This window comes from Rheinheimera tilapiae (assembly GCF_042432165.1).
Taxonomy (GTDB): Bacteria; Pseudomonadota; Gammaproteobacteria; order Enterobacterales; family Alteromonadaceae; genus Pararheinheimera; species Pararheinheimera tilapiae.
Window position 1 is genome coordinate 2394453 of the sequence record NZ_JBHLXP010000001.1, and the last position, 57671, is coordinate 2452123.

At 52.4% G+C, this 57671-nt stretch carries 45 protein-coding genes and 6 tRNA genes (1 of these 51 only partly in view); 16 read left to right on the top strand and 35 right to left on the bottom strand.

The genetic code is table 11. The features are described from left to right. The 9 genes from ACFFJP_RS10350 to ACFFJP_RS10390 form a co-directional block, all read right to left on the bottom strand. A partial coding sequence (locus ACFFJP_RS10350) for an SIMPL domain-containing protein (protein WP_377243103.1) occupies positions 1-586 on the bottom strand: 586 nt, incomplete at its 3' end. Positions 587-670: 84 nt separating this feature from the next. Next, a complete protein-coding gene (locus tag ACFFJP_RS10355) occupies positions 671-2509 on the bottom strand; it encodes a M1 family metallopeptidase (protein WP_377243105.1) in 1839 nt (612 codons plus the stop codon). A gap of 103 nt (positions 2510-2612) precedes the next feature. Next, the gene (locus tag ACFFJP_RS10360; protein ID WP_377243107.1) at positions 2613-3500 is read right to left on the bottom strand and encodes a sensor domain-containing diguanylate cyclase; all 888 of its coding nucleotides are present in this window, start codon (positions 3498-3500) and stop codon (positions 2613-2615) included. A 130-nt stretch (positions 3501-3630) separates the two neighbouring features. Continuing rightward, positions 3631-5454, bottom strand: a complete 1824-nt coding sequence (locus ACFFJP_RS10365) for a protein kinase domain-containing protein (protein ID WP_377243109.1) — start codon at positions 5452-5454, stop codon at positions 3631-3633. An 86-nt stretch (positions 5455-5540) separates the two neighbouring features. Continuing rightward, positions 5541-7115, bottom strand: a complete 1575-nt coding sequence (locus tag ACFFJP_RS10370; protein WP_377243111.1) for a dihydrolipoyllysine-residue acetyltransferase — start codon at positions 7113-7115, stop codon at positions 5541-5543. A gap of 13 nt (positions 7116-7128) precedes the next feature. After that, a complete protein-coding gene (locus tag ACFFJP_RS10375; RefSeq protein WP_208931502.1) occupies positions 7129-8106 on the bottom strand; it encodes an alpha-ketoacid dehydrogenase subunit beta in 978 nt (325 codons plus the stop codon). Further along, positions 8106-9287, bottom strand: coding sequence for a thiamine pyrophosphate-dependent dehydrogenase E1 component subunit alpha (locus tag ACFFJP_RS10380; protein WP_377243113.1), 1182 nt, complete (start codon positions 9285-9287; stop codon positions 8106-8108). Before ACFFJP_RS10380 ends, ACFFJP_RS10375 begins: the two co-directional genes overlap by 1 nt. 445 nt (positions 9288-9732) lie before the next feature. After that, positions 9733-10800 carry a succinylglutamate desuccinylase gene (gene astE, locus ACFFJP_RS10385; RefSeq protein ID WP_377243115.1) on the bottom strand — a complete coding sequence of 356 codons (1068 nt, stop codon included), beginning with the start codon at positions 10798-10800 and terminating at the stop codon, positions 9733-9735. Positions 10801-10923: 123 nt separating this feature from the next. Beyond that, positions 10924-11796, bottom strand: coding sequence for an EamA family transporter (locus ACFFJP_RS10390; protein WP_377243117.1), 873 nt, complete (start codon positions 11794-11796; stop codon positions 10924-10926). Positions 11797-11991: 195 nt separating this feature from the next. Here ACFFJP_RS10390 and ACFFJP_RS10395 point away from each other — a divergent pair. Beyond that, positions 11992-12068 (top strand) — tRNA-Pro (locus tag ACFFJP_RS10395). Between the two features lie 67 nt (positions 12069-12135). Here the strand turns inward: ACFFJP_RS10395 and ACFFJP_RS10400 are convergent. After that, on the bottom strand, positions 12136-13062 hold the full coding sequence (locus ACFFJP_RS10400) for a LysR family transcriptional regulator (protein ID WP_377243440.1): 927 nt from the start codon (positions 13060-13062) through the stop codon (positions 12136-12138). Positions 13063-13199: 137 nt separating this feature from the next. Between ACFFJP_RS10400 and ACFFJP_RS10405 the strand changes: the two genes are divergently transcribed. Both ACFFJP_RS10405 and ACFFJP_RS10410 read left to right on the top strand, forming a co-directional pair. Continuing rightward, entirely contained in the window at positions 13200-15776 is a 2577-nt protein-coding gene (locus tag ACFFJP_RS10405; RefSeq protein WP_377243119.1) for an MFS transporter, read from the top strand. A gap of 416 nt (positions 15777-16192) precedes the next feature. Next, positions 16193-16381 (top strand): hypothetical protein, encoded by a 189-nt coding sequence (locus ACFFJP_RS10410; RefSeq protein ID WP_377243121.1) that lies wholly within the window; start codon positions 16193-16195, stop codon positions 16379-16381. Between the two features lie 12 nt (positions 16382-16393). Here the strand turns inward: ACFFJP_RS10410 and ACFFJP_RS10415 are convergent, their stop codons facing one another. Next, a complete protein-coding gene (locus ACFFJP_RS10415; RefSeq protein WP_377243123.1) occupies positions 16394-17329 on the bottom strand; it encodes a sodium-dependent bicarbonate transport family permease in 936 nt (311 codons plus the stop codon). A 92-nt stretch (positions 17330-17421) separates the two neighbouring features. Here ACFFJP_RS10415 and ACFFJP_RS10420 point away from each other — a divergent pair, with 92 nt between their 5' ends. From ACFFJP_RS10420 to ACFFJP_RS10430, 3 genes are all read left to right on the top strand, one after another. Continuing rightward, a complete protein-coding gene (locus tag ACFFJP_RS10420) occupies positions 17422-18381 on the top strand; it encodes a LysR family transcriptional regulator (protein ID WP_377243125.1) in 960 nt (319 codons plus the stop codon). A 159-nt stretch (positions 18382-18540) separates the two neighbouring features. Further along, positions 18541-19620 carry a low-specificity L-threonine aldolase gene (gene ltaE / locus ACFFJP_RS10425; protein ID WP_377243127.1) on the top strand — a complete coding sequence of 360 codons (1080 nt, stop codon included), beginning with the start codon at positions 18541-18543 and terminating at the stop codon, positions 19618-19620. Positions 19621-19659: 39 nt separating this feature from the next. Then, positions 19660-21492 carry an ABC transporter ATP-binding protein gene (locus tag ACFFJP_RS10430; RefSeq protein ID WP_377243129.1) on the top strand — a complete coding sequence of 611 codons (1833 nt, stop codon included), beginning with the start codon at positions 19660-19662 and terminating at the stop codon, positions 21490-21492. A gap of 73 nt (positions 21493-21565) precedes the next feature. On the opposite strand, the gene ACFFJP_RS10435 is transcribed toward ACFFJP_RS10430, so the two are convergent. The 5 genes from ACFFJP_RS10435 to apbC all read right to left on the bottom strand — a co-directional run bounded on the left by ACFFJP_RS10435 (position 21566) and on the right by apbC (position 26988). Then, positions 21566-22141, bottom strand: coding sequence for a glutathione S-transferase family protein (locus ACFFJP_RS10435; protein WP_377243131.1), 576 nt, complete (start codon positions 22139-22141; stop codon positions 21566-21568). Between the two features lie 86 nt (positions 22142-22227). Further along, positions 22228-24084: a DUF3300 domain-containing protein gene (locus tag ACFFJP_RS10440; RefSeq protein ID WP_377243133.1), complete on the bottom strand. Its 1857-nt coding sequence runs from the start codon at positions 24082-24084 to the stop codon at positions 22228-22230. Positions 24085-24200: 116 nt separating this feature from the next. Next, positions 24201-25091: a DMT family transporter gene (locus ACFFJP_RS10445; RefSeq protein WP_377243135.1), complete on the bottom strand. Its 891-nt coding sequence runs from the start codon at positions 25089-25091 to the stop codon at positions 24201-24203. Positions 25092-25316: 225 nt separating this feature from the next. Further along, a complete protein-coding gene (gene dcd, locus ACFFJP_RS10450) occupies positions 25317-25913 on the bottom strand; it encodes a dCTP deaminase (protein WP_208931515.1) in 597 nt (198 codons plus the stop codon). Position 25914: 1 nt separating this feature from the next. After that, complete coding sequence (gene apbC, locus ACFFJP_RS10455) at positions 25915-26988, bottom strand: iron-sulfur cluster carrier protein ApbC (protein WP_377243137.1); 1074 nt, start codon at positions 26986-26988, stop codon at positions 25915-25917. Positions 26989-27156: 168 nt separating this feature from the next. Here apbC and metG point away from each other — a divergent pair, with 168 nt between their 5' ends. Next, positions 27157-29193 carry a methionine--tRNA ligase gene (gene metG, locus ACFFJP_RS10460; protein ID WP_377243139.1) on the top strand — a complete coding sequence of 679 codons (2037 nt, stop codon included), beginning with the start codon at positions 27157-27159 and terminating at the stop codon, positions 29191-29193. 92 nt (positions 29194-29285) lie between these two features. After that, positions 29286-30680, top strand: a complete 1395-nt coding sequence (locus tag ACFFJP_RS10465; RefSeq protein ID WP_377243141.1) for an MFS transporter — start codon at positions 29286-29288, stop codon at positions 30678-30680. Here the strand turns inward: ACFFJP_RS10465 and ACFFJP_RS10470 are convergent. Further along, positions 30677-31678, bottom strand: coding sequence for an NAD(P)H-quinone oxidoreductase (locus ACFFJP_RS10470; RefSeq protein ID WP_377243143.1), 1002 nt, complete (start codon positions 31676-31678; stop codon positions 30677-30679). The two genes, ACFFJP_RS10465 and ACFFJP_RS10470, sit on opposite strands and share 4 nt — an antisense overlap. Before the next feature lie 150 nt (positions 31679-31828). On the opposite strand from ACFFJP_RS10470, the gene ACFFJP_RS10475 reads away from it, so the two are divergent. Continuing rightward, positions 31829-33019 (top strand): class I SAM-dependent rRNA methyltransferase, encoded by a 1191-nt coding sequence (locus ACFFJP_RS10475; RefSeq protein ID WP_377243145.1) that lies wholly within the window; start codon positions 31829-31831, stop codon positions 33017-33019. Positions 33020-33263: 244 nt separating this feature from the next. After that, positions 33264-33830, top strand: coding sequence for a YceI family protein (locus ACFFJP_RS10480; RefSeq protein ID WP_377243147.1), 567 nt, complete (start codon positions 33264-33266; stop codon positions 33828-33830). 140 nt (positions 33831-33970) lie between these two features. On the opposite strand, the gene ACFFJP_RS10485 is transcribed toward ACFFJP_RS10480, so the two are convergent. Then, entirely contained in the window at positions 33971-34897 is a 927-nt protein-coding gene (locus tag ACFFJP_RS10485; protein WP_377243149.1) for an electron transfer flavoprotein subunit alpha/FixB family protein, read from the bottom strand. Then, positions 34897-35646 (bottom strand): electron transfer flavoprotein subunit beta/FixA family protein, encoded by a 750-nt coding sequence (locus tag ACFFJP_RS10490; protein ID WP_208931523.1) that lies wholly within the window; start codon positions 35644-35646, stop codon positions 34897-34899. Before ACFFJP_RS10490 ends, ACFFJP_RS10485 begins: the two co-directional genes overlap by 1 nt. 206 nt (positions 35647-35852) lie before the next feature. Here ACFFJP_RS10490 and ACFFJP_RS10495 point away from each other — a divergent pair, with 206 nt between their 5' ends. The 4 genes from ACFFJP_RS10495 (at position 35853) to ACFFJP_RS10510 (ending at position 42965) form a co-directional block, all read left to right on the top strand. Next, positions 35853-37502, top strand: a complete 1650-nt coding sequence (locus ACFFJP_RS10495; protein ID WP_377243152.1) for an electron transfer flavoprotein-ubiquinone oxidoreductase — start codon at positions 35853-35855, stop codon at positions 37500-37502. Between the two features lie 163 nt (positions 37503-37665). Beyond that, positions 37666-38466: an HAD family acid phosphatase gene (locus ACFFJP_RS10500; protein WP_377243154.1), complete on the top strand. Its 801-nt coding sequence runs from the start codon at positions 37666-37668 to the stop codon at positions 38464-38466. A gap of 215 nt (positions 38467-38681) precedes the next feature. After that, the gene (locus tag ACFFJP_RS10505) at positions 38682-40217 is read left to right on the top strand and encodes a diguanylate cyclase (RefSeq protein ID WP_377243156.1); all 1536 of its coding nucleotides are present in this window, start codon (positions 38682-38684) and stop codon (positions 40215-40217) included. 27 nt (positions 40218-40244) lie between these two features. Beyond that, positions 40245-42965, top strand: a complete 2721-nt coding sequence (locus ACFFJP_RS10510; RefSeq protein ID WP_377243158.1) for a protein kinase domain-containing protein — start codon at positions 40245-40247, stop codon at positions 42963-42965. Positions 42966-42997: 32 nt separating this feature from the next. Here ACFFJP_RS10510 and ACFFJP_RS10515 read toward each other — a convergent pair whose 3' ends face one another. Together ACFFJP_RS10515 and ACFFJP_RS10520 are read right to left on the bottom strand one after the other, a co-directional pair. Next, positions 42998-43378, bottom strand: a complete 381-nt coding sequence (locus ACFFJP_RS10515) for a hypothetical protein (RefSeq protein ID WP_377243160.1) — start codon at positions 43376-43378, stop codon at positions 42998-43000. Between the two features lie 45 nt (positions 43379-43423). Beyond that, on the bottom strand, positions 43424-44386 hold the full coding sequence (locus tag ACFFJP_RS10520; protein WP_377243162.1) for an aldo/keto reductase: 963 nt from the start codon (positions 44384-44386) through the stop codon (positions 43424-43426). Between the two features lie 153 nt (positions 44387-44539). Here ACFFJP_RS10520 and ACFFJP_RS10525 point away from each other — a divergent pair, with 153 nt between their 5' ends. Next, the gene (locus tag ACFFJP_RS10525) at positions 44540-45973 is read left to right on the top strand and encodes an SLC13 family permease (RefSeq protein WP_377243165.1); all 1434 of its coding nucleotides are present in this window, start codon (positions 44540-44542) and stop codon (positions 45971-45973) included. A 71-nt stretch (positions 45974-46044) separates the two neighbouring features. Here the strand turns inward: ACFFJP_RS10525 and ACFFJP_RS10530 are convergent, their stop codons facing one another. The 9 genes from ACFFJP_RS10530 to ACFFJP_RS10570 all read right to left on the bottom strand — a co-directional run bounded on the left by ACFFJP_RS10530 (position 46045) and on the right by ACFFJP_RS10570 (position 50419). After that, positions 46045-46383 carry a CBU_0592 family membrane protein gene (locus ACFFJP_RS10530; protein WP_377243167.1) on the bottom strand — a complete coding sequence of 113 codons (339 nt, stop codon included), beginning with the start codon at positions 46381-46383 and terminating at the stop codon, positions 46045-46047. A gap of 119 nt (positions 46384-46502) precedes the next feature. Next, positions 46503-46578 (bottom strand) — tRNA-Gly (locus ACFFJP_RS10535). A gap of 37 nt (positions 46579-46615) precedes the next feature. Then, positions 46616-46702, bottom strand: a tRNA-Leu gene (locus ACFFJP_RS10540). 42 nt (positions 46703-46744) lie between these two features. Beyond that, a tRNA-Cys gene (locus ACFFJP_RS10545) sits at positions 46745-46818 on the bottom strand. A gap of 23 nt (positions 46819-46841) precedes the next feature. Further along, positions 46842-46917, bottom strand: a tRNA-Gly gene (locus ACFFJP_RS10550). A 134-nt stretch (positions 46918-47051) separates the two neighbouring features. Further along, positions 47052-47597: a CDP-diacylglycerol--glycerol-3-phosphate 3-phosphatidyltransferase gene (pgsA, locus tag ACFFJP_RS10555; RefSeq protein ID WP_377243169.1), complete on the bottom strand. Its 546-nt coding sequence runs from the start codon at positions 47595-47597 to the stop codon at positions 47052-47054. Between the two features lie 27 nt (positions 47598-47624). Next, complete coding sequence (gene uvrC / locus ACFFJP_RS10560) at positions 47625-49445, bottom strand: excinuclease ABC subunit UvrC (RefSeq protein ID WP_377243171.1); 1821 nt, start codon at positions 49443-49445, stop codon at positions 47625-47627. Between the two features lie 30 nt (positions 49446-49475). Further along, positions 49476-50129 carry a UvrY/SirA/GacA family response regulator transcription factor gene (uvrY, locus tag ACFFJP_RS10565; protein ID WP_208931533.1) on the bottom strand — a complete coding sequence of 218 codons (654 nt, stop codon included), beginning with the start codon at positions 50127-50129 and terminating at the stop codon, positions 49476-49478. A 199-nt stretch (positions 50130-50328) separates the two neighbouring features. Then, positions 50329-50419, bottom strand: a tRNA-Ser gene (locus ACFFJP_RS10570). A 197-nt stretch (positions 50420-50616) separates the two neighbouring features. Here ACFFJP_RS10570 and ansA point away from each other — a divergent pair. Then, positions 50617-51642, top strand: a complete 1026-nt coding sequence (ansA, locus tag ACFFJP_RS10575; RefSeq protein WP_377243174.1) for an asparaginase — start codon at positions 50617-50619, stop codon at positions 51640-51642. A 149-nt stretch (positions 51643-51791) separates the two neighbouring features. Here the strand turns inward: ansA and ACFFJP_RS10580 are convergent, their stop codons facing one another. The 5 genes from ACFFJP_RS10580 to ACFFJP_RS10600 form a co-directional block, all read right to left on the bottom strand. After that, positions 51792-54506: a DUF349 domain-containing protein gene (locus tag ACFFJP_RS10580; RefSeq protein ID WP_377243176.1), complete on the bottom strand. Its 2715-nt coding sequence runs from the start codon at positions 54504-54506 to the stop codon at positions 51792-51794. Continuing rightward, on the bottom strand, positions 54496-54768 hold the full coding sequence (locus ACFFJP_RS10585; RefSeq protein WP_377243443.1) for a YeaC family protein: 273 nt from the start codon (positions 54766-54768) through the stop codon (positions 54496-54498). The genes ACFFJP_RS10580 and ACFFJP_RS10585 overlap by 11 nt, the downstream gene beginning before the upstream one ends. A gap of 10 nt (positions 54769-54778) precedes the next feature. Then, the gene (locus tag ACFFJP_RS10590) at positions 54779-55102 is read right to left on the bottom strand and encodes a zinc ribbon domain-containing protein (RefSeq protein ID WP_377243178.1); all 324 of its coding nucleotides are present in this window, start codon (positions 55100-55102) and stop codon (positions 54779-54781) included. 107 nt (positions 55103-55209) lie between these two features. After that, positions 55210-56334, bottom strand: a complete 1125-nt coding sequence (locus ACFFJP_RS10595; protein ID WP_377243180.1) for a M14 family metallopeptidase — start codon at positions 56332-56334, stop codon at positions 55210-55212. Positions 56335-56486: 152 nt separating this feature from the next. Next, positions 56487-57671: the 3' portion of a glyceraldehyde-3-phosphate dehydrogenase gene (locus tag ACFFJP_RS10600; protein ID WP_377243182.1), read on the bottom strand. It continues 267 nt past the right edge of the window; the window shows 1185 of its 1452 coding nt (coding positions 268-1452); the start codon falls outside the window, past its right edge; the stop codon is at positions 56487-56489.

The window sequence follows — 57671 nt, forward strand, 5'->3', positions numbered from 1 at the left end:
CTGCAGCCATCATCATCCCTTTGAATCTCGGACCCGGTGCACTGGACTGCTCGTGCAGCTGATTGACTTTGCCAAGTTTGCGTCCACTGAGCGCTGCTAATTGCAATGCTTTGGCTTTGGCAGCCTGAAATGCCTGTTGTAACGCCTCGGTATAATACTGCTCACTGTCTGCCGTTTGCAGCTCTACCGGCTGGATCTGACTGACGCCTAACTTTGCCGCGCCTTCCAGCAACAGCGGATATAAGGTCAAATCACGGATCAGCACTGTGGTGCTACGTTCAATCCGGAACTGGTCGAGTTTCTGCTCCCGTTGTTCCGGGTAAACCACCAGGGGCGCATTGTTCACATCACTGGCTTTGATTTGATGTTTGCTCAACAGAGCTGCAAATGCAGCGCTTTGGGCATCTACCGCTTGTTTGCCAGCCGCCACGTCGGCTTGTTGTGCGGAAAAAACCAGGGTCAACCGTGCTTGGGTTGGTGTCACAGCGACAGCGCCGCTGCCGTTAACCGTGACGAAATCTGCTTCAGCCGCGTATGCGGACTGACCCAGTGCCGCGCACAACACTAATATCTGACTTAATTTCATCTATACACTCCTGTTACGCCTAGGCTCTTTGCCGGACTGGGGTCAGCATAGCAGCCACTGCTGGCGCCAGACTGTGACAAAATGTCAAAGCGTTAGTTTGTCCAGTTGCTGCTGCGCTAACGGATGATAACCGGGCCGCGCTTCGCGATAGACTTGTCGCGCCCAACTGCGCCACTGCGGATTTGCTTTCAATTCGCTGTAGAGTGGAACAATGAATTTCTGCCGGCCTACCGACAGCAGGAACTGGCGCAGTGGCTGAATAATGGGCTGATAGTTCAACGGGATCACGAGTTGCGCCCATGCTGTAAATATTTCTGCATTGCTGCTTTGCGACAAAGAAAACGCCAAATCCAGTTCGCTAAGCTGCTGTTCTGTCAACTCACGTGGCAGCAGGTCAATAAAATGCAGCCACTCGTGCACAGACCATTGCGCGGTAGGCAACAAGCGCAAGCCAGCCTTGCCTGCCAGCCATTGTTGCTGTGCCACACTGACGCGCGCAAAAGCATCAGACGCAGGCAGCGCCAGTTCGTCCGGTAAGCCTGGGGCGGTCAGCCAACGACTTAAGGCCTGTTCACTAAAGCTCTGTTTGCTGTTTAGTTGCTGCTGAAAATAGCGGACAAAAGACTCAGTCTCGATCGACTGGAAAGCAAAATGGGCAAAATAGTCGCGTAAAAACTGGTCAAACTGTGCCTGACCGAAATGTTGGGCCAACGTCAGTAACAGCAACTGTCCTTTGACATAAGGAATTTGGTGAAAGGCTTCATCCGGATCGCGACCGCGGTAATCAGCCTGTAAGCGAGAATCTGCCGGCGCCTGATGCGTCAGCAGATTGCGCAAAGCACGCACATTCAGCAGCAACTCCATATCTGCCCTTGGCTGGCCGTACACCTTGTGCATGATACGGTTTTCCACGTAATTGGTGAAACCTTCATTGAGCCAGACATCATTCCAGCTGGCATTGGTGACGAGATTGCCGCTCCAGGAATGCGCCAGTTCATGCGCAACCAAACTGATCAGACTTTTATCACCAGTGATGATGGTCGGTGTGACAAATGACAAGCGCGGATTTTCCATACCACCAAATGGAAAACTCGAAGGCAACACCAACAAATCGTAACGTTTCCATGGATATTTGCCGAACAGCTGATTCGCCGCATCCATCATCTTTTGGGTGTCAGAGAATTCTGCCGTCGCCCGGTCCAGCCAGAGTTTCTCGGCGTAGACGCCGGTATCAGCCGACATGGCTTTAAAATGCAAATCACCCACTGCCAGCGCGATCAAATAAGACGGCAGCGGTTGTGGCATGTCGAATTGATAGTCGCCGTTTCTGTTGAAGTTGGCGCTGTTATCGGCGCTCATCACCGCCAATAAATCCGCCGGTGTTTTGATGCGGGCCTGGTAGGTGATGCGGTTGGCTGGCGTATCCTGTAGCGGGATCCAGCTGCGGGCATGGATAGCCTGTGACTGAGAAAATAAAAACGGTTGTTTTTTTTCGCTGGTTTGCGCTGCGGTCAACCACTGCAGGCCACTGGCCTGTGGTGTCGTCTGATAATAGACCCGCACCGCTTTGGTGTTGTTCTGTAATTGAATGGTCAGTGGCTGGCCTTTCAGCGCATCTTCAATCCCAAGTAGATAGGCTGCTTTTTGCCAATGCACGCCATCATTGGTGAATGTCACCGTGGTGATCTTCAGGTGTCGGCTGTCCAGCACCAAGCGGTTTATGCTGGGGTCCAGTCGCTCCAATTGATGTTCAGCAAAACCGGTCAGCTGTTGGCGGGTAAAATCAACCGCTAAATCTAACACCAGATGACGGGTGCGGACTTGCTGAAAATTAGCGAAGCTATGTGGATCCGGCGCCGCTGTACTGGCCAATACCGGCATAAACAAACCCAAAAAAATCAACCAACCCAACACTCTGACCATGCAACGACTCTTTTTTGCGACTCGGAATGGCGAGTTCTGCGGTTCACTTTGCTGTTTTCATGTTACCTGCTTTTCTCATCAGTTCAAATAAGCGGCTGTCGCTTTAGTACATCCGGACGCAGTTGCGGCCTTGCGCTTTGGCCTGATACAAGGCATGGTCGGCGGCGGCGGATAACTCATCCATCCGCTGCAGCTGCAATGAAAACTCGGCGATGCCGATGCAGGTGGTCAGTCGGGAGCCTTTTAATGCAGCGAACTGCCAATCAGCAATTTTGAGTCGGATCCGCTCTGCCAGCGCGAGCGCTGAATGGGCGTTGGTATCCGGCAGCAGCGCAATAAACTCTTCACCACCGATCCGGCCGAAATCATCCGGCTTTCTCAACTCAGATTGTACCCGCTCGGCAAAACCAACCAGCACCTGATCGCCGATGGCGTGGCCGTAGACGTCATTGATGTGTTTAAAATGGTCCAGATCAAATAACAAAATGCTGAAATCCTGCTGATAACGACGGGCCTTCTTTAAATGGACTTCAGCAATTTCCAGAATACGGCGACGGTTGTAACATCTGGTGAGCGGATCATGGTCTGCCAGGCTTTGCAGCTGGCGTTGTAACTCTTTTAATTTACTGATGTCAGCAGCCACCAGCCCGGTCGCAAACAACTGGCCTTGCTGGTCGCGAATGGGAAATTTCAGTGACAAAAACTCCAGCGCGATGCCGTTCACTTCAACCCGTTCTTCCACGCTGATTGCGACACTCGATTGTTGCGCCAATTGGTCAGCACGGCGAAATTGTTGTGCCGTTTCAGCACTAAACAGATCTTCATCGGTTTTGCCGATAAAATCCTGCACCGGTCGGTTGAATAACCGGCTGTACTGCTGATTCACATATACATAATGCCCGGCCAAATCTTTTGCACCAATTACAGCGCCGGAATGATCGGCGATCGCCTGCAAAATATCGATTTGCTGCTGCCAGTGTACTTTGTCCACAATACTGCCTTCCGTCCGTTTATGGCTGTTAAAACCATAGCAAAACGCCAACAATAATGCCGTTTTATTTCACCATTCGCTGATATAACGACGTGACATCAACTTGCCACTGATACGGCCACAACGGACGCTATCTGTGACTATAGGGATTGGCAGGATAGACGCAGGTCGGCAGCACCAGCTGGTGACTGAATTTACGGGTCGCCTTTTGCGGCAATTTCATAAAACCACCCACGCCATCGCCACGGATCAACGGGATTTTACTGACAATATTCGCCAATAATCGGGCGAACTGAACTTCGGCGTCGGCATCGAGTAAGTGAAAATAGCTGTGTATTTTCATATAAAATGCGGTGACTTCAAAAATAATACAACCGGTGTGACGGATCAGGTTCAGCTGCGCCAGGTCGTCCATAATGGCGTCGGGCAGCACCAACTGTTCATCCGGATCTTTACCGTCTTCAAAATATGAATGTTGTTTACTGCTGAGTTCAGCATTGCTGACGGCTTTGACTTCATAAGGGATATGTAAACCGGCCGGCACCGTAAAGGCGTGTTCTGCGTGTTCCCGCGCCAGGTGAATGGTCTGGCGCGCATCAAACAAACAAGCCTTAAAAGTACCCACTTTTGCGATAGCGCGGGCCAGCGTTACGACGTTATTGAGCGCCAGCGTAAAAGCGTCCGTCAGCGCCTGCTGATACAAATGAAAATGACAATCGACATAGACCCCCTGCGCCTGCCAGTGGATTGCGAGCCCTCCGACCACCGGATACCGGCCGAGCCGGCTGACCGCCGCCACAAAGGCTTTTTCGGTTTCACCCATGCCTTCGAGATAGTTTTTGTAATAGCGCTCCAGCTGTACATCGTCGACGTACTGAATGCCGTCTTCTTCGCTGTGTTCACGCAAAAATGACTTGCGCGACGAATACACCACAGTATCCAGTTCACGGCTTTGCGCATTGATACCAAACGGCAGCTGCGGGCTGTCATCAAATAGCGTCAGATCCGGCAACACCAGATGGGCCAGGCGGGGCATCGCTTTAAGGAAATAATCACCGGCCTGGGCACGTAAACCGGGATCGTCGGCCAGCAGACTGTCGAGCATAGTGGCAAATTCGTTGGGCAACCCGAGACTGCGCGCCGGGATCGCTTTGCGGCCAAAACGACAGCCCTGGCCCGACGCCAGCGCATATAAAGTCCCGGCCACGCCCTGCTCATCAAAACGTGGACTCGATAAAGCACCGGCGCGTTGCTCAGCGCCAATAAAATACACATCGCCGAGACGGGCATTGGAATTCTGTAAATCCGCTGACATCAGCGCCATCACGTTATTGCTCAGGTAATGACCTTGTTCATCGGTCTGGGCAAACACTGAACTGCCCCAATCCACCAGACTGATCTGGCCGCTGACTTCGTCATACACCAGATTGGACGGTTTGATATCGCCATGCACAATTGGGCAGGCTTCGCCGTCTTTTTGATGACTTCTGAGCACTTTGAGCAAGCTAGCCAGCTGCGCGGCAATATCAATGATCAGCCGGACCGGCAGCCGGCCATGGCGCAAGCTGTATTGTTCAAGGTCGATGCCACGGGCCCGGCCCATCATCAGGATGCCTTGTTTTTTCACCAGCTGGTACGTGATGTAACGCGGCACATTCGGATGCTGGATTTGTGACAACATGTAAGCTTCGTCAGCCAGCCGCTCCTGGATATGTTGCGGCAGATTGATACGGGAGAACTTAAACACACATTGCTCGCCAGCTTTATCCAGCCCGGCAAAAGCAAAGCCATACGCCCCTTTGCCAACCAGTTCGATGTCGCGATAGCCTAATTTACGCAGCTCATCCATACACAACGCGACCCAATCTTTGAGTTTCTTCGCGTCGTTGGCATTAAGCAGATAAATCGACTGCTCTTCCGGAATATAAAAGTTACGTAATTGGTGTTTGTACATCGCTGAAACAAAAAAGCCCCGAATGGGGCTTTTTTAGCAGGTTTTACGCGCCTTAGATAGCGTTAGCGCGTTCTTTAGCGCATTCGTTAGCGCATAGCCACCAGCATTGCTGAAGGCTCTTCCAGGTACTTTTTCCACAGGTTGGTAAAGCGGGCAATAGTGCCACCGTCAATCACACGGTGATCGCCTGACCAGCTGACCTGCATGATGGACCGCGCCACCACATGGCCTTTGGCATCAAAGCGCGGCAGCAACTGCACTTTGCCGAGCGCCACAATCGCCACTTCCGGTTTGTTGATAATAGGCGTCGCAACAGTGCCGCCAATAGCGCCGATATTGGAGATGGTGATAGTGCCACCTTTTAAATCAGCCGGGCTGACGCGGCCTTCGCGCGCCAGATCGGTCAGACGGGTTAAGTCCTGAGCAATTTCCACGATCGATTTACGCTGGCAATCTTTGACATTCGGTACCAGCAGACCGACTTTAGAATCGACCGCAATACCGATATTGTGCTCGTCAAAGTACGTCAGCGCGGTGCAATCGGCATTGACCTGGCTGTTTAAGATCGGAAACTCGTTTAACGCCAGCGACATCGCTTTCATGAAAAACGGCATCATGGTCAGCTTCACGCCTTGTTTCGCCAGATTGTCTTTCAGGCTTAACCGCAGCGCGATAAGGTCAGTCAAATCAATCTCTTCGCAATAAGTGAAGTGCGGGATAGTGCTGACTGATTCAGCCATCTGCCGCGCCATCGCCGCTTTAATGCCTTTGATTGGTTCGACCCGACGACCGCTGCTGCCAGTGACCGGTGCTGCAACCACAGCGGCGGATACTGGTACTACCGGTGCTGCAACAGCGCCGGAAACAGTACCGGAAACAAACGCCTGTACATCATTTTTAAACACCCGGCCTTTTGGACCTGTGCCTGGCACACGGTGAATATCGACGCTCAGTTCACGCGCCAGCCGGCGCACCGCTGGACTTGCCAGCGCTTTGTGGCCTGCAGGCAAACTGCTGGCTACTGCGACTGTCGCTGCAGGTGCTGCGGCCACTACAGCTGCGCTTGGCTGAGATGCTGCAGGCACTTGATGTGCTGATGGCGGCTGTCCTGAAGCCAGGGCTGCGTCCATCTCAATGGCAAACAGCGGCGCATGCACTTTGGCGATATGGCCTTTGGCGGTATACAGCTTCACCACTTTACCCGGATGTTTCGCTGGGATTTGCACTAAGGCTTTGTCGGTCATCACGTCACAAACCGGCTGATCTTCGGCAATGATATCGCCTTCTTTGACCAACCAGTCCACGACTTCACATTCCACAATGCCTTCACCGATATCCGGCAGAATAAAATCCTCAACCACTTTGCCGCCAACTGCGACGGCAGCAACCGGCGCTGCGGTGACTGGTGCATCACCGGCAACCACGTCGACAATCATTTCAAATAAAGGTGCGTGGACTTTCGCGATATCGCCTTTGGCATAATACAGCTTGCTGACCACGCCGTTATAAATTGCAGGGATCTGCACCAAGGCTTTATCAGTCATCACGTCGCAGATCGGCTGATCTTCGACAATCCGATCGCCTTCTTTCACCAGCCAGTCGACCAGTTCACATTCCACGATGCCTTCACCAATGTCCGGCAGGATAAAATCTTTTTTCATCGATAACTCCGGCTCAGAAATTGACTGACGCTTTAATGGCTTCAAAGGTTTTTAAATGGTCAGCGACGTATTCTTTTTCCAGCGCCAGCGGATATGGCGTATCCAGACCACAGACGCGCAGGATTGGACTTTCCAGATGCAGGAAACAACGTTGCTGGATGGTCGCAGCGATTTCACCGGCAAAACCACCAGTCAACGGCGCTTCGTGGTTAATCACCAGACGGCCGGTCTTTTTCACTGATTCAGCCACTGTATCGACGTCCCACGGCAGGATGCTGCGAAGGTCGATCAGTTCACAGGAAATACCAATGGCTTCAGCCATTTCGACTGCCTTTTCCACGATCTCCATCTGCGCGCCCCAGGCCAGCACTGTGACCTGAGAACCGGTTTTCATCACTTCGGCCTGGCCGATTGGCAGCTCGTAGTATTCTTCCGGCACTTCGCCGACAGAGGCGCGGTACAGTTTTTTCGGTTCAAAGAAAATTACCGGATCCGGGCAGTTGATTGAGGCCAACAACAAACCTTTGGCTTGATGCGGATTACGCGGAACGACAATTTTCAGACCCGGCGTATGGGCAAAATAAGCTTCCGGTGACTGACTGTGGTAGTGACCACCAGCGATACCGCCGCCGTATGGCGTGCGGAACACCAAACCACCGACGTTAAATTCATTGCCGGAGCGGTAACGGAACTTGGCCGTTTCGTTGACGATCTGGTCAAAGGCCGGAAAGATGTAGTCGGCAAACTGAATTTCTGCGACCGGCGTCATGCCTTGCGCCGCCATACCATTAGCAAAACCGGCGATACCTTGCTCTGTAAGAGGCGTGTTAAAACAACGCGCTTTGCCGTATTTTTCCTGCAGCTTGGATGTCGCACGGAACACACCGCCAAAATGGCCGACGTCTTCACCAAAACACACCACGCCATCGTCTTTGGCCATCGCTAAATCCAGCGCGTTGTTGATGGCCTGTAACATATTCATTTTCGCCATTACATTCTCCCTGACGTGATTGGATACGCATCCGGGTATTTGCGGATGTGCTCTTTAAGTTCCGCCAACTGGCGTTCCAGTTCAGGGATAGGCTCGGCGTAAACGTCGCTGATCAGATGTTCAATACCAGGTTTTGCGACTTTTTCTGCCACTTTTAATGCTTCCAGAATGTCTTGACGCAGCTGCTCGATGGCGGCTTTGTCGGCATCATCATCCAACCAGCCTTTTTGCAGCAGGAATAAACGAAACCGGGCGACCGGGTCGTTTTTACGCCACAGCTCTTCTTCTTCTTTTGAGCGATAACCACTTGGGTCATCCGACGAAGAATGCGCGCCGAGGCGGTAAGCAATCGATTCGAGCAGCACTGGCTCGTTGTTCGCAAGCGCATATTCACGCGCCATTTTAGTCGCCTGATACACCGCCAGAATGTCGGCGCCGTCGACACGGATGGTTTTCATGCCATAGCCAACACCACGACAGGCGATGCCGTCGCCTTTAAACTGTTCGTTGGCTGGTGTTGAGATGGCGTAGCCGTTGTTGCGGCAGAAAAACAGCACTGGTGCTTTATGCACCGCGGCCATATTCAGACCGGCGTGGAAGTCGCCTTCAGACGCGGCGCCTTCACCGAAATAACAAATGGTCACATTGGCCAGACCGCGTAATTTCTGCGCGTAGGCATAGCCGGCCGCTTGCGGGATTTGCGTGCCAAGCGGGCTGGAAATAGTCATGTAATGAATGGCATTGCTGCCGTAATGCACCGGCATCTGGCGGCCTTTGCCGAGATCTTTTTCGTTGGAAAACAGCTGGTTCATAAACTGTTCCAGCGTGAAACCACGGTAACGTAACGCGCCTTGTTCACGGTATTGCGCCATGATCATGTCGGCATCATCCAGCGCAGCTGCACTACCGACAGTGGCGGCTTCTTCGCCGAGGCATTGCATATAAAAACTGATCCGGCCCTGACGCTGCGCGCCCAACATCCGTTCGTCCAGCACGCGGATAAAGGTCATGGTCTGGTACATTTTCAGCGCAGTGGCTTTATCGAGTTCCGGTGCAGTCGCACCTTCGTAGAGAGTGCCGTCGTCCTGTAAAATGCGCAGTGTCGGGATCTGCAAAGCGTGGCCACTGGTGAATTCGGCGTGGTGCACGGTCGAAATCGTGGCGTTATTCGGGTTGGTCATAGATCTCTCTTTGTCATGCGGGTAACGCGGACCTTGGTGTTTGCCGGCTTTACCTTAATGTTGAATCCATCTGACTGACAGTCTGTCGCTGTTTAGGTCAGCTTCTCCCCTGGATTTTTGCAGACGGTTTATCGCGTCGGATTATTTTACTTTACGTAGACGTCAAGCAAATCGCTGCAGCTTCGCTGTTATTATTTTGTTCCAGCGGCGCAAACTTTACCTTTACGTAAACTGCATTGCAACCGCACCAACCTGTAAAACGTAGCACAGCCGAACTTTTTACGGTGAATTTTTCCATAGGCTCGGATAAGGAAAACTAATGCGATGCTAAATCCACCATTTGCCCGGTAAAAGTCATCTGCTGAGGGCCGGAATTGAAGTTAGTGGTATGACCAGACAAACAAAAACGGGCGTATTGCCCGTTTCTGTTTTATCAGGACCTGTTTCAGTCGCTGACCTGCCCGGCGACTGAAACAGGCTTGACCAACAACATCGCGCGTTGCCCCAGCGCGACGTCTGCGTTGGGGAAAATAATGGCTTCGCCCGGTTCGTCGACCCGATATTCAATGTCACCGTCACGTGCCAACACAGTGCCAAGCGGGAACTGAGTGAAATTCTCAATATTGCGGGCAAAGCACAATTCGAATTGTTCACTTTGCTTATTCACCGCACGACTGACGACAAAGAAGTTAAACCGGCTCTCGTCAAAATCGGCCAACGCCGGCAGCGCATCGACAATCAAGGCGCGCAGCATCAGATCACAGTCGGCGAAGCGGCTCATATCGTTTTCACCAAAAGGTCTGACTTTGCCAAGCTCAAGCGTAAAGGCATGTGCGCCACAACTTTGTGCGCCAAAATAACTGAAAGTAGAGGCAGGTGTTTGCATTAGCAGGAACGTTTCCACGCCGCAGGCATGTAAAAACTGTAACTGACTTTTGCTCCAGGGCTTGCCGTGTAAAAACGGATAAACCGCAAACTTTTCAAACTGTGAGCCACGAATAGCGGTATGCAGGTCGTATAACAAACGCTGCCGGTTGGCACCGCCCTCATTAAAAAAACGCAGCACATATTGTTCGAGTGCCGCCGCCCGCTGGCGCTCCCAACTTGGTTCTCCTTCACCTTTACTATGATGGCCGGAGAATAACCGGTTCAGGTTATCGACCAGTTCACGTTTTGCACTGTTCATTGCCGGTGGATTGCCAAACAGAAACAACAGCCGGTGACGGCTTTGGATTTTTTCCAGCAACAGGTCCTGACAAATTGCTGCGCAAAGCTCAATCGGCGCAGTTTCATTGCCGTGAACACCTGAAGACAACACCAGGTCGATGCCTGCCGGGTTCGCTGGAGTCAGGCATAACACGCCAGTATCCCAGACCTCCACCACAGTGCCGTTATTGAGCGTGTAAGCAAAAGGCGTGAGCTCTTTAGGGTAAGTCAAAGTCAGGCCAAGGAAGTCGCCACTTTGCTGCAGCGCTTCCGGTTCTACGATACGGTTCAGAATATTGGTTTTCATGCTTCAAATCTGCGTTATAGGGTTAGCAGGGCCAGCTTCTTCGAGCCGGGCTCTCTGTATGGGTCAGCAGCATTGTAATCATCTGTCGCCTGATTGCGCCAGCGCCGGGAATTGCACCGAGTGTCAGGCCCACATCACCAGTACAGCCGCCAGAACAACAAGCGCAAGGCCCAGCAAGTCGGTGCGTTTGAGCTTTTCTTTGAACCAGAACACCGAAATCAACAAAGTGAACAGGACTTCAACCTGCCCCAGTGTTTTCACTAATGGCACACTCTCCAGGCTCATTGCGGTGAACCAGCCTAAAGAACCGATGCAACTGAAAAAACTGGTCAGCAAGGTCAGTCGGGGCCGTTGCCATAGCGCAACCAGCACGGCGCGGTCGCGTATTAACAGATAACCCAACAACAGCAGCGTCTGGCAGCTAATGACAAACAACAACACCCAGGCCGCACCATAAGGAAACGGCAAGCCGAGCGCCAGACTGGCTTCGCGGATCCACAACGACGTCAGTGCAAAAGCGGCACCACTGGCGGCGCCGATGGCAACGGTCTTGAGCGGCAACTCGTTCAGGTTTCGCACACCGCTTAATAAAAACACCGCGATAGCGCCCACTCCAACCCCAATCCAGCCGAGCGGCGACAACACACTGGCAAAAAATAGCACGCCAAGTACCGCAGCAAAGATCGCTTCTGACTTCGCCAGTCCGACACCAATGGCATAGTTTTTTTGCTTAAACAGCACCACCATCAGTGCAGTGGCCAGAATTTGCATCACGGACGCCGCCAGTACATACCCGGCAAAACTGCCGCTAAATACTGGCAATGCCGCAGCCTGATACTGATATAACCCCAGCAAATACAGGGCCGCCAGCGGACTGGCATATATAAACCGTGCCAGCGTGACACCCAGCACCGACACTTCTTTACTGAGCTCTTTCTGACAGGCATTACGCACGGCCTGCATCGACGCAGCCAGTAAGGTAAACAAGATCCACATAAAAATCGGCCTCCCCGGCCCTTGCGCAAAAACACCCGCAGATTTTGGACATCCGGACGGATGTTTAATGGCATTACCTTAACCGAAAATCTGTGGCGGCGCTTTGCTATTTGGCTGATTAACCGGCTAAAAATGCTGCAGTCAGTCGGTGCAGCATTGCAATCAGACAGAAAGCCAGTAAGATAAGGCGCTCGTCGGTACGTAGCGCAGCTTGGTAGCGCACTGTCATGGGGTGTCAGGGGTCGTGGGTTCGAATCCCGCCGTACCGACCATTCAAATTTCAAAAAAACGCCGGATTTATCCGGCGTTTTTTTATGTCCATTGCATATCAGCATTTAACTAAATCTCTGCTTGTGTTAGCGCCACAAACTGCTGGATCAGCAGCTGTTTTTGCGGCTCTCGCTCTGCAGCCGGATGTGCCAGCATTAAACGTGTTACCGCCATCTCGTCGGCGAGTTGCCGGTAACAAACTCCTGCCAGCTGAATGCGGTCGAAACATGCTGGCAGCACGCTGATGCCGACACCGGCAGCGACCAGCCCGATGATGGTCGACGCTTCGGCGGCCTGCTGCACTGTATCAGGCGTAAATCCGGCTTGCAGGCACAGCGCGTGCAGTTGCCGGTAAATACTGGTGCCCGCTTGCGGCGGGTACATGATAAAACCCTGCGTTGCCAAATCCGCCAGCCAGATCTGCGGTTTTGTTGCCAGCCGATGCTGCTCCGGCAACACCACCACCAGTGGATCTGTGCGCAGCGGCAAATAGTGCAGCGCATGCGCCGCTGAATTCTCCTGCTCCGCTTGTTCAGCGCCAAATTGTGGCCGGACAAACGCCAAATCCAGTGTCTGTTGTTGCAACGCCGCCAGCTGGTGTTGCGTCGACATCTCCAGCAACGTCAGCGTGACGGCCGGAAATTGCCGGCGATAGACATTGATCAGCGCGGAAAATAACGGCGTCAGCGGTGTCGATGAGGTAAAGCAAATCCGCAGTTCACCGGCCTGCCCCGCTGCGGCGGCTTTGGCGCTCTGCGCTGCGGCGCCGGACAGCGCCAGAATTTTTCGGGCATCGGCGAGTAATAACTTCCCCGCTTCGGTCAGCTGCACCGACCTTTTCGTGCGGGCAAATAACATTGCGCCGATCTCAGTTTCCAGCTGGGCAATGGCATAACTGAGCGGCGGCTGGCCGATGCAAAGCCGCTGCGCCGCACGGGTGAAATGCAGCTCTTCTGCGACTGCAATAAAATAACGTAATTGTCGTAGTTCGATGATTGGTTACTCCGGCGATGATCCTGCTGTTGCCGTCACAATAATCTATTTTCGGTATTAATATCGTCCTTATTATGTATTGGACGCTATTAATTGCAATCTTTACCCTGACACTTCCTGTTTTTCACCGGCCACCCCTGATGTCTTATTCAGCACCTGTCAGCACCGCTGCCAACCAGTTATCTACCTCTGCAGCAGATCAGCTGCAGCGGATCCAATCTTTAAGATGGGCCATGTTTCTGGCTGGCAGCAGCGTATTTGCCCTGCTCTACGCCGTGCAACCGATGATGCCGCTGCTGTCGGCTGAATTCGGTTTGACCGCGGCGGATGCCAGCTGGGTGTTGTCCATTTCCACGCTGACCTTGGCGTTATCCTTATTGCTCAGCAGCCTGCTCAGTGAATTTATTGACCGGCGCCGTTTGATGATTGTGGCGGTCGCGAGCACTGCAGTGCTGAGCCTGCTATGTGCGCTGGCGCAAAACTACACGCAATTGCTATGGCTGCGCGCGCTGCTGGGGCTGGCATTGGGTGGTATGCCGGCGCTCGCGATCACCTATCTCAGCAGTGAAGTGCCTGCTGCACGGCTGAGTCAGACCATTGGCTTTTATATTGCGGGGACCGCGTTAGGCGGCATGCTGGGACGGGCATTCGGTGCGCTGCTGAGCGACCAACTCAACTGGCGGCTGGCGCTGCTGTGTTTAGGTTTGGCTGGACTTGCTGCCGCCTGGCAATTTCAGCGCATTTTGCCAAAAACGCAGCCAAACGCATCGCCGCACGTATTACCGCACGCAATGCAAAGCAATTCGCGGCGCAGCCAACAGCTTATGCAGGTCACGCCTGATCTTCAGAACCTGCGCCAGATGATCAGTTCGGTGTTTGTTCAGATCCGCCAGCCCAAATTGTTGGCGCTGTTTGCCATCGCGTTTTTACTAACCGGCAGTTATACCGGTCTGTACAACTACATCACTTTTTATCTGCTGGCACCGCCGTATTTGTTCAGCCAAAGCACAGTCGCCGCCATCACAGTGTTTTATGTTTTTGGCATCGGCAGCTCGCTGTGGGGCGCGATGTTAACCAAGCACCTGCCGCTGCGCACGCTAGTCCCCATGGCGCTGACACTGATGTTGCTGGGCTTGTGCGCAACACTGCACCCGGATGTCGGAATAATCCTCGCTGGTATCGCGTTGTTTACTTTTGGCTTTTTTGCCACTCACACCCTATGCAGCAACTGGCTGGCCACACTGGTTCAGGCGCCCAAAGCGCTGGTCACTGCGGTGTACCTGTCTTGCTATTATTTGGGCGCAAGCTCGCTGGGCGCTTTTTCCGGCATCGGCTGGGACTCTGGTGGCTGGCCAGCGGTTGTGCTGCTGCTTGCCTTATTACTGTGCCTAGCCTTAGCGTTAAGTCTTTGGCTGGCCTGGCAATCATTATCGAAATCGCCGCAACCTTCGCAGCAAACGCTGTCAGGTCCACCACAACAGGAGTCAGATACTGCAGGTCAATCTGTACACAGCGCTACCGACGAGGTCTATTGGCAGCAACATAGTCTGTTATACCCGCGCGATCCGGCGTTTATTCAACTGGAAAATGGTTATGTTGGTACACAGCCGTTATCTGTTTTACAGGCCTGGCAGCAACATCAGCAGCAAGTGAACAGTCAGGGGGCGTTATATCTGCGTCAGCAATGGCCACAGGAAGAAGCGGCCATCTATCAGCAACTGGCTGATTTTTGTGGTGTGCAACCAGATGAATTACTACTGACCCGTAACCTTGGTGAGGGCATGCACATTCTGTTGCACGGTTATCCGCTGCAACCCGGCGATGAAGTGATTTGTGCAACACAGGATTACGATACGGTGCTTGCCAGTCTGCGTTGGCTGGTGGCAGAGAAACAAGTGACGGTTCGCCCCCTGCAACTGCAGGCGAATAGCTCTGAACAGGCACTGGTACAGTGTTATGCCGAGACCATCACGCCACGCACTAAACTGATTGTGCTCAGTCATTTATGTCATCGCCATGGTCAGATCCTGCCGGTCGCACAAATCAGCCGAATGGCGCGTAAGCACGGCGTTGACGTGATGGTCGATGCCGCCCACTCGTTTGCCCAACTCGATTTTCTGCTGCCGGACCTAGAGGCGGATTTTATCGCCACCAATCTGCATAAATGGTTTGGCGCGCCGCTCGGCACCGGGCTGGTCTTTATCCGTAAAACCCGATTGGCAGAGATCCGCCCCTTGTATGGCCTGCCAGATAGCGCTACTAGGCCATCTATGGTTCCAATATCGGGGCCAATTCCAGTTTCCATCCAACGCCTGGCTGCACCAGGCACTATGCCAGTACCTGCGCTGCTCAATATCCGCGATGCGCTGGCGTTTCAACGCGCGATAGGCTCGGAGCGAAAAGAACAGCGTCTGCGTTATCTGACCCAATATTGGTTAACCAGAGCGCAGCTGATCCCTCATCTGCAGATCATCACGCCTTTAGACCCAGCACAGTCCTGTGCTATTGCAGCATTTACTCTGGCAGGACATAGCGCCGACGATGTGGTCGCAGCTTTGTGGCAGCAAGCGCGGATTTTTGCCGTCAGCCGCCAGTTCAATCAGCTGGCTATTGTGCGGATCACTGTCCAGCTGTTTACCCAACCAGCCGAACTGGATCAATTAATCGCCACATTGCAGCAGATCGCGACAACACCAGTCACCGAACAGCATCTGTGACGTCAAGAGGTCCGGCAGCAGTAAGGCGATAGCTAGCGAGTTGAGGCTGGTGCCTGAAGTTCAGTAAACACTAAATTATTAAATCGGATGACACCGCTGTCTTGTAATTAAATACGGACAGCAGCAGGCTAGCGGCGGTTTCAGTATCTTGATCTGACGGAATTTTTCCGGACGGTGTGGGTACGGCAGCGCACAAAACCATGGCTCAGATGATTCATATTGCAGCTTGGCGATAGCGGATTTTTTCGTTACGAACCTTTACACTTTGCTCGTTGCGGCCGGAACGGATACCGGACTCAGACGAGGATCAGGCTGTGACTGATGTCATTTCCACTGATTACGCCCTGATCATCTGACTGCAACACAGGTCCGGCAGAATGCCGGACTGTCCTGAGACGCTACGCAGAGGTGATGTAATGAAGACTGAACAACTGAGCAGAACCCGTCCACCAGAACTGTTTCCCACTGCAGGCTACGGCAGTGTGGCGCCCCCCTGGATCAAAGCAGATTTACAACAGACTCCATCAGCCAAAACCAAGGTACATCAACCGGAGAATGACACCTGGCATTGGCTGAGACGCCAGCTAGGCTGGCATCAGTCCTGAGATCCGCTGCGGTCAGGGGTAAAACCAACTGACCCAGTGTTGGTATACAGGTAAACCAATCAAGACGTTGACCGGAAAGGTGATCCCCAGTGCAGCCAGCATGGCCAGACCAATGTTGGCTGACGGGATCGCAGCCCGGATAGCGGCAGGTGCTGCGATATACGAAGCACTGGCGGTAAGACCGGCCAGGATCACGGCACTACCTTGCGGTAAATCCAGCAATAATGCGGTGCCAATGCCGCTCCAGGCTAATAAAAACGGCATCAGTGCGGCGAACATCAACAAACGCCACTGCGCCAGCGGTAACGGCACACAGGCTTTCGCCGTACACAAGCCCATTTCCAGCAGAAACAGCGCCAACATCGTTTTAAAGCCACCGAGTAAGGCCGGCGCAATCGGCTCCAGGCCTACAGGCCCGTAGCAATACCCAATCAACACGCCACCACCAAGCAGCAATACACCGCGGCTGGTCAAAGATTCGCGCCAGATCCCGCCGGCGCTGCCTTCACCGGTGAGCCGGCGATGTAACCACAGCATAATGATGATGGCCGGCAGTTCCAGCAACACCAGAAATAATGTCGTTTGCGCCGCGACTGGTAATCCGGATCTCTCCACCATCGCCAGCACCAACGCAAAAGTACCGGCACTGACTGAGCCATAGTGCGCCGCAATACTCACTGCATCATCCGTGCGCAGTTTCACCAGATGACGCAGGATCGGATAACACAGCAGCGGTAAAATAAATCCCAATAGCGCAACCGGCAACAGGCCCAATAACAACTGCCCGGTGACCTGGCCGTGTAAAGCCAGCCCGCCTTTTAAGCCAAGCACCAGCATTAACAGGATCGATAAAGTTTCATAAATGGAATGCGGTACCTTCAGGTCCGATTTCAGCAAACCGGCGACCAGGCCGAAGGCAAAAAAAGCAATTACTATATCGGGCATCATTAAATCCTCCAGATCAGGGCGGCGGCTATTGTGCCTGTACGGCGGATTAAGGAATAATAAATATATTCACATGCCAATATTGATAATCATCTATGAATGTTCGCCATTTGAGTTTTCGTTTGTTGCAGGTTTATCAGGCAGTGGTGCAAACCGGCAGCATTTCGCAGGCCGCGCGCCAGTTGCACCTGACCCAACCAACCGTCTCCATCCAGCTGAAGAAACTGACCGATTGGGCTGGTGAACCTTTGCTGGAGAGTCAACATGGCACCTTGGTTCCGAGTCGGGTTGGTGCCGAGCTGTATCGCGCCAGTCAGGATGTACTGGGCCGCTTTGCCGATTTTTCCCAGTTTGTGCAGAGCGCCCGCGCCGGCAATAGCGGCAGTCTGAGTCTGGGTATCGTCACCACCGCCAAATATATCCTGCCTCCACTGTTAGCAGAGTTTTCCCGCCAGTTTCCGCACATTGAACTGATTTTGAACATAGGTAACCGTGCCCAGATCCTGAGCCGCTTTGAACAACAACAAGATGATTTGTTTTTGTTCAGCCATCCGCCAGCGGGCAATCAGGTACTAGCCCGGCGCCTGTTGAAAAACCCGCTGCAACTGATTGCGCCACCCGGCCATTGGGCGGTAGATAAGTCCGGGCTTGGTATGGCCGATCTGAAAGACGAACGTTTCCTGATCCGCGAACCTGGTTCTGCCACCCGGATGATGCTGGAAAGCTGGCTGAGCAGTCAGGGTCTGGTGCTGCAAAAAACCATGCAAATTGAGAGTAACGAAGCGATCCGCTTAAGTGTCGCCTCAGGCCTGGGTCTGGCCGTCTTGTCAGCGCATACCCTAAAAGCAGGCACCGAACCGGTTGAACAATTACAGCTGAAGGGGTTGCCGCTGGAAAGTCACTGGTATCTGGTGGCGCGGCGTGATCGGCGATTATCTGCCACCGCCGCCCAGCTGATCCGTTTTTTGCCGGCACAGCTGGCACAGCATCTGGACCCTGCCTGGCTGGTCAGCGATTTAGCGCGCCTGCCGGACGATTTTTTGCCTGACAACTGACACCTTGCAAATCACCTCTGACGACAAGCAAAGTGACAGCTGCATCGCAATAAATCCACTGAACTTTGTCGCAGCACGGCCCCTGCTTATCACAATAGGCTGCAGCATCGGAGTGAACATCGTATGCTGATTGATAATGACCACCTGAGGATGTACCTGATGCCTGATTTTCGTTCTGATACCGTCACCCAGCCTACCGCAGCGATGCGCGCCGCTATGGCCAATGCCCCGCTGGGCGATGACGTATTTGGCGATGACCCTTCGGTCAACGCGCTACAGAGTTATGCGGCTGAATTACTTGGTTTTGACGCAGCGCTGTTTGCACCTAGTGGCACCATGACCAATTTGATCGCGCTGATGAGCCATTGTCAGCGTGGTGACGAAGCCATCGTCGGGCAAAACTGGCACACCTATAAATGGGAAGCCGGTGGCATGGCGGTGCTGGGGTCGATCCAGCCACAACCACTGGCCAACCAACCAGACGGTAGTTTGCTCGCTGCCGACGTTCAGGCCGCAATCAAACCGGACGATCCGCATTTTGCGCGCACCCGTTTGCTGGTGATTGAAAATACCACCGGTGGTCAGGTGCTCGGCCTCGACTACATGGCACAGATGGCGGCTCTCGCCAAATCGAACCAACTGGCCTGCCATATTGATGGCGCGCGGATCTTTAACGCTGCAGTCGCTATTGCCAGCCAGACCCAGGCCGATCCCTACCAGGTTGCCCGTCAGCTGGTCAGTGGTTATGACTCGATTTCGGTGTGTTTGTCCAAAGGGCTTGGCGCGCCGGTCGGCTCGTTGTTATTGGGTAGCCATGACTTCATCGCCCGCGCCCGCCGCGTGCGCAAGATGCTCGGTGGCGGCATGCGGCAGGCCGGTGGGCTGGCAGCGGCCGGTTTGTATGCGTTACAACATCATGTCCACCGCCTGCAAGACGACCATCAGCACGCGCAGCAGCTGGCGACAGGCCTGCAGCAAATCGTTGTTGATACCGGACTGGAAACACAGTTTTCACTGCAAATGCCGCAAAGCAATATCATTTTCTGCGATCTGGACGCTGCGCTTGCCGGCCATTTTGTGGCAGAATTAGGCAAACATCAGGTCCGCCTGACCAGCAGCACTTATCAGCAGTCTGGCCAGTCGAAATCCCGCATCCGTTTAGTCACTCATTTGGATATCAGTCCGGCGCAAGTGCAGGCCATGCTGGCGTGTAGCCGCGATATTCTCTGCAATTATTAACGCCCGCCGTGCAGATGGCGGGCCTTGTTGAGGTCTGCCATGCTGCAATTTTTTGAAAAGTTGACCAATCCCTTTCCGGCGGCGGAACCCACGCAGCCGCCCAAAGGTATCTATGCATTTTGCCGGCATTACAGCAAAGGCATGGAAATTCCACTCGTCGTGATGGCGTTGTTAACGGCCCTGCTGGCGATGCTCGAAGTGTCGTTGTTTGGTTTTATGGGGCAGCTAGTCGACTGGCTGGTACAAAAAGATCCGGCTACGTTGTGGCAAACCGAACAAGACACGTTAATCCGCATGGGTCTGCTCACCGCTGTCGGTATGCCGCTGCTGGTACTGCTCCACTCTGCGGTGTTGCACCAGACGTTACTCGGCAATTATCCGATGGCGATCCGCTGGCAGGCGCATCGTTATTTACTGAAACAAAGCGTCAGCTTTTATCAAAATGATTTCGCCGGCCGTATCGCAACGAAGGTGATGCAGACCTCGCTGGCTGTGCGCGAAACCGCGACTAAGTTACTCGACGTGATGGTCTATGTGCTGGTGTACTTCAGCACCATGTTGTATCTGGTGTTTGACGCCGACTGGCGGCTGGTACTGCCATTGCTGGTCTGGCTGAGCCTGTATATCTGTCTGCAGGTGTATTTTGTGCCACGGCTCAAAGATGTTGCCAGCCGACAGGCGGACGCCCGCTCGGATATGACGGGCCGGATCGTCGACAGTTATACCAACATCAACACCATTAAACTGTTTTCCCACACCAGCCGTGAAGCCGAATATGCCCGCGACAGCATGTCGCGTTTTTTAGATCCGGTGTACGAGCAAATGCGCCTGGTGACCTGGCTGAATTTCAGTGTGCAGGCGCTGAATTATTTATTGGTTTTTTCAGTCGCGACGATGTCGATCTGGTTATGGACGCTGCAGGCTGTCAGTGTTGGTGCTATCGCTATCGCTGTTAGTTTGTCGCTGCGCTTAAACGGCATGTCGCAGTGGATCATGTGGGAAGTCAGCAGTCTGTTTGAAAACATCGGCACTGTGGCCGATGGCATCACCACGCTGGCGCAACCGCAACAAGTGTTGGACAGCCCGAATGCACAACCTTTACAAGTTAGTGGCGGCGCTATTGCGTTTGATAAAGTCTGCTTCCAATACGCTAGTCAGGGCAGAAACGTGCTGCAGCAGCTGGATTTAAATATCAAACCGGGTGAAAAAGTCGGTCTGGTCGGTCGCAGTGGCGCTGGCAAATCAACTTTGGTCAATCTGTTATTGCGTTTCTACGATTTGGAAACCGGCCAGATCCGTATTGATGGCCAGGATATCCGCCAGGTCAGTCAGGACTCGTTACGCGCGCAAATTGCTATGGTGACGCAGGACACATCCTTGCTGCACCGCACGGTGCGGGAAAATATTCTGTACGGCCGGCCCGATGCGTCTGAAGCGCAATTACTGGCTGCAGTGAAAGCCGCCGAAGCCGACCAGTTTATCGCGGAGCTTAGTGATCCACGTGGTAATCAAGGCCTGGATGCGCAGGTTGGTGAGCGCGGCGTGAAATTATCCGGTGGTCAGCGCCAGCGGATCGCCATCGCGCGAGTACTGCTGAAAAACGCGCCGATCCTGATTTTGGATGAAGCCACCTCGGCGCTTGATTCCGAAGTGGAAGCAGCCATTCAGCACAGCCTGAATCAGTTAATGGCCGGCAAAACCGTGATTGCGATAGCGCACCGGCTGTCGACGATTGCGGCGATGGACCGGCTGATTGTGCTTGATCAGGGCGCGATTGTTGAACAAGGCAGCCATCAGCAGTTGATTGCCCAAGGCGGCATTTATGCCCAGTTATGGGCGCATCAAACCGGTGGTTTTATCGGCCTGGACTAAATCACTGCGGCATTGGCACGAAACCAAATAACAAGGGCTGCAATTGCAGCCCTTATTTTATGATCAACGCAGGTTAACCCAGGCGTGGATCTGTCTCGGCAACACCAACTTCCTGTTGGTGGGCAATTTTAAATTGCAGCAAAGCGCCAAACGGCTGCATATCAACCAACTCGCGAAAGCAAATCCAGTCGACCAGGCAATACAAACTCATCGCCAGATAGTCCCACTGCGCAAACTCACCGGCAGCGACTTTGCTGTTCAAAATTTTCAGCGTGGCCTGTACCCGCTCATGCTGCAGGTTAAAAAACAATTTGTTGTCCCGGACATCAAAACCAGAACGTTTACACAGCAACAGTTCGACTAAAGAATCATTGGCTGCATTGATAATGGTCAGCAGATTTTCCTGTGACCAGCTCAGCGGCGTCAGTAAAAACTTTTGGCTGAGAAACCGGTAGATCACACCCGAATCAAACACGACCTGCTCGCCGTCGGCCAACATTGGCACTTTGCGCGTTGGATTTAATGCAATTAAGCGTTCACGATCTGCCGATTCAAAAATATTCAGGCTAATGAATTCATGCGGCCGCTCGGCCAACAATAAGCGCAAACGACGGACAAAAGGTGACGATGTCGAACCATAAAGCTGCATAGTTTCTCCCAAGCAGATTATTTCAAAGCAATAACCAACTGACTCTTGTTAAAGCGACAGGCAGCCCGCAGGCCGCCTGTTCATTACTATTGAATACCAGACTGTTCAATCACCGGCTGACTGACCGGCTCCGGTTGCTGATACACCGGTTCAGGCTGCTGGTACACCGGCTCCGGTTGCTGATACACCGGTTCAGGCTGCTGGTACACCGGCTCCGGTTGCTGATACACCGGCTCTGGCTGCTGGTACACCGGTTCCGGTTGCTGATATACCGGCTCGGGCTGCTGATACACCGGCTCTGGCTGCTGGTACACCGGTTCCGGTTGCTGATACACAGGCTCTGGCTGCTGGTACACCGGTTCCGGTTGCTGATACACAGGCTCTGGCTGTTCAATCACCGGTTGTTGCACCGGTTCAGGTTGTTGATACACCGGCTCTGGCTGTTCAATCACCGGTTGTTGCACCGGTTCAGGTTGTTGATACACCGGCTCTGGTTGCTGGAATACAGGTTCTGGCTGTTGGTCCACCGGCTGTGGCTGTTCATACACCGGCTGCGGCTCAGGATCTTGATAAACCGGTTGTTCTGTCACTGGCTGCGGCAGCTGTTCCGGCTGCAACTCTGGTTGTAACTCAGGCTGCGGCAACTGATCTGTTGGCGCAGGCTGTTCGCTGATTGGAGCAGGCTCAGTGGGCGCATCGGTCACTGGCATATTTGTCACCGGTTGTTCAAACACCGGCTGGTCATCGATACCATCTTTATTGTTGTCGACCGTTTCGCCAACTGGTTGCACCGGTGCCTGCGTATTGCCTTGATCCGGCGTGACAGTCACGGGCTGTGTCTGTGGATTCAGCTCATTTTCCGGTTGAGCAAACACTTGCTCCCGTTCCTGTTGCTGACGGCGCAAATTGTCTAAATCCGGATCTGGCTGGTTGATGATCTGCTGGTCGCCCGGTAACGCGACATTATTATCCTGACGACGTTCTGCTGCCCAGCGCCGGCGGTCGCCCTGATCTTCATAACGCCAGGCTTCCCCACGGCTTTCGCGCACCGGCTCATAGGAGGTGTGATACACCACGCCATGACGGTGCTGCGGGTTATGTTGCCAATGCCGGCGTTCTTCATGCTGGATAATTTCATGATTGCGGTAATAGTGCCGCGGCCGGTAATCGTGATGATGGATCACCACAATTTCATTGCGTGGCCAGTAGAAAGTCGAAAAGTAGAAGTTCGGCGCCACTTGCACACCGGCGCCCCAGTAGAACGACGCATGACGGCGATAGCCAGTTGGGTATGGCCAGTGCACCGGCGGATATGAACGCCACCACCAGTCACCGTAGACCACCCGGGTGTCGTACACCGGCACATAAATCACTTCAGGTCTGGCCGGCTCGATGACGATGACTTTTTCTTTACGCTCAACGCGTAAGTGTTCCTGATTTTTTAAATTACCGGCGGTATAGGCTTTTTCGCGCAGATTTTGCACCGTCGCCATCACCTGTTTTTCCTGGATCAGGAAGGCGTCGCCGAGTTTTTGCGTCCAGTCCAGTTCGTTATTCATTTTGGTCAGCAGCGGCGGAAATGCAACGAGCGCGCGTACGCTCGGGTCCCAGCTTTCATTTTCAGCCGCTTTAAGTGCTTGCTCAGAAGTCATGCCCGGCTTGCCTGACAACCAGCGGGTAGCTTTGATAATTTCTAACGGATAGGTGGCGGCGATCAGCACATGCGACAGCACAGTGTCCGGGTACAATGCGACTGGCGCCAGCATTTGATCCAGCTCGGCCTGGGAGAAAAGTTTTTTCGCTTTGGTGGCAGTTGCCGGAGCAGCCGGTTTGCTGAGCTGCGCAGTGGCTTTGGCTGCAGCCTGTTTGTCCGCAGCAAGCGCCGGAAACTGGGTAAATAATGCAACAGTAATGGCAGATAACAACAGTATTCGGCTCGACATCTATAGCTCCTCGCTGCGTGCGCAGCCCGCTTGGCACCTTACTGCGGATTATAACGCCGCAGCATTGCCCCAGTTATAGGGCCGGCATTCTGAACTCTTTCTGAATAACTAATTTTTTACGCTTTTGCGTACATTTGTTGCCATAACTTCGTCAAAGACACACCAGTCACTAAAGCGGTACCGGTTAACACCGTCAACGCGCCAACCAATGTATGCCAGCCGACAGTTTCGCCTAGAAACAACGCCCCCCAGCTGACACCAAACACCGGAATTAAAAAGGTGACCGTTAACGTTGGCGTGGCACCGATATCTCGCACCAGCGCAAAATACAGCAAATAAGCCACGCCGGTACAAAGCACGCCCAACATCAACAATGCTCCGGCTTGCCAGACGGTCGGCTCCGCGACCGGCGGTTGTAGTAGTGCGACTGGCAACAAGCACAACAGCGCGCCCCACATGCTGCCATGCGCATTGGCGAACGGCTCAACCGCTTCGGCCCGTCGGGTGTAATGAGTGGCAAGACCGTAACAACAGGCTGCACCTGCGCCGGCCGCAATGGCCAGCCCGGCATCAGGTTGTAGTACCACGGCGTCAAACCCGACCAGAATACCCACACCGGTCACCCCCAGCAACAGGCCAAATGCCAGTCTGGCTGAAAGTGGCTGGCGGAAAAACAACACGCCAAGTACTGCACCCCAAATCGGCGCCGTGGCATTCAGTACTGATAACACCGACGCCGTTAACCAATGCGCTGCATACGCAAACAAGAAGAATGGCAATGCTGAATTAATCAGCCCCAGCAGCAGGAAATGCCGTACTTTACCGCGCCAAATCAGCCGTTTTTGCCACAACAACCCGATGATCGCTAAAAACAAAGCTGCAAGCCCCACCCGTCCCGTCATTAATGAGCCAGGACCAAATGCTGGCACTGCGACACGGATGCATAAAAACGACGCGCCCCAGATCGCGGCAAGTAGCAATAAGCGGCCGATATCTGTCAGTTTCATCACGAAGTTCCTTCTGTATCAGGCGCCATTTGGCTATTTATGCAGTATTTTTGCCTGACTTAAACCTGAAAACGCTGCGCTGTAGCAAAAAAGCTGCGACGTGATCTTGCATAGACAAGCAAAAATCCAGCATAATTGCCCTGCTTCATTTTTGCTTTATTGCTTCGGCCCATACGTTTTGTATGGGCTTTTTAATTTCTGCAGCTTGAATATTGCGATGCTGACTCAGGCGTGACCTGGATCATCCTGCCCAATCCGGCTGGCATCCGCCCCGCTTTGCGCTCGGTATTTGGCGTCTTCGCGTTTGTTGTAAGGTCGTGCCGCTTCCCCGGTCATCAATTCAAAGTTCAGCGCGCCAATTTTCATATTAGGCCGAAGCGCCAGCGGTAAGCGCCCACTGTTGTAAAATTCCAGCACAATATTGCCTGACCAACCCGGGTCAATCCGGTGAGCCGTGACATGCACCATCAGACCCAGCCTGGCCAGGCTCGAGCGCCCGTCCAGCCAGCCGACGATGTCGGCCGGTAACGTGACAGATTCGAGGGTAATGGCCAGCGCCAGCTCGCCCGGATGCAGAAAAAATGCTTCATCGTCGGTCAGCACAATTTCATCGCTCATCACGGAGTCCAACGCCTGTTGCACTTCTTCGCGCGGACCGGACAAATCAATAAACGGCGCGGCGTAAGCGCGAAAGGTGCGGAATTTATGACCGAGCCGGATATCAACGCTGACTCCGCTAATCATATCGGCGGCTGGTCTGGGTTCGATCTGGATCCGGCCTTCCGCCAGATATTGTTCGATATCGCGATCACAAAGTCTCATGTTAATCATCCGTCATTATTATTTCGACAGCCTGTTGCGGGCTGAGCCGGGTTTGCCAGTATAAAGTGAAGATCAGCTGCTGTGCCATTTTTTGATATATTTCAGCGGTTTGGTGGTTTTTTTGCAACACAATCGGACTGCCGGCATCACCGGCTTCACGGATGGCTGACTGCAAAGGCAATTGCCCGAGCACCGGCACCTGATAACGCTGCGCCAATTCCAGTCCGCCAGCAGTACCAAAAATATCATCTTCGTGACCACATTTTGGACACTGATAAAAACTCATGTTTTCAATCAATCCCAACAGTGGGATGTTCACCTGCCGGAACATCTGGATGCCTTTTTTCGCATCCGCCAGCGCCACATCCTGCGGTGTGGTGACAATCACGGCGCCGGCGACCGGTAATTTTTGCGACATCGTCAGCTGAATGTCACCGGTACCTGGCGGCATATCCACGACCAGATAATCCAGCTCCGGCCACAAGGTTTCATTGACCAACTGCATCAGCGCCTGACTGGCCATCGGGCCACGCCAGACTGTGGCATTTTCCGGATCGACCAAAAAGCCAATCGACTGCAGATAGATGCCGAATTTCTGCAGTGGATTTAAATGTTTCTCATCCGGCGAAGTGGCGCGGCTTTGGGCTTCGCCCAGCATCAGCGGAATGGACGGTCCATAAATATCAGCATCGAGCAACCCGACGCGGGCGCCTTGTTGCGCCAGCGCAACCGCGAGATTCACCGCTGTCGTCGATTTGCCGACACCGCCTTTGCCGGACGCGACCAGTACTACTTGTTTTACGGTGCTAAATGCAGCCGGTAACTCGTTGCGCCAGCTGACAGTCGCCTGCAATGCCAGCGCCCGTGCATCCAGTTGTTGCTGCAGCTCTGCCTCAAGCCATGCCGCCGGGAATGGCAACGTCAGGGTAAGCTCAGTTTTGTTTAATGACATGTCGGCAATTTCAGTCAGTGCCAGCGGTAACACCGCAGAAAAAGGCTGACCGAGCAGGCTGATCAGAGATTCAGGCCAGTCAGTCTGTGGCGTGGTCGTGGATTTTTTCCAGAATGAAAACACAAGCTGTTCCTTGTATGGGCGACAACCAGATCGCGGCGACTCCATCGGTCACACGAAGATCACACGAATTGCTGCGGACAACTGCGCCGGCAGTGTCGCGCTTTGAGGCTGGCTATTGTATCATGTCCCCCATTGTTTTCATTGCATTCATCGATACAGAGCCGGTTCATGACGACACGTAAAATCTTAATCACCAGCGCCTTACCTTATGCTAACGGCCCTATCCACCTTGGGCATTTGCTCGAATATATTCAAACCGACATCTGGTCGCGTTTTCAAAAAGCGCGTGGTCATCAGTGTTATTACGTCTGTGCCGATGACGCCCATGGCACGCCCATCATGCTAAAAGCGCAGCAGCTTGGCCTGACGCCAGAACAAATGATTGCCCAGACCGCGATTGAACATCAGGCTGATTTTGCCGAATTCCTGATCGGTTTTGACAACTATCACAGCACCCACAGCAGCGAAAACCAAGCTTTTGCCAGAGAGATTTATACCAAACTCGACGCCGGTGGTTATATCAAACGCCGCTCAATCAGCCAGCTGTTTGACCCGGAAAAACAAATGTTCCTGCCGGATCGGTTTGTCAAAGGCGATTGCCCGAAATGTGGCGCGTTGGATCAAAACGGCGACAGCTGTGACGTTTGTGGCGCGACTTACAGCCCGACCGAGCTGAAAAATCCAAAATCGGTAGTGTCAGGCGCGACACCGGTACTGAAAGATTCTGAGCATTATTTCTTTGATTTACCGGCCTTTGAGCAAATGTTGCAGGACTGGACCCGTGGCGGTGCGCTGCAAAACGAGATGGCGAATAAACTGCAGGAATGGTTTAAAGACGGCCTGCAGCAATGGGACATCAGCCGCGATGCGCCATATTTTGGTTTTGAAATTCCGGGCGCTCCGGGCAAGTTCTTTTATGTTTGGTTAGATGCGCCGATTGGTTATCTGGCCAGCTTCAAAAATTACTGCAGCAAAACCGGCGTTGATTTCGACCAGTTCTGGCAGTTGAATTCGGACGCTGAGGTTTACCACTTCATCGGTAAAGACATCATTTATTTCCATAGCCTGTTCTGGCCGGCGATGTTGCATGGCGCCGGTTACCGCAAACCAACCAGTGTATTCGCGCATGGTTTTGTTACCGTTAACGGTGCCAAGATGTCAAAATCACGCGGCACTTTTATCAAGGCCCGCACTTATCTTGAGCATCTGAATCCGGAGTATCTGCGTTATTATTTCGCGTCGAAACTGACGTCCGGCATTGTGGATCTCGACCTGAACCTCGACGATTTTTCGCAGAAAGTGAATGCCGATCTGGTGGGTAAAGTCGTCAACATCGCCAGCCGCTGTGCCAGCTTTGTGACGAAAAAATTCAACGGTACTTTATCGGCAACGCTGGCCGAGCCAGAACTTTTTGCCGAATTTGTCGCACAGGGTGACAGCATCGCGGCGTCGTTTGAAGAACGTGAATATGCCCGTGCCATCCGCGACATCATGGCGCTGGCTGACAAAGCCAATCAGTATATCGACGCCAAAGCGCCATGGGTGCTGGCGAAAGACGACAGCAAACAACAGGAAACGCTGGATGTCTGTTCTATGGGCATCAATCTGTTCCGCGTGCTGATGCATTATTTAGCCCCGGTGCTGCCGAATATGGCCAAAGAAGTGGAAGCATTTTTAAACAGCGAATTGCGTTGGGACAATTATCAGCAGCCATTGCTGAATCACGAAATCCAGCCGTTTAAAGCGTTGATGCAACGTGTGGATCCGGTCAAAGTCCAGGCGATGGTTGATGCGTCCAAAGACAATCTGCAGCCTGCCGCGCCTGTTACCGCGCCAGCAGCCGTCGCATCTGCGACCGATAACATTGAAGCCATTGCACCGACCATCAATATTGATGACTTTGCCAAGCTCGACCTGCGGATCGCCAAAATTGTCAGTGCTGAGCATGTCGAGGGCGCGGATAAGCTGCTACGCCTGCAGCTGGATTTAGGCAACGAAACACGTCAAGTGTTTGCCGGCATCAAAGCCGCTTATCAGCCAGAACAGCTGGTTGGCCGTCTGACGGTGATGGTAGCGAATCTGGCGCCGCGTAAAATGAAATTTGGTATGTCAGAAGGCATGGTAATGGCCGCAGGCCCGGGTGGCAGCGAGATCTTCCTGTTAAGCCCGGATGACGGTGCCACCCCAGGGATGCGGGTTAAATAAAACCATGAAAAACCGCAGCTTGGGCTGCGGTTTTGTTTTTATGTGCTAGACCCGCCGGGTCTTGTGCTACGCACTAGAAAAAAGGATGAAGCATGGCGGCGACTATCCGCTCTTTTTCGTCATTGTATGGCGCCACCTTGTTAATGGTGCTGGCTGCCGGTTTATTAACGACCTATCTCGGTTTGAAGCTGGCATCGATGGACGTCGCCAAAGTCTGGATCGGCGCCATGATGTCCGCCTATTACCTCGGGCTGGTGTTAGGTTCAAAAATCGGCCATCGTTTAATAGCCCGGGTCGGCCATATTCGTGCTTTTGTCGCCAGTGCCGGCGTCGTAACGGCTTCGGCGCTTGGCCATGCGCTGGTAGAACAGCTGGAGATCTGGCTGGTCCTGCGGCTTATTGTCGGTATGTGCATGATGTGTCAGTACATGGTGCTGGAAAGCTGGCTGAATGAGCAGGCCGACAGCAAAAACCGCGGCACTATTTTTGCCAGCTACATGATTGTGTCTTATCTGGGCCTGGTGCTCGGCCAGGGGGCGATGAGCCTGAACCCGGAACTGACGATTAAACCGCTGCTGCTGGTCGCGATCTGTTTTGCTCTTTGCATTGTGCCGCTGGCATTAACCCGGCGCATTCACCCGCAGCCCTTAAAACCAGCGCCGCTGCAAATCAAAGTGTTCTGGCAAAAAGTGCCACAGTCGCTGACCACTATCGCAATGGCCGGCGTGATTGTCGGCTCGTTTTATGGTCTGGCCCCCGCCTTTGCCGCCAGTCAGGGCATGAATACGGAACAGGTCGCGGCCTATATGGCCACGACGGTCATGGCCGGCTTGCTGGCACAGTGGCCGATGGGGAAATTGTCAGATCGGGTCCGGCGTAGCCGGCTTATTCGCACCAACAGTGTGATTTTGGGCATTTTGGTGCTGGCGATGGCGCTATTGCCGCTCAGTGGCTGGTTGCAGCTGGGGTTCACTTTTGTATTTGGCGTGTTCGCGTTTACGTTGTATCCACTGGGCGCCGCGCTGGCCAATCAGAATATTGAACAACATGAACGGGTGGCGTTATCGGCGACCATCTTGCTGACGTTTGGCCTGGGCGCCAGTATCGGGCCTTTATTGGCATCGGCCTTTATGCAACTGGGTGGCAGCAATATGTTGTATGCCTTTATGGCTGCAGTCGCCGCGCTGTTGTTTGTGCGCTTACAACAAGTCAATTATCAGCAGAAACAACAGGAAAAAATCGCGCCAAAAGACTACATGATGGCCGCCGGCGATTTAGTCGGCTCGCCGCTAGCCGCAGCGCTAGACCCACGCGTCGACCAGACCACGGTCGACGCCCAGATGCGGTCTGCGCGTTACCCGCAGAGTGACGATGTGCCGGCGCCGGCGGATGAACAAGCGCAATTTGAACTGGATTTATCGCTACAGGAGCCGGGTGTTGTCAAAGTGCCTGATCCGCAGTCTACACCGGACAAGCCCGTCGATTAATCGACGGTCAGCACCACTTTCCCCACCAGCTGATTGCCCGCCAACAGCTGGTGGGCCTCGTCGGCCTGTTGCCATGGCAACACTTGGGCAATCACCGGACACAGCGCTCCGTTTTGCATTTGCAGGCCAAATTGCTGGATAAAATCAGCGATAAGCGCCGTTTTATAATCATCAGTGCGGTTACGCAGCGTCGAGCACAGCAACTGACCGCGTTTTTTAAACATCTGGGTTAAATCAAAAGCCGGCACGGTACGACCACCGAGCATCGCCAGCACTACAATCCGGCCATCCAGCGCCAGCAATTGCAGATTTTTCGGCAAATAATCGCCGGCGACCGGGTCGACAATGACCTGAAAACCCTGCGGGGCTGCATCTTTGAGCACAGTGACAAAATCAGTAGTTTTGTAATTGACCGCCACATCCGCCCCCATCGCCAGACAGGCTGCAGCTTTGTCATCTGAACCAACCGTAACAGCAACATAGGCACCAGCGGCTTTAGCGAGCGCAATAGCCGCAGTCCCCACACCACTGGCGCCGGCATGTAGCAACACCGCCTGATGGGCCTCTAAACCGCCGAGGCTAAACATCGCCTGATAGGCCGTCAAAAATACCTCGGCAAAGCCTGCTGCGGTTGCCACTGGCATAGCTGCGGGCCTTTGCAGCAGATGTGCGGCCGGCATTCTGGCATATTGCGCATAACCACCACCGGGTACTAAGCCAAATATCTCAGTGCCTAGCCACTTCGCATCAGCTTGATCAGCGACAGCCACCACTGTCCCCGCAACTTCCAGCCCCAGAATGTCACTGTCACCCGGCGGTGGCGGATAAAATCCGGCGCGCTGCACCAGATCGGCCCGATTCACTCCGGCGGCAGCTACTTTAATCAGCACTTCACCATGACTTAACGCCGGTAACGGCCGACTGACAAATTGCAGCTGGTGTTCGGCGTCAACTTCAATCGCCTGCATCGTTGCCGGCAACTCAGATAAAAAAAGCATCAGGATCCCTCTTTCACGTGGTTCTAAACCGCAGACGCGGTTTTACTTTAGCTTTTTGTTCAGGCGGACTAAAATGGCGCCCTTTTCAGGTGTCGGCGCTGATGCTGTCAGCATGTGTCCACCTGCCCGTACACTCACTCAGGACTTTTTATGGCCGCCAGCATCATTTTACAAGCCGATCGCGATAAATCACTTAAACGCCGCCACCCTTGGGTGTTTTCCAAAGCGGTTAAACAGGTGAAAGGTCATGCCAACAGCGGCGAAACAGTCACGATCCGCAGCGCCGACGGCGTCTTTATCGCTAACGGTGCTTATTCACCCGATTCACAGATCCGCGTGCGGGTCTGGTCTTTTGACGAAGCCGAAGCCATTGATGCCGATTTTTTCCTGCGCCGCATCAGCGCCGCCTGGCGAGTGCGGCAACAATTATTTGACCTGAGCCAGACCAATGGTATCCGCGTGGTGGCCGCTGAATCCGACGGCTTGCCCGGCGTCACCATTGACCTGTACCACGATATCTTAGTGATCCAGCTGTTAAGCGCCGGCGCCGATTATCAGCGCAGCCATATTGTCGCGGCATTGCGGCAACTATTCCCCGACCATAGCATTTATGAACGTTCCGATGTTGATGTGCGCAAAAAAGAAGGCCTGCCGCCTGTCACTGGCTGGTTACATGCACCACGCGACAGCGGCGAAGTCACCATTCTGGAAAATGGGATGCAGATCCTGGTCGACGTGGTGAATGGCCACAAAACCGGTTTTTATCTGGACCAACGTGACAGCCGTGCGGCCGCCGCACGCTACGCCAAAGGCAAAACCGTGCTGAACTGCTTCAGCTACACCGGCACTTTTGCCGTCGCAGCCTTAAGCGGCGGCGCCAGCCATGTGATCAACGCCGACATGTCGGAACTGGCACTACAGACTGCGAAACGCAATGCAGAGCTAAATCAACTGGACCTGAGTCAACTCGATTTTACCAAAGCTGATGTATTCAAATTGCTGCGTCAGTACAAAGAACAAGGCCGTCAGTTTGATATGGTGATCTTAGACCCGCCGAAATTTGCCGAAAGCAAAGCGCAGTTGATGGGCGCTTGCCGTGGTTACAAAGATATCAACCGCGTCGCGATGCAAATCGTCAAACCAGGCGGCTTCTTGCTGACGTTTTCCTGTTCCGGCCTGATGGAAGACAGCCTGTTCCAGAAAATTGTGGCGGATGCTGCGTTAGACGCCGGCCGCGATTGTTTGTTTATTGAGAAACTGAGCCAGGCCAAAGATCATCCGATCGCCAGTTTTTATCCGGAAGGTCATTACCTCAAAGGCTGGGTTTGCCTGATCCGTTAACTTTGGCCGCTGACTTACAGGCCAACGCCTTGCGTTGCTAAAAACCGCTCCCGGCGGTTTTTTATGCGCTGCCGTCCGTGGCGCTTACCTTACAGGCCAACGCATAACGTTGTTAAAAACCGCTCCCGGCGGTTTTTTTATATCTGCGATAAATTGCGGATTTTTGGTCTGAATAAACTTGGACCTGTTTTCGCTGTCCAGTATGCTACTGTCCTTCCCCCCTTGGTTCCAAATGGAGTTTGTTATGAAAAAATTACTAGTCGCGCTGGCGTTAACCGCAGGTTATGCACAAGCCGCCTGGCAACTGGATCCGGCGCAGTCATCGTTGCGTTTTGTCACAGTGAAAAACGATGTGGTTGCCGAAACACACAGCTTTAAACAACTGCAGGGTCAGTGGGCAGATGATGGCCAGTTCAGCGTGCAGATCCCGGTGCAAGGCCTTGATACAATGATTCCGATCCGTAATGAGCGGATGCTAGAACACTTGTTTAACGCCAGCAAATTCCCACAAATCAAAGCCAGTGGCATGCTGGATGCTGGCAAAATCGGTGCATTAAAAACCGGCGCTGTGCACAACGAGAAAGTCGAACTGACACTGACGATTGTCGATCAAACACAAAAAGTGACTGCTGATATCAGCGTGGTGAAATTGGCGGACAATCGACTGCTGGCGTTTACCAAAGCACCAGTACTGGTGAAAGCCACTGAGTTCAAACTGGATGGTGGCGTGAAAAAACTGCAGGACATCGCCAAGTTAAACCGGATTGAATTGGTTGTACCGGTTAGTTTTGACGTGCAATTCAGTCGCTGATCAGGCACAGGGCCTCTGGCCCTGGCGTGCTGTAACGATTCTTCCAGACTGCGACGGCCATAAGAAAAGCTGCTGGTTTCAACCAGCAGCTTTTTTCTATTCATTTGCTATGTGACTTTCTGTCACGCTGCCAACCGAATTTACAGTTTCGCTTCCAGTTCCGGCAGGATGGCGAATAAATCGCCGACCAGACCATAGTCCGCCACCTGGAATATTGGTGCTTCCGGGTCTTTGTTGATTGCGACAATGACTTTGGAATCTTTCATACCGGCTAAATGCTGGATAGCACCAGAAATACCGACCGCGATATACAGATCCGGCGCCACGATTTTACCGGTCTGACCGACCTGCATATCATTCGGCACAAAACCAGCATCGACAGCAGCACGACTGGCACCAATAGCAGCGTTCAGCTTGTCAGCAATGCCCTCGAGTAACTTGAAGTTATCGCCGTTTTGCATGCCACGACCGCCAGAGATAATTACAGAAGCCGCAGTCAGTTCAGGACGCTCTGATTTAGTCAGTTGCTCATCGACAAATACCGATAAACCAGCAGCAGTGGCCGGCGCCAGCGTTTCAATCACGGCGGAGCCACCATTTGGCGTCACTGCAAAGGCTGAACTGCGCACAGTAATGACTTTGATTGCATCTGCACTTTGCACAGTCGCAATGGCGTTACCGGCATAGATTGGGCGGACAAAAGTATCGGCGCTCTCTACCGCAATAATGTCGGAGATTTGGCCGACATCGAGCATTGCAGCGACGCGTGGCAGGAAGTTTTTCCCGTGCGTGGTCGCAGACGCCAGAATATGGCTGTAGCCTGCAGCCACCGACAGCACTAATGCTGCGATTTCTTCGGCTAACTGATGTTGATAAACCGCAGCATCGGCCACCAGCACTTTGCTGACACCGTGCAGCGCAGCAGCTTCTGCGGCGACAGTCTGGCAGTTTTGACCGGCAACCAATACATGAATGTCGCCACCAATTGCCAGAGCGGCAGTCAGCGTTTTGGCTGTGTCGGCTTTTAATAAAACGTTGTTATGTTCGGCAATGATTAAAATGGTCATCAGATCACCTTCGCTTCATGCTTTAACTTGTCGATCAGAGTATCGACAGAATCGACTTTCACACCGGCCTGACGGGTTGCAGGCGCCGTGACTTTTAATACTTTAATTTGGCTGTGTAACGACACACCCAACGAGTCGGCTGCAATCACGTCTAACTGCTTTTTCTTCGCTTTCATAATGTTCGGCAAAGATGCATAACGCGGCTCGTTTAAGCGCAGATCAGTCGAAACGATTGCTGGCAGATTTAATGCAACTGTTTGCAGGCCGCCGTCGATTTCACGCGTTACGTTCACTTTGCCGTCGGCCACAACCACTTTCGAAGCGAAAGTGCCCTGACCCATACCAGTTAAGGCTGCTAGCATTTGTGCCGTTTGATTGTTATCAGAATCAATCGCTTGTTTACCCAGGATCACCAGTTGCGGCTGCTCAGTGCCAACCACTTTGGCCAATAGTTTTGCCACTTGCAGTGATTCAAGGTTTTGTTCTGTTTCCAGCAGAATAGCGCGATCAGCCCCTAAGGCCAGTGCGGTACGAAGCTGTTCCTGCGCAACGCCAGGTCCAATCGACACCACAACTACTTCAGTCGCCACACCCGCTTCTTTTAACCGGATCGCTTCTTCTACTGCAATTTCACAGAAAGGGTTCAGCGCCATTTTGACATTGGCCAGGTCCACGCCGCTCTGGTCGGCTTTCACCCGCACTTTTACGTTGTAATCAATCACCCGTTTGACCGGCACCAGAATTTTCATCAATGCACACCCCTGCTGTTTTCGGGTCAAGTTTACGCGAAGGTAAACTTCAGACCATTTCAATGCCGGACAATCTAACCAGTGTTGACGTTAACGTCAACCTGAAATACCCTTGCCAGCAACGCTTTTAAAAAAACTACACAAGAATAGCAGCCAAGTGTTATTAAACAGTTGATGCAGCGCAAATCATAGCAGTGAGGTGGCAAATGGAACGGGAATCGATGGAGTTTGATGTAGTCGTAGTCGGTGCCGGTCCGGCGGGCTTGTCAGCTGCAATTAAACTGATGCAACAGGCAAAAGCCGCTGGTTCAGAGCTCACCGTGTGCGTCGTAGAGAAAGGCTCTGAGGTTGGCGCCCACATCTTATCCGGTGCGGTGTTTGAACCGCGGGCACTGAATGAACTGATCCCAGACTGGCAGGAAAAAGCCGCACCTTTAACCACAGCAGTCAGTCATGACGACATTTACTTACTACAAAACGCCGACGATTCGCGCCTGATTCCGCATTTTGCGGTGCCAAAAACCATGCACAATACCGGGAACTATATTGTATCGATGGGTAACGTTAGTCGCTGGCTGGCAAGTCAGGCTGAAGCGCTTGGCGTTGAAATTTTCCCAGGATTCAGTGCCGCCAGTTTGATCATTGAAGACAATGTGGTCAAAGGGATTGTGACTGGTGATATGGGGCTGGATAAGCATGGTGAGCAGAAAAACAGTTTTGTCGCCGGGATGGAACTGCGCGCAAAATACACGTTATTTGCTGAAGGCTGCCGTGGCCATCTGGGTAAAGAGCTGATCAAACATTATCAACTCGACAAAGATTGTTCACCGCAACACTATGCGATTGGTTTTAAAGAGATTTGGGATATAGATCCAAATAAACATCAAGCAGGTTTGGTCGTGCATACCGCTGGATGGCCTTTAGATCAGGGCACGTCTGGTGGCGGTTATCTGTACCATGCGGACAACAACCAGGTCGTCGTGGGCCTCATCATTGACCTGAACTACAGCAATCCGCATTTAAGCCCGTTTGACGAATTCCAGCGCTACAAACATCATCCGGTGATTGCGCAATATCTCAAAGGCGGCAAGCGTGTTTGTTATGGCGCGCGCGCCATTGCCAAAGGCGGCCTGAACAGCCTGCCGAAAATGACCTTCCCGGGTGGTCTGTTGTTAGGTTGTGATGCTGGTACGCTGAACTTTGCCAAGATTAAAGGCAATCACACCGCGATGAAATCCGGCATGCTGGCCGCCGAAACTGTGTTTGACGCACTGAGCCGCGGTGATGCGGGTGGTCAGGATCTGCAAAGCTTTAAAGGCCGTTTTGAACAAAGCTGGTTATTCGACGAGCTGTACCGCTCGCGTAATTTCGGTCCGGCCATGCACAAGTTCGGCTCTATTCTGGGCGGCGCCTTTAACATGGTCGACCAGAACTGGTTTGGCGGCAAACTGCCTTTTACGCTCAAAGATAACAGCGTCGACCATGCCTGTCTGAAGCCAGCGTCGGCCTGTGCCAAAATTGACTATCCGAAACCAGACCAACAACTGAGCTTTGATAAATTATCGTCGGTGTTTTTGTCCAACACCAACCATGAAGAAGAGCAGCCTTGCCATCTGCAGCTGATAGACAGTGCGATTCCAATCAAAGTAAATCTGGCGATTTATGACGAACCGGCCCAGCGTTATTGCCCGGCTGGCGTCTATGAAATTGTTGGTCAGGAAGCCGGTGAACCGCGTCTGCAAATCAATGCGCAAAACTGCATTCACTGTAAGACCTGCGATATTAAAGATCCTTCACAAAATATCCGCTGGGTCACACCGGAAGGCAGTGGCGGCCCAAATTATCCAAATATGTAACGAATTTAACAGGCAGCGCAAGCTGCCTTTTTTTGCTTGTGCAGGCACAGTCACGACAGGCTGCTAGCGCTTTAGCGCAGGAAACCGGCAATAAACCGGGCACCTGTTGAAATTCGGCCTGAACCCAGTATGATCGACGTTTTTCCGCTTCCAGGACTCGTCTATGGCCCTCTCCGCCGCTATTTTGTTTGCCGCTGCTGCGGTCTCTGTCCCACACGATAACTTCAATGCCACTTTGTGGTATCAGACGTCAGCAGAATTTCGTGCGAACAGTCTGCAAACTTACAAAATGGCCAGTTTGACGTTAAAAGACGCATTGAGCGACCGAAACTGGTCGGCACTGCCAACCCAAACCACCGATTTCCAGCAGCTGCCACCGGCAATCATCGTCGATATTGACGAAACCATTCTGGATAACTCACCGGCAGCAGCACAGGCAATTCTGGAACAGGACCATGGTTTTAACGGCAAACGCTGGGATAACTGGGTCGCCGCTGCCAAAGCCAAAGCTGTGCCTGGAGCCGTCGACTTCCTCAACCTGGCCGGCCAGAATGGCGTAACCGTGCTGTACATCAGTAACCGGGAATGTTCGCCAAGAGCTGCAGTAAAAGACAGTTGCCCGCAAAAAAACGATACGTTGAAAAATCTGCAGGCTACCGGGATCAAGCAGGTTGATGCCAGTCAGCTGTGGCTGAAATCCGAGCAAAAAGACTGGACCTCTGAAAAAGAAAGTCGTCGGTTAAAAGCAGCGCAACAATACCGCGTCATTATGTTGCTGGGCGATGATTTTGGCGATTTTCTGCCGCAGGTTAAAAGCAATATCACCCCAGCCAAACGCTTTGAGTTGGTGGAAAAATACCAGCCATACTGGGGATCTCGCTGGTTTATGCTGACTAACCCAACCTACGGCTCCTGGGAGACCATTCTGCAGCAGCCAAAACAACAATATCTGCAAGGCTTTTAATCGATTTACCACCATTGCCATGCTACATGCCCTATAGCATGGCAAAATTGCGGTTATCTGCATTTGACACTGTTACAGGGGTGAAATCGGGTATAAACTCGGCAAATTAGCGATTTTATCCTGAACAGCGCTGAACATGCGCAGGACATAAACGAGCTGTAGCCACAAACTGGAATCATCTACAGTCTGGCTCCTGACGTTTCGGAGTGCATCACATGAGTGAGCCCATGGTGCTTGATCTCGACTGGCTGCAAGGCGATAAGCATCATTCGGTGCGCCTGACGCTGGACGATACGCCTGTTTCGATTGGGCGAGATCCGGTCAACCTGTTGGTTTTGCATGACAGCAGTGTGTCGCGCCAACATGCTGAAATTTTTCTGACGGCACAAGGCCCGGCACTGCGAGACAAAGGCTCTCGCTTTGGCACCCAACTCGATCAACATTTATTGCAACCGGCACAAAGTATGTTGCTGCCACCGCAATGTGAATTATTGTTTGGCCGACAAAAAGTTTCTTTGCGATACGACGCCGCGCATCACCATGAACAGGATTTTGCTGTCTGGGCTTTACATGATCTGCAACACCGCATCGATGATATGCAACAACACAGCTTGGGCGCCTTAATACAGTTGAGCCAGCAAGCCCAGCCGTTATCTGACTTACAGCAACATTTGTGTCAGCAATTCCAGCAATTACAACAAGCTGCACAACAGTGGTCTGCCCAAAACAGCTTGTTGCAACGCCTCAATACACTAGTCAATCAAACGCAAGGCTATCTGGTACTGCTCGAACATGCAGTGCCGATGATTGCTGAAGTGCTGGGTGCCCGCCGCGGCTTTGTGCTGATGGCAGATAAACGCGGTCAATCACTACAACGGCAAGCCTGTTGGAACTATGCCCCACCGCATGCGACGGATGGCCCGGCCTTTAGCGAGTGGATCGCCCGTGAGTGTTTTGAACGCCAGGAGTTCAGACTGCTGTCAGCACAGCAACTGTCCCGCTTTGTCTCGCCACGTCCGGAGGTCGAAGTCACCGGTGTATTGGCCATGCCGCTGCAGGCTAACGGAGAAACGCTGGCACTGCTGTATCTGGATACCACTCATACCGATGGTTTTAACCAGCTGCAGGAAACGTTCTGTAAAACATTGCAGGCCCAGCTTGGTCTGGCGCTGAAAAACGCTATTACCATCAGCCGGGCGCTGTGTGACGATCTGACCGGCTTGTGCAGCCGCAGTATGATAGAAGAACAAATCACCTTGTCGATGGAGCAGGCCAAACGTTATGGTCAGCCTTGTAGCCTGATTTTTATCGACTTAGATAATTTTAAGCAAATCAACGATCAATACGGCCATTTTGCCGGTGATGAAGTCTTGCGCTGTGTCGCAGCTCTGTTAAAAACGCTGGCCCGAAAGGCCGACCGGGTTGGCCGATTGGGCGGCGAAGAATTTGTGGTACTGGTCAATAACACTTCACCGGACAGTGCATTGATTTATGCAGAGCGCATCCGCGCCGATATTGCCGCGCTCGAACCGCTGGTTACAGGCGTAAGCTTAAAGATCACCGCCAGCATTGGTGTAGCCGGTTTCCACCACGCCCTGCACAATCTGGCTTACCGCTTCATTGATTGTGCCGACCAGGCAATGTATCAGGCAAAAAACAGTGGAAAAAACCGCGTTTGTGCACACAAACCCGCCACCTTGCAACTGCTTGATACCGCTAGCGACACGCTCAGATCCGGCTCAAGGGGTTAGAAACGCGTGATCTGTCAGCAGTGTGACATGCCCAATGCAGCGTCTTCCGACCAATGTGATTTCTGTCAGTCTGAATTTCCGTCGCAGCTGGATACCTGGATGCCAAGCGATGCGGCCAGTCAGAGCCTACCCACTAGCGATCTGCCGCCTGCCGCACCTTATGGCCATTACCAGTTGCTGCGCCAGGCTGGCCAGGGCGGTATGGGCATTGTTTATCAGGCCTATGACGCAGCCCTGCAACGTCCGGTTGCACTCAAAGTGTTGCAATTACAACGACAAGGCCAGTTTCATCAGCAGCAATTGTTAGAAGAAGCCCGCGTTGCGTCCTCATTGCAACACCCGAATATCGTCACTGTTTACGATATCTCCCGCACTGAGCAGCAAAGCTACATCGTCACAGAATGGCTCGAGGGTCAGACGCTGGATCATTACAAACAGCGCCCGCTGAGCTTAGCGGATAAATTGAATTTGCTGCAGCAGATAGCCGCAGGTCTGGCGAGTGCGCATCAGGCCGGCGTGATCCACCGCGATTTAAAGCCAAGCAATCTGATGGTTTGCCTGCCGGCGCAACAAGTCAAAATTCTCGATTTTGGTATGGCTAGCCGACAACGACGCTTGCAACAGCAGGCAGAAACCGAAGGCGCCGGCCTACCGCCGATGTTGTCCAGTCAGCTGAACACGCAGTGGTCGCAACACACAACTGCGCATCAAATCAAAGGCACTTTGCCCTATATGGCGCCGGAGCTTCTGCAAAGCGACGTCGATGCCACAATCCAAAGTGACGTTTTTGCCTTTGGCGTGATCATGTACGAGCTCTGTTATGGCGTGCATCCATTTCTGCGCGAAAATGCCGATGCAACCATGCAAGCCATTGTGCAGCAGATCAAACAACCTGCAGGGCAACCGGCGGCACTGCCGCAATCGCTTAAAAACCTGATTGAACAATGTCTGGCCCCCCATCCGTCACAACGTCCGGCGGACCTCAGTAAAGTCGCCGTATTCTTAGCGAAACTGCAGCAGGAATTAATACAACGCCAGCGCTTAGGCATCTGGTATCCATTGGTGCGCTGGCAATTCTGGGTCGCAATTGCCCCGCTTATCCTGATCTTTAGTTTATGGCTCGGTCAGCAAAGCGTCGATAAACAGAGTTTACTCAGTCAGGGCAAAACCTTGGCGCTAGTGCCACTGCAAAATATCGGTGCAGATCCGTCGGTGCAACAATTCCTGACCGGGATGTCGCTTAGCCTGAGCCAGGATTTAGCGCAAATAGGCCAGCATAATGGTAATGTCTGGGTACTTCCCCCTGCAGAACTCGCCCAGCTCAAAGAAGTCAGTAGCAAAGCCATTTACCAGCAATTTCAGACCGAGCTAGTGATCAGCGGTAGCTTGCAGCACCTTGGCAATACCCGGCGACTGTCACTGAATCTGCAAAACGGCGCGGATGGCCGCATCCTGAAATCTACTGAAGTTGATTTGGCATTAGACAACTGGGATTTGGCACAACAGCAAGTCAGAACTGAGCTGGTGCGCTTGTTGAACTGGCAGCTGCCGGATGCGTTACCACTGTCCAAAGGCAGCGCAACCAATGATACGGCGTATAAAGCGTATCTGACCGGCATCAGCTATCTCTATCGCCATGATTACAAAGATAATATCGAGAAGTCGCTGCAACAACTGCAAAGCGCGGTACAAACAGATCCTGAGTTTATCGAAGCGCGCTTTGCCCTGATCGATGCCATGTTACAGACGGCACGAGTTCGCGATATCCACCACTGGTTACCACAAGCTGAGCAATTAACTAACGCGTTGGCGCAGCAACTGCCTAAAACTAGCAGGTTACTGGCGCTACAAGCTGAAATTGCTAAATTGCGCAGCGACTATCCCCGGGCAATCGATCTGTTCAGTCAAGCGCTGCAACTGGAACCAGGCAATGCCATGTTAATCCATGGTCAGGCCCGCGCTTTTGATCTGGCTGGCCAAACCGCTGCCGCTGAACAACAGTTTCAGCAAGCGGCAGAGATCAGCCGAAACTGGTATTTTATCAATGCGCTGGCGGTGTTTTATTATCAGCACCAGCAGCTGGATAAGGCTGAACGCAGTTATCGCAAACTCGCCGGTTTAGCACCGAACAATGCACAAGTCTTGCAGACATTGGGCGCAATTCAATTCAGCCGCGGCGATTACTCAGCTGCACTGACGACATTTAAACAAGCGGTCGCCATCGATAACGACGCCGTCAATCATTCGAACATCGGGACTTTGCTGTTTTATCAGCAGCAGTATGCCGAGGCCAGCGCGCACTTTGCGTTGGCTGTCGAGTTAAAACCAGATAGTTACCAATTGTGGGGCAATTTGGCAGACAGCTATCGCTGGGCGCAACAACCGGACAAAGCGCGAGAGAGTTATCAGCATGCGATCCGTTTGGTCACTCTGCTGTTGGAGAAAACGCCAAAGCTGCAAAACGCACGACTCAGACTGGGTCTTTATCTGGCGAAAAACGGCCAAAGCCGGCAAGCCTTGCAAGAACTCAAGGCTGCAGGTGCTTTGAAGAAACCTCAACAATTGATCAATGCAGCGCAAATCTGTGAGATTAGTGGTGAACGCCAACGAGCTGTCGACTATCTGCAAGCCGCACTGGCGTTAGGGTATGACTTTGATGCACTGCAGTCTGAACCAGAATTCAAACAAATAATGCAGCAACAGGTGCTGACGCGCCCTGAAAGGAACAAGCCCGCCAGCTCTATATAGTTGAAAAGCAAACGTCAAGTTAACGTGAATTTCTAGTCTTCGACGTCTCCGCCGTTCACGATGATCTCAGGGTCGCGCTGAAAAATGGTCACAGTGCCGCTGCTGTTTTGCACCGTGACGTAAATCGCATAAGCGTTGTACTTCGCAACTTTAGCCTCAGCCGTGTCAAGACTGATGGTTTTCTCCGCCGTATAGACATTTCCGTTTGGCTGTAGATCACCAAACGAATAACGCAGTGAATTGCTGACATCAAATGGATTGTTAAAATAAAGTCCCCAATCCAGCAAGGTCTGGCCACTGTTATTGGTCAAAACAAACTGCACCGACTCGCCTTTGTTGGCGGTAATTGATTTTTGTCCCGGCGCAAACTCGATTTTACCGGTGTTGGTGAGCGTAAAACTTTGCGTAACCATCTGAATCCTTCCTGTGTTGTTTCACTTACAAGCTATTGCACTGGCTCACGGCAGAGCCTGACCACGACTAGCGACATAAAGCGCATACCAATGTTCGCGCGTCAGTTCCACATCAAGCGCCTGACTACAAGCACGGATCCGTGCCGGATTAACAGTGCCAATCACCGGCTGTATGCCGGCCGGATGGCGCAATAACCACCCCAGCACAATGGCTTCTGCACTGACCTGATACTCAGCAGCAAGCCTTGCTACCAAATCAGCGGTGCGCTGTTCATTGGCTGATAAATCTTTGCCGGCGCCGCTGAAACGGCCTTGCGCCAAACTGCCCCAGGCCTGAATTTGTACTTTATTCAGCTGACAGTATTCAACAGTGCCATAACCAAAATAATGACCGGCACCTTGTGGCATGCCGGTCAGCACATTCGCTTCCAGCCAGTCCAGATTGGCCAGGCTCATTTGCAACTGGTTAACGACCAAAGGTTCCTGCAGCGCCGATTGCAGCAGTTGTTGCTGCGGCGCGCCGAAGTTAGAGACGCCAAACTGCCGGACTTTGCCGCTTTGTTGTAACCGGCTCAGCACTTCCGCCACTTCGTCGATTTGCATCAATGGATCCGGCCGGTGCAACAAAAGGATATCCAGGTACTCAGTTTGTAGCCGGCGCAGGCTTTGCTCGACGCTATCGGCGATATAACCGGCACTGAAATCATAACGGCCGACATGATCGGCATCAGCAAAACGAATGGCGCATTTGCTTTGTAACACTAAGCATTCCCGCAGTTCTGGCTGGGCCGCCAGAAATTGGCCAAAAACAGCCTCCGCTTTGCCGCGGGTATAGATATCGGCATGGTCAAAACAGTTAAAACCAAGCTCCAACGCGGCTTCGATTGCACTAAATCCCTGGTGTTGTTGCTCAGCGGTCGTTGTTGGTGAATTCCAGTCACCGCCAAGGCCCATGCAGCCAAACACCAGTGGGGATATGTCAGGAAAATATCGTTGTAAAGCCAGCATTTAACTGCTCCTTTCTGATAGTTGTGCCGAGTCTAACTGAGATACAGACTGTGTCCAAGTCTGTCGACTTACGACAGAAACAACAAATGGATGATTGTGACATCAAAAGCAGTTAGAGTCAGTGAATCAACCGGCATTTTGTTGTGGAAATCTATGTCCCGACTCACTTTGTTTTGGATACTGGCAGGGCCTGCTTGCCTGTTGTTTTTCAGTCTGTGGAACATTCCGGGCCTAAGCAGCACTGCCAGTCTACTCTGCGGTATCACCGGCTGGATGGTGATTTGGTGGATCAGTGAAGCAGTTCCGATCCCTGTTACGTCGTTATTGCCGATGCTGTTGTTTCCGCTGTTTGGCATCAGTAGTGCAGAAGCAGCGACGTCGCCCTATGCACATCCGCTGATTTTTATGTTTTTTGGTGGCTTTTGTTTGTCGATTGCGCTGGAAAAAACCGGTTTGCATCAGCAGATAGCCATTCGGGCACTCCGCCGGGTTGGGACCGCGCCAGTGCAACAGCTCGCAGCGCTGATGACCATCACGGCGTTTCTATCGATGTGGATGTCCAACACCGCAACTGCAGTGATGATGTTGCCTATCGCGCTGTCGGTTGTCGCTGTAGCACCTCTGCAGCAACAAAAGGTGCTGGCGCCGGCTTTGTTATTAGGCGTGGCCTATGCCTCGAGTATTGGCGGCATCGCGACTTTAATTGGCACGCCACCGAATGCGTTATTAGCCGCCTTTCTGGAAAAAACTTATCAGATAAAACTGGGTTTTGGTCAGTGGATGTTACTTGGGGTTCCGCTAGCGCTTTCGATGCTACTGGTTTGTTGGTTCTGGCTCGGCCGGGTCTATTTTCGGCTGCATTTACTGACGCCTGTAGTACAGCATGCACCAGACAATGCAAGTGCAGTGACGAGGCCACAACGTCTGGTTGCGGTAATCTTCTTAATCACTGCGCTCTGTTGGATCTTCCAGCCACTATTAAGCCAATGGAGCGGTCTGGCCCTGAGCGATACAGTGATTGCCCTCAGCGCAGCGATGTTGTTATTTCTGTTGCCGGTGCAGCATCCGCTGGCGGAAAGTTTAGCGGCAGAACCCGCGCCATCGAGGGTTCAGCCCGTATTGAACTGGCAAGACAGCGAAAAGCTGCCCTGGGGCGTGTTGTTATTATTTGGTGGTGGCTTGAGTCTGGCCGGTCAATTGCAACAACATGGCGTGTCGGACGCGCTGGCACAATGGTTTCAAGGGTTACACGGGGTGCCGGCGCTGTTGATTATTGCCGCCGTGGCGTTGTTAATTGTGTTTTTAACCGAACTGACCAGCAATACCGCTGTGGCTGCGGCCTTTTTGCCAATTTTAGGCCCGGTGGCGCTCAGTCTGGATTTGTCACCGCTCTACCTGCTGGTGCCTGCTGCGCTCGCAGCCAGTCTCGGTTTTATGATGCCGGTCGGTACGCCCCCTAACGCGATTGTATTTGCCAGTGGTCAGCTCAACATCCGCGACATGATCAAAGCGGGTGTCGTACTTAACTTTGCTGGGGTGCTGCTGATCACGCTGTGGTGTCAGTTAGTATTACCGTTTTGGCTCTAACGACTAAAAACAACAAACCGGGCAAAAGCCCGGTTTGTTCATTGCACTTGTGATTGCACTAGTGCCATTTGCTAAGCGGTTTGCACAGCGTTTTTGTTCTTCCGGTATTGCATCAGACCAATTACAGATGCCGCGATCCAGAACACTTCGATAACAAAGCTGGCCAGATTGAAATTGATACAAAGGCTGAACAACAAAAACAACGCACCGATCAGGTTCATCAGATTGTACGTCAGCCCCTTGGGTGACACTTTGTTGAGTTGTAACAGGAAAAACGCACCGACCACCAACGACGTGCCGGCCATACCGATAATATCTGCAAGCAGATCCATATTGAAGTTTCCACAAACAAGCTGAAGTTCGTCCAAAACAGGCTGGCCCTTTCCATGGGGAGGACGATTCTCTGGCATCAGATTGATGCTTCCGTGAGACAGCTTGGCCGGGAGCGGCTGCAGCTTAAATCAGCAATGACAGCTTTCCCATAAAAAGCAAAAAGGTCTTTGTTTCCAAAGACCTTTTTGCTTTTATTTGGAGCGGGCAACGAGACTCGAACTCGTGACCTCGACCTTGGCAAGGTAGCGCTCTACCAACTGAGCTATGCCCGCATAAATTTGTACTTACTGCTATGGTGTTGACAGTAAGTGGTGCCCGGGGCCGGACTTGAACCGGCACGCCCTTTCGAGCGAGGGATTTTAAATCCCTTGTGTCTACCGATTTCACCACCCGGGCAGACAACGTTTTTAACTGTGTATTCAGTCTATTACGACTAAATGGAGGCGGGTCCCGGAGTCGAACCGAGGTGGACGGATTTGCAATCCGCTGCATGGCCACTCTGCCAACCCGCCATCAAGACACTCTTCAGATTATTTGGAGCGGGCAACGAGACTCGAACTCGTGACCTCGACCTTGGCAAGGTAGCGCTCTACCAACTGAGCTATGCCCGCTTCATCTGAAAAGGCGTTTGCCTTAACACGAGCTGCATTCTACTGGGTTTAATAAATCCGTCAACTCAAAACTTGGCACTGCTGAACTGATTGCTCAATTTTTAGCAAAACTGCAGTTTTTGTGTGCGAAGCACCTAATTTTGTTGCAGATATTTCCAAGCAGCCTGCAAATAGACCACCATTGACCAGACGGTCAGTACAGTGGCGATAAACAATAACAGCATGCCTAAATCGGTGATCCACGACACTGGTTGCCAAATCAAACCGATTAACGCCAGCATTTGTGCCGCGGTTTTCAGTTTGCCCATTTCCGACACTTTGACCTGAGCGCCTTCACCAAGGCCAGCCATCCATTCGCGTAGACCGGAGATGATGATTTCACGGCTGATCATAACAAAAGCCGGAATAGTCACCCATAAAGTCTGCATATCCACAGCGACCAGTACCAGTGCGGCAGCGACCATCGCTTTATCTGCGACCGGATCCAGAAATGCACCAAAAGCGGTGGATTGTTGGAGTTTTCGCGCCAGATAGCCATCTAAAGCATCGGTAATAGCCGCTAGCCAGAACACAAAAGCGGCAAGAAAACGGGCATGTTCATGGGTTGAATAAAAGCAGAAAACAAAGACAGGAATTAAAAAAATCCGGAACAAAGTTAACAGGTTAGGCACATTCCACATCAATAAATCTCAATTCTGGGCATTTTTTTAGTTGTTATGACAGGCCTGATAAATCAACTCCGCCTGCGCTTTGGAGATCCCGGGCACTGTCGCCAGCTCAGCGACTGAAGCTTTCAGTACGCCTTGCAAACCACCGAGGTATTGTAACAAAGCTTGCCGGCGTTTCTCACCTATTCCGGCAATATTTTCCAATGGGCTTTGCGTGAACTTTTTCCCGCGCTGCTGGCGATGCCCGGTAATGGCAAAACGGTGCGCTTCATCACGAATGTGCTGGATCAAATGCAAAGCCGGATCGTCCGCCGGCAGGTTAATCGCATGCTGCGCTGAGTTGATCAGCAAGGTTTCCAGGCCTGGCTTACGACTGGTACCTTTGGCAACGCCAAGCAATAGCGGCCGTTTCGCCAGCGTCCAGCCAGCAAAAAATTCAATTGCCTGATTCAGTTGTCCGGCGCCACCATCAATCAGCACAATGTCCGGTACCCTCACCTCGTCCTGCAATTTGCCATAGCGTTTTTGTAGGGCAAAACGCATCGCCGCATAATCATCACCGGGTGTCACGCCTTCAACATGAAAGCGCCGGTATTCGGCTTTGTCCGGACCTTTGTCATTGAACACCACACAAGAGGCCATTGTCTGGCTGCCCATGGTATGGCTGATGTCAAAACACTCCATCCGCATCAGGGCGTCAAGTTTCAGCGTTTGTTTCAGTGCACGGTACCGCGCAGCCATATGTGCCGCCTGACTGACTTTAGTATCGCAGGCGGTACGGGCATTTTTATTGGCTAGATCCAGATAACGCGCCTTCTCGCCACGTTTGGCCGGATTCAGCACTACTTTGCGTCCTGCCGCCGCACTGATAGCTGCCGCAATGCTATCCGCATCTTCCAGCGGTTCACCAATGACGATTTCCCGCGGGATCTGCTGTCCACCCATATTGTTCAGATAAAACTGCAGTAAAAAGGCCGGAAAAATCTCATCTGCTTCAGTTTGTTGCGGTAGTTTTGGGAAATAGGTTTTAGTGCCAAGGATCTTTTGGTCGCGCACATACAGCACATGGACAGCTGCAACGCCGTGCAAATAACAGAAGCCCAGGACATCCATTTCATCGTGGTCACCACTGACGGCTTGCTGTTCCTGCACTTTACGCAGTGCGATGATTTGATCACGCAATTGTGCCGCCAATTCAAAATCCAGCGCGGTGCTGGCCGCATCCATTTGTTGCACCAGATCTTCAATAACCTGCTGATTTTTGCCCTGCAAAAATAATCGGGTCAGCCGGACCTGACCGGCATAAGCTTCGTCGGAGATCTTGCCAACACAAGGTGCAGAGCAAAGTTTGAGCTGATATTGCAAGCAAGGCCGCGTGCGCGCCCGGTAAAAGCCATCTTCGCACTGCCGGATCGGAATGACTTTCTGCAGCAACTTCAGACTTTCCCAAACCGCGCCGGCGCTGGGATAAGGGCCAAAATACTGCCCTGGCACCTTTTTTGGACCGCGATGCGCGGTGATACGCGGATGTTTGTGATCGGTCAGCAGTATATAAGGAAACGACTTATCGTCGCGCAGCAATACATTGTATTTGGGCATGAATTGCTTGATCAGGTTGTTTTCCAGGATCAGCGCTTCTGTTTCACTGTTTGTCACCGTGAACTCGACCAGAGCGATGTTTGCCACTAACGCTCGGGTTTTGACACTATCGACATTACTGCGGAAATAACTGGCCAGGCGCTTTTTTAAGTCTTTGGCCTTACCGACATAAATCACCTGGGATTTATCGCCATACATACGATACACGCCAGGAGAACCCGGCACTGTTTTTAAAAAAGCACTGCTGTCAAACGGCGGCATCAGCGTCTCAAAAGGTCAGGGAATTGTGGATCAGGCAATATTGATCATGCCATGGCGGATCGCCAGATGGGTCAGTTCAACATCACCGCTAATGGCCAGTTTTTCAAACATGCGATAACGATATGAATTGACGGTTTTGGCGCTGACATTCAGTTTGTCAGCAATATCATTCACTTTTTCGCCCTGGGTGATCATCAGCATGATTTGCATTTCGCGGTCAGACAATTCGTCAAATGGATTGTTACTGTTGGATTGAATTTTACTGAAGGCCATTTTCTGTGCGACTTCATCAGAGATATAACGATGGCCATCGGCAACGCGTTTGATTGCAGTGATCATCTCAGACGGCGCCGCATTTTTGGAAATAAACCCAGACGCGCCCATTTGCATCACTTTCGTTGGTACTGGCTCTTCGCAGGACACCGACAAAGCCAATACACGGATATCCGGGCAATAGTGCAGGATCCGTTTGGTGGCGTTCATGCCACCGATCCCTGGCATATTCATATCCATCAGCACCACGTCGGGCGGCAATTGGCCTGCAGCTTCATTGCGGCAATACTGCACTGCAGCTTCACCGGAGTTCAAATCGGCGACAACCCGAATGCCACGCTCTTCCTGTAAAATCCTGCTGATCCCGGTCCGGACCAATTCATGATCATCCACTATCAGAACGTTAATCAATTGACGCGCCTCTTAAATTTTCAAGTTACTGGAATAGTCTGGACTGGCTGAAACTTCGTTAGCATAGCCGAGTGAATTTGATTTTGCTATGGGAATAGCACTGGCAGGAGTTGTTAGATAATGTTGATAAATATCAATCAATTACGCCAAAACCTCAAAGTTCAGGCGTAAAAAAACCACCTAAAGGTGGTTGATTTAGTGGCGGAGAGAAAGAGATTCGAACTCTTGAAGGGCTACTAACCCTCGCCGGTTTTCAAGACCGGTGCATTAAACCACTCTGCCATCTCTCCGCGATAGGCCGCATATTAAGGAGCTGCAGGCACCTTGTAAAGCCCTTTTTTGTATTGTTGTGTTCGTTTGCTCAGCTTTTGTTCAACCGATTTTATTTCCGCTCTCAACGCAATTTCAACTGCGACTTCGGCAAGTCAGCCCTGACAGCAGCGCTACGCTTGCGTACAATAGAACAAAATTCAAAAAGTACCCTGCCATGACACAACACAACAGTAAAAAACGTATTTATGTCGCCTATACCGGCGGAACCATTGGGATGCAACACTCTGCCAACGGCTTTGTGCCGGTGCCGGGCTTTCTCAGTGAAACAGTGCGGAACATGCCAGAGTTTTATCGCGCGGAAATGCCGGACTTCGATATTCATGAATATCACCCGGTGATTGATTCGTCCGATATGACACCGGCGCACTGGCTGAGCATCGCCCATGATATCCAGCAACATTATGCCGATTACGACGGTTTTGTCGTGTTACATGGCACCGATACCATGGCCTACACCGCCTCGGCATTATCTTTTATGCTGGAAGATCTGACCAAGCCGGTGATCATCACTGGCTCACAAATTCCGCTGGCGCAGCTGCGTTCTGACGGCCAGGTTAATTTGCTGAATTCGTTATATCTGGCGGCTAATTATCCAATCGCTGAAGTTGCGCTGTATTTTAATAATCAGCTGTTTCGCGGTAATCGCGCTACCAAAGCCGATGCCGACGGTTTTAATGCTTTTGCCTCACCGAACTTTCCGCCATTGCTGCAGGCCGGCATCCATATTGAAGTCAAAGCCGGCGCTTTGTATCAGGGACCGGTAAAACAAACGCTGCAGGTCAGAGAGATCACGCCGCAGCCCATCAGCGTAGTAACTTTGTACCCAGGCATCAGCACCGATGTGATCGCCAATATGTCGGCTGCGCCAGTACGTGCACTCATTATCAAATCTTATGGTGTTGGCAATGCGCCGCAACACCCGCAGCTGTTACAAGTACTGCAACAGGCGGCAGAACGCGGCACCGTCATTATTAACTGCACCCAGTGTTTTAAAGGCAAGGTTAATATGGGTGGTTATGCGACGGGCAATGCATTGCGCCAAAGCGGTGTCATCAGTGGTTATGACATGACCTTAGAAGCCACACTGACCAAACTGCATTATCTGCTCAGTCAGCCATTGTCTGCTGACGAAGTACGCCAACAAATGCAGCAGGATTTACGCGGTGAACTGACGCTGTAAGCTGGCGTCGCGTTGGCCTGAAAGGTAAGCGCCATGGATGGCAGCGCATCGCAGAAAAGCTCTGGGTACCACGTACCTGCATTTTCTGCATACAATCCGTCCCTGGATATAAAAAAACCACCTTGCGGTGGTTTTTTTATTTACCGGCCTCAGGCCAGATACAAAGACCGTACCCGGGCCAGCAAATCTGCTTCATCGACCTGCAATGGGCCATGTTGCAGCCAGCGCCCCAACAGTTCGTTTTGACTCAGATTATCACCGCTGTTGTGCTTATCGCTGAGCAGTTGCATTTGCACACGCTGGCGGTCACCAGCAAGTGCTACCGGCGACGGTTGCCCCGCTGCCCACTCCAATGCCAAAGTCAAATCGACACGACTCATTGTTTCCTGCTGCTGATTAAATACCAGCCGGTAAAGTGCCGGCAAGTCCGCTGCCTGAACATCGGGTTTCGTCAGTGCACTGAACAACTGCTGGTACTGCCCTGCTTCGGCTTGCTTTTCCAACGCAGCTAATTGTCCGGTCAGTTGCTGACGCAGCTGCTGCTGCTGTTGGCGTAACGCTTTGTCATCCGCAGTATCGACGTCATTGAGCTGTTGCAATTGCTCGCGCAGTTGCGACTCGGTTAACGACGTCAGTTCCAGTGAACTGACTGCAGCCAGCAGCGCACTGACTTGTTGCCGCCAGACATTCAGCTGAGCAGTTTCCTCATCACGCTGCTGCTGTCGCCGGGCAAAAAAGGCGTCACAGGCTGCACGAAATTCGGTCCAGAGCTGTTGATCAACACGGTTACCGGCAAAACCCAACAGCTTCCACTGCTGTTGCAGTTGTTTGACCTGTTCTACTTGTGGACCACCGGCATTTTCGGCGAGCTGTTTTGCCTGGACAATCAGCTGCTGTTTCGCCTCAGCGGCTTGTTGCCAGGCATCTTGTTGCAGTTGTTTTAAAGGTTGTACCGCCGCTTTGTATGCTTGTTGCAGCATCGCAAAGTGTTCACGGCTCACTGCGCCTGCCTGTTGCCAGCGTTGCTGTTGTTGCTGCAGCAACATATCCAGCTCCCGGCCTTGCGGTGGGTTCGCTTGTGCCTGCAATAAAGTAGCGATGATCTGCTGGCGTGCTACTTCAGCTTGCGCACGTTGTTGATCCTGTGCCGCATAAAAATCGCGGCATGGCGCGAACGCTTGTTCAGACAGCTGATTAAACTGCTGATTCAGCGTTTCTTCCAGTACAGCATCAGCCCTGCCCAGTGAATTCCACTGTGCGCGAGCCTGCTTGATCCGGGTGGCGCGTTCATTAATGCTAACAGCGGGCTCGTCCAGTAACTGCTGCATCTCGGCGATCAATGCCTGCTTACGTGGTGTCGCAATATAGGCCTGTAGATCGGTCAGCTCAGCGATCATCTCGCCGCAAAGTTGCAGATCTTTCTCCACCTGAGCCAGCTGCTCCGGGTTCAATTCGGTCAATTCCTGTTGAATGCCTTTCCATAAACCAAACAGTACTTTAAAACGGCCTTCCGCATGCAGCCGTTTAAATTCTGCCAACTTACTGCGTAGTTGGCGGATCTGACGCTGTTGCTGCGCCAGTAAAGGCTCACAATGCTCACGCCACTGTTGCACCAGGGCCTGATAACTGTCGGAAAATTGCTGTGGTAACAAGGCTCCGGCGCTGCGACTGACTTGCTGCCAGTGTTTTTGCCAGTCTTTAAAACCTTGATAAGCTTTTTCTGCCTGCGCTGCCACCGGTAAAGGTTGCGCCGATAGTTCAGCCAACAATCGTGCGGCCTGCGCTAAGGCTTCGGCAAGTAATGGCAATTGGTCCAGCTGCTGCTGTAATTGACCGATACGCTGTTCCAGTGCCTGCAACACTGCTGGATCTGGTTGTTCAGCACGGATCTGTGCAGTTAAAGTATCGAGCGCCTGTTGTTGGGCTGTGGCGGCGTTTAAATCGCCTTCTGCGATCAGGCTGCCGGTTTGTTGCTGTAGCATCTGCAGTTGTTGAGTGAATTGCTGCAGTAATTTTTGCTGATGCGCCTGGTGCTGTTGTTTGGCTTGCTCAGCCGCCAACACTGCAAGACGCGGCGCCAACATCGCCTCAGTCAGTTGCACAATACGCTGATATTTTTGTAGTGCTTCGTTGGCTTCTTCAGCCGACAGGACTTGCAGATCAGGTTCGATGGCTGCCCACTTCTGTTGCAGCTCGGCCCATTGCTGCTGAGCCTGGGTGATATCAGTTCTTTCCCGCACCGCATTTAAACGCGCCAGCACTAAGGTCAGTTGCTTACGCAACCGCTCCGGCTTTTGTTTCTGTTCCTGCCGATGGCTTAATTCCGTCTGCAATAACTGCACTAACTCAGCGCTACAATGCCGGGAGGCTTTTTCCAGCGCTTTATCGTCAGCGATCAGCGAAAATAATGATTGTTTTTGTGTCAGGGACAGAACCGGGTCCTGCAGAGCAGCCAGATATAAATCCTGACGTTGCAAGCGTAATAACAGTTGTAATTTTAACTCGGCATCGGTTTCACATGTGGCTAGTTTTTCCAGCACACTACTGCGATGACACTCAGCGATAAACTGCTGTTTTAGCTGCGCCGAGACGCGGTTATCCAGCAACATTTGGACTAGCTGTTGCTCGGCAAATTGTTTCAGTCTGTCTGCTGATTCATGTTTACTCGCCTGCCACCATAACGAAAATTCGTTCAGCCGTTCGAGCGCTGCGCGCCGGACCGCTTCGGTGCCATCGTTGAAGGCCAGTTCATGTAAAATTTCTTTTTGTTCAGGAGTTTGTTGATCCAGTTCAGCGATTGCGAGCTGACGGATAGTTGGATTTTCGTGCTGCCACTTCGGCTTAAACCAGCGCTTAAAGATCATCGTGTGCAAACCTTGCGATTGACTGCTCAGCACTGAATTGTGCTTTCATTTCCGTTTTTGATTTGATCACCATCTGACCGTCGGCACCAATGGTAAAAGGTTCTGCCGACTTCAGTACGCGCGCCTGATACGCCATCACCAGCTGCATCGTCTGCTCCTGCTGTTGCGTATTAAGTGGAGTGCCGTCAGCCCAGCGTCCGGTGCCGACTGCATCCAAAAGTTTTTCATAGGTGTCAGCGGACATGGCGCTGACCATCGCCATAAAATCCACGTTATTTCCTCTTGTACATCACCATGCGGACTTTGGATATCACATAGCCTGCGGCCCCAAGTCCCATCACGCCATAAGTTAGCCAGGATTGCCAGCTGCCCTCTTCCGGCATCCGAAAGTACAACCAGACAAAACTGCCTAAAAACAACAAGATCGAGATCATTGCGTGGTTATTAATGCTCTGCCCCAATGCCAGATGCTTGTCACGTGCAATACGTTCAATTTGGAGCGGGGACACTTCGGCCAGCCCCTTGCCACAATGCGGACAACTGGCTGCTTTACTGGAGACTTTTTTGCCGCAAAACGGGCACGCCACTATCGCCATAAATACCTACCTGAAAAAACACTGGCACTATAAAACAAAAGGCCGGCTTTGCAAACCGGCCTGTTGGCAGCTAAGGTCAGCCTTGCTGCTGTTATATGGTGACGGGCTTACAACAGATCAACCACGGCACGCACCGCGATCAAGGTGTCATTGCCAAGCTTTTTCGATCGCACATCTGACCAGCCAAATTGTTCGTCTGGTAAGTTCGCATTGTCTTTAAACGGCATCTCAAAAGTGTATGCCAGACACTTGAACTGCTCGGCCACCCAAGTCGAAGCAATCGTCAAATTGGCCTCGCCTGGAGCGTCCAGGTCATACCCATATTCGGTCTGGAATTCCGGCGTCACCGCCAGCAAAGTCTGCTTGAACAGCGTTTCCAGCTGCGCCATTTTGGCGTTGTATGATGGTACGCCTTCGGCACCGGCGACAAAGTTATACGGCAGGTTTTCGTCGCCGTGAATATCAAGGAACATATCGACACCGGTTTCGAGCATTTTTTGCCGAACCAGATAGACTTCCGGGCTTTTTTCCATAGTTGACGTTTGCCACTCACGGTTCAGGTTTACACCAACCGCATTGGTCCGCAGATGACCGCGCACGCTACCATCCGGGTTCATATTCGGCACCACATAAAATACCGCTTTGCTCAGCAGCTGACGCGCGACGCCGTCGTCCTGGTCCAACAGACGGTCGAGTAGACCTTCAACAAACCACTCAGCCATCGTCTCGCCCGGGTGTTGGCGTGCGGTGACCCAGATTTTTTTCTTGCCATCGGCAGGCTCGCCAATGACTAATAAACTCATATCGCGGCCATCGATGGTATTGCCTAAGTCCACCAGTTGCGCCAGACCTGTTGCCTGCGCCTGACCGAGCAGATCGAGGTGGCGTTCATAGCTGTATGGGGCAAAATAAGCAAAATAACAGGATTCAGCTTCCGGATAATGGGTGATCACCAGATGTTCGCCATCAAACGCGGTATCGACCCGAAACCAGGTTTCACGGTCATAAGAAGCGACGGCTTTATAATCGGCCCAGCCTTTTGGATAAGCTGAGGTATTCACGTTCGTCAGGCGGATGGTATGCGACTCAAAACTATCGCTGTGTAGCCGAAAATGAAACCATTGATAAAATTCAGACATATTGTCTTTGCGGATCGCCAGACGAATATCGTCAATGCGTTCTGCAGAAATCACGTCGATATTGCCGCTGTCAAAGTTACAGGTAATTTTCATTGTTAGAGTTCCGCACAGGGTAAAAAGGACCGGCAAAGCCTACCACATCAGCGCGCCGCCTGTCTTGTCAAGGCGATTGGCTGCTTTGCTTTGCGGTAAACAACAGGCAAACAAAAGCCGCCAGCAGGCGGCTTTTCTGAGCAGTAGCGGACTTAAAGCGCGACTGGCAGCGTTGGGTAAAATATACCGGCCATCTCGTTCATCACGCGGATCACCTGCGTGCTGTAGCCGAACTCGTTATCATACCAAACGTACAACACACAGCGATCTTCTTCGGCAATAGTAGCCTGAGAATCAACCACGCCGGCGTAACGCGAGCCAACCAGATCGCTGGAGACGATTTCCGTTGAATTGGTGAAATCGATTTGATCCTGCAAGTCAGAAAATAGCGACACTTTTTGCAAATATGCATTGAGTGAATCGCGGTCAGTTTCTTTGTTCAGGTTCAGTGACAAAATTGCCATCGACACGTTGGGTGTCGGTACCCGAATCGCGTTACCAGTCAGCTTACCTTTTAACTCAGGCAGCGCTTTGGCAACAGCTGATGCAGCTCCGGTTGACGTCAACACCATGTTCAGCGGTGCAGCGCGGCCACGACGCTCAGCGCTGTGATAGTTATCGATCAGGTTCTGGTCGTTGGTGTATGAGTGCACAGTTTCAACGTGGCCATTACGGATACCGTATTCGTCATGCAGCGCTTTTAATACCGGCGTGATGGCATTAGTGGTACAGCTGGCTGCCGACACAATGCGATCGTCCGCCGTGATCATTTTATGATTGACACCATACACGACGTTTTTGACATCACCTTTAGCTGGCGCAGTCAGTAACACTTTTGCGGCGCCTTTGGCTTTGAAATGAATAGACAGCTCTTTGTCGTCTTTCCAAATCCCGGTGTTGTCGACAACCAACGCATCATGAATGTCGTAAGCGGTATAGTCGACCTGTTCCGGCGAATCCGCGTAGATTACTTTGATAAAAGTACCATTGGCTTTGATACCACCGTTTTCTTCGTCAACGGTGATGCTGCCGTTAAATGGTCCATGGATAGAATCGCGGCGCAGCAGACTGGCCCGTTTGTCCAAATCACCTTTGCGACCACCGCGCACCACGATAGCACGCAAACGTAACTTGGCGCTTGGGCCGGCACGTTCAATCATCAGGCGTGCTAACAGGCGGCCGATACGACCAAAGCCGTATAACACCACATCTGTTGGTTTAATTTTGTCATCTTGACCAAGTAAATCGGCCAGTTCACGTTGCAGATACTGCTCGAGACTCAGACCTTCAGCAGCGTTCTTATAAGCATAGGCAAATGCCAGCTTGCCAAGATCGAT

Excerpts from the sequence above, each read along its gene's own strand:
- ACFFJP_RS10470 (WP_377243143.1), bottom strand. The coding sequence starts at position 31,678 with ATGCTTTTTTTATCTGAGTTGCCGGCAACGATGCAGGCGATTGAAGTT.
- ACFFJP_RS10380 (WP_377243113.1), bottom strand. The coding sequence starts at position 9,287 with ATGACCAACCCGAATAACGCCACGATTTCGACCGTGCACCACGCCGAA.
- ACFFJP_RS10500 (WP_377243154.1), top strand. The coding sequence starts at position 37,666 with ATGGCCCTCTCCGCCGCTATTTTGTTTGCCGCTGCTGCGGTCTCTGTC.
- astE (WP_377243115.1), bottom strand. The coding sequence starts at position 10,800 with ATGAAAACCAATATTCTGAACCGTATCGTAGAACCGGAAGCGCTGCAG.
- ACFFJP_RS10475 (WP_377243145.1), top strand. The coding sequence starts at position 31,829 with ATGGCCGCCAGCATCATTTTACAAGCCGATCGCGATAAATCACTTAAA.
- ACFFJP_RS10585 (WP_377243443.1), bottom strand. The coding sequence starts at position 54,768 with ATGGCGATGGTCAGCGCCATGTCCGCTGACACCTATGAAAAACTTTTG.
- pgsA (WP_377243169.1), bottom strand. The coding sequence starts at position 47,597 with ATGTGGAATGTGCCTAACCTGTTAACTTTGTTCCGGATTTTTTTAATT.
- ACFFJP_RS10505 (WP_377243156.1), top strand. The coding sequence starts at position 38,682 with ATGAGTGAGCCCATGGTGCTTGATCTCGACTGGCTGCAAGGCGATAAG.
- ACFFJP_RS10530 (WP_377243167.1), bottom strand. The coding sequence starts at position 46,383 with ATGCCAGAGAATCGTCCTCCCCATGGAAAGGGCCAGCCTGTTTTGGAC.
- ACFFJP_RS10445 (WP_377243135.1), bottom strand. The coding sequence starts at position 25,091 with ATGAAACTGACAGATATCGGCCGCTTATTGCTACTTGCCGCGATCTGG.
- ACFFJP_RS10375 (WP_208931502.1), bottom strand. The coding sequence starts at position 8,106 with ATGGCGAAAATGAATATGTTACAGGCCATCAACAACGCGCTGGATTTA.
- ACFFJP_RS10410 (WP_377243121.1), top strand. The coding sequence starts at position 16,193 with ATGAAGACTGAACAACTGAGCAGAACCCGTCCACCAGAACTGTTTCCC.
- ltaE (WP_377243127.1), top strand. The coding sequence starts at position 18,541 with ATGCCTGATTTTCGTTCTGATACCGTCACCCAGCCTACCGCAGCGATG.
- dcd (WP_208931515.1), bottom strand. The coding sequence starts at position 25,913 with ATGAGACTTTGTGATCGCGATATCGAACAATATCTGGCGGAAGGCCGG.
- ACFFJP_RS10520 (WP_377243162.1), bottom strand. The coding sequence starts at position 44,386 with ATGCTGGCTTTACAACGATATTTTCCTGACATATCCCCACTGGTGTTT.
- ACFFJP_RS10390 (WP_377243117.1), bottom strand. The coding sequence starts at position 11,796 with ATGTGGATCTTGTTTACCTTACTGGCTGCGTCGATGCAGGCCGTGCGT.
- ACFFJP_RS10510 (WP_377243158.1), top strand. The coding sequence starts at position 40,245 with ATGCCCAATGCAGCGTCTTCCGACCAATGTGATTTCTGTCAGTCTGAA.
- ACFFJP_RS10435 (WP_377243131.1), bottom strand. The coding sequence starts at position 22,141 with ATGCAGCTTTATGGTTCGACATCGTCACCTTTTGTCCGTCGTTTGCGC.
- ACFFJP_RS10370 (WP_377243111.1), bottom strand. The coding sequence starts at position 7,115 with ATGAAAAAAGATTTTATCCTGCCGGACATTGGTGAAGGCATCGTGGAA.
- ACFFJP_RS10480 (WP_377243147.1), top strand. The coding sequence starts at position 33,264 with ATGAAAAAATTACTAGTCGCGCTGGCGTTAACCGCAGGTTATGCACAA.
- ACFFJP_RS10590 (WP_377243178.1), bottom strand. The coding sequence starts at position 55,102 with ATGGCGATAGTGGCGTGCCCGTTTTGCGGCAAAAAAGTCTCCAGTAAA.
- ACFFJP_RS10430 (WP_377243129.1), top strand. The coding sequence starts at position 19,660 with ATGCTGCAATTTTTTGAAAAGTTGACCAATCCCTTTCCGGCGGCGGAA.
- ACFFJP_RS10595 (WP_377243180.1), bottom strand. The coding sequence starts at position 56,334 with ATGAAAATTACCTGTAACTTTGACAGCGGCAATATCGACGTGATTTCT.
- ACFFJP_RS10485 (WP_377243149.1), bottom strand. The coding sequence starts at position 34,897 with ATGACCATTTTAATCATTGCCGAACATAACAACGTTTTATTAAAAGCC.
- ACFFJP_RS10525 (WP_377243165.1), top strand. The coding sequence starts at position 44,540 with ATGTCCCGACTCACTTTGTTTTGGATACTGGCAGGGCCTGCTTGCCTG.
- ACFFJP_RS10405 (WP_377243119.1), top strand. The coding sequence starts at position 13,200 with ATGTCTTATTCAGCACCTGTCAGCACCGCTGCCAACCAGTTATCTACC.
- ACFFJP_RS10355 (WP_377243105.1), bottom strand. The coding sequence starts at position 2,509 with ATGGTCAGAGTGTTGGGTTGGTTGATTTTTTTGGGTTTGTTTATGCCG.
- uvrC (WP_377243171.1), bottom strand. The coding sequence starts at position 49,445 with ATGCCGCCGTTTGACAGCAGTGCTTTTTTAAAAACAGTGCCGGGTTCT.
- ACFFJP_RS10495 (WP_377243152.1), top strand. The coding sequence starts at position 35,853 with ATGGAACGGGAATCGATGGAGTTTGATGTAGTCGTAGTCGGTGCCGGT.
- ACFFJP_RS10490 (WP_208931523.1), bottom strand. The coding sequence starts at position 35,646 with ATGAAAATTCTGGTGCCGGTCAAACGGGTGATTGATTACAACGTAAAA.
- ACFFJP_RS10440 (WP_377243133.1), bottom strand. The coding sequence starts at position 24,084 with ATGTCGAGCCGAATACTGTTGTTATCTGCCATTACTGTTGCATTATTT.
- ACFFJP_RS10515 (WP_377243160.1), bottom strand. The coding sequence starts at position 43,378 with ATGGTTACGCAAAGTTTTACGCTCACCAACACCGGTAAAATCGAGTTT.
- ACFFJP_RS10465 (WP_377243141.1), top strand. The coding sequence starts at position 29,286 with ATGGCGGCGACTATCCGCTCTTTTTCGTCATTGTATGGCGCCACCTTG.
- ACFFJP_RS10580 (WP_377243176.1), bottom strand. The coding sequence starts at position 54,506 with ATGATCTTTAAGCGCTGGTTTAAGCCGAAGTGGCAGCACGAAAATCCA.
- ACFFJP_RS10365 (WP_377243109.1), bottom strand. The coding sequence starts at position 5,454 with ATGTACAAACACCAATTACGTAACTTTTATATTCCGGAAGAGCAGTCG.
- ACFFJP_RS10420 (WP_377243125.1), top strand. The coding sequence starts at position 17,422 with ATGAATGTTCGCCATTTGAGTTTTCGTTTGTTGCAGGTTTATCAGGCA.
- ansA (WP_377243174.1), top strand. The coding sequence starts at position 50,617 with ATGACACAACACAACAGTAAAAAACGTATTTATGTCGCCTATACCGGC.
- ACFFJP_RS10415 (WP_377243123.1), bottom strand. The coding sequence starts at position 17,329 with ATGATGCCCGATATAGTAATTGCTTTTTTTGCCTTCGGCCTGGTCGCC.
- metG (WP_377243139.1), top strand. The coding sequence starts at position 27,157 with ATGACGACACGTAAAATCTTAATCACCAGCGCCTTACCTTATGCTAAC.